The sequence below is a fragment of the Paracoccus sp. MC1854 genome, from assembly GCF_014164635.1.
Taxonomy (GTDB): domain Bacteria; phylum Pseudomonadota; class Alphaproteobacteria; order Rhodobacterales; family Rhodobacteraceae; genus Paracoccus.
The window spans coordinates 1-57092 of the sequence record NZ_JACJFU010000015.1; the positions used below are offsets into that span (position 1 = coordinate 1).

47 protein-coding genes and 2 tRNA genes (1 of these 49 running past the window's edge) are annotated in these 57092 nt (G+C 66.8%); 15 read left to right on the plus strand and 34 right to left on the minus strand.

Going from position 1 to position 57092, the window contains the following annotated elements; genetic code table 11:
• Positions 1-168 precede the first annotated feature (168 nt).
• From H5395_RS12000 to clpB, 3 genes are all read right to left on the minus strand, one after another.
• Positions 169-789: a sulfite oxidase heme-binding subunit YedZ gene (locus H5395_RS12000; protein WP_182792820.1), complete on the minus strand. Its 621-nt coding sequence runs from the start codon at positions 787-789 to the stop codon at positions 169-171.
• Positions 789-1658, minus strand: coding sequence for a protein-methionine-sulfoxide reductase catalytic subunit MsrP (msrP, locus tag H5395_RS12005; protein ID WP_182792821.1), 870 nt, complete (start codon positions 1656-1658; stop codon positions 789-791). The genes H5395_RS12000 and msrP overlap by 1 nt, the downstream gene beginning before the upstream one ends.
• A gap of 120 nt (positions 1659-1778) precedes the next feature.
• Positions 1779-4403, minus strand: coding sequence for an ATP-dependent chaperone ClpB (gene clpB / locus H5395_RS12010; RefSeq protein ID WP_182792822.1), 2625 nt, complete (start codon positions 4401-4403; stop codon positions 1779-1781).
• Between the two features lie 153 nt (positions 4404-4556).
• Here clpB and pyrF point away from each other — a divergent pair, with 153 nt between their 5' ends.
• A complete protein-coding gene (pyrF, locus tag H5395_RS12015) occupies positions 4557-5255 on the plus strand; it encodes an orotidine-5'-phosphate decarboxylase (RefSeq protein WP_182792823.1) in 699 nt (232 codons plus the stop codon).
• A 38-nt stretch (positions 5256-5293) separates the two neighbouring features.
• Positions 5294-6019 (plus strand): DUF998 domain-containing protein, encoded by a 726-nt coding sequence (locus H5395_RS12020; RefSeq protein ID WP_182792824.1) that lies wholly within the window; start codon positions 5294-5296, stop codon positions 6017-6019.
• Between the two features lie 23 nt (positions 6020-6042).
• Here H5395_RS12020 and H5395_RS12025 read toward each other — a convergent pair whose 3' ends face one another.
• Both H5395_RS12025 and H5395_RS12030 read right to left on the minus strand, forming a co-directional pair.
• On the minus strand, positions 6043-6468 hold the full coding sequence (locus tag H5395_RS12025; RefSeq protein WP_255440639.1) for an NUDIX domain-containing protein: 426 nt from the start codon (positions 6466-6468) through the stop codon (positions 6043-6045).
• The gene (locus H5395_RS12030) at positions 6465-7340 is read right to left on the minus strand and encodes an N-formylglutamate amidohydrolase (RefSeq protein WP_370576449.1); all 876 of its coding nucleotides are present in this window, start codon (positions 7338-7340) and stop codon (positions 6465-6467) included. The genes H5395_RS12025 and H5395_RS12030 overlap by 4 nt, the downstream gene beginning before the upstream one ends.
• 148 nt (positions 7341-7488) lie before the next feature.
• Here H5395_RS12030 and H5395_RS12035 point away from each other — a divergent pair.
• Both H5395_RS12035 and ykgO read left to right on the plus strand, forming a co-directional pair.
• Positions 7489-7563: transfer RNA gene (locus H5395_RS12035), tRNA-Val, on the plus strand.
• Between the two features lie 82 nt (positions 7564-7645).
• Positions 7646-7771, plus strand: coding sequence for a type B 50S ribosomal protein L36 (gene ykgO, locus H5395_RS12040; protein ID WP_036720860.1), 126 nt, complete (start codon positions 7646-7648; stop codon positions 7769-7771).
• Between the two features lie 271 nt (positions 7772-8042).
• Here the strand turns inward: ykgO and H5395_RS12045 are convergent, their stop codons facing one another.
• From H5395_RS12045 to H5395_RS12080, 8 genes are all read right to left on the minus strand, one after another.
• Positions 8043-9458, minus strand: a complete 1416-nt coding sequence (locus tag H5395_RS12045) for a peptidoglycan-binding protein (protein ID WP_182792825.1) — start codon at positions 9456-9458, stop codon at positions 8043-8045.
• Positions 9459-9484: 26 nt separating this feature from the next.
• Positions 9485-10702, minus strand: a complete 1218-nt coding sequence (locus H5395_RS12050; RefSeq protein ID WP_182792826.1) for a phenylacetate--CoA ligase family protein — start codon at positions 10700-10702, stop codon at positions 9485-9487.
• Between the two features lie 21 nt (positions 10703-10723).
• A complete protein-coding gene (locus H5395_RS12055; RefSeq protein WP_182792827.1) occupies positions 10724-11569 on the minus strand; it encodes an ABC transporter ATP-binding protein in 846 nt (281 codons plus the stop codon).
• Between the two features lie 52 nt (positions 11570-11621).
• Entirely contained in the window at positions 11622-12905 is a 1284-nt protein-coding gene (locus H5395_RS12060) for an ABC transporter substrate-binding protein (RefSeq protein ID WP_182792828.1), read from the minus strand.
• A 51-nt stretch (positions 12906-12956) separates the two neighbouring features.
• Positions 12957-14033: a branched-chain amino acid ABC transporter permease gene (locus H5395_RS12065; RefSeq protein WP_182792829.1), complete on the minus strand. Its 1077-nt coding sequence runs from the start codon at positions 14031-14033 to the stop codon at positions 12957-12959.
• Positions 14034-14121: 88 nt separating this feature from the next.
• A complete protein-coding gene (locus tag H5395_RS12070; RefSeq protein WP_370576450.1) occupies positions 14122-15138 on the minus strand; it encodes a branched-chain amino acid ABC transporter permease in 1017 nt (338 codons plus the stop codon).
• A gap of 51 nt (positions 15139-15189) precedes the next feature.
• Positions 15190-16029, minus strand: a complete 840-nt coding sequence (locus H5395_RS12075; RefSeq protein ID WP_182792868.1) for an ABC transporter ATP-binding protein — start codon at positions 16027-16029, stop codon at positions 15190-15192.
• Between the two features lie 29 nt (positions 16030-16058).
• Complete coding sequence (locus H5395_RS12080; RefSeq protein ID WP_182792830.1) at positions 16059-18032, minus strand: long-chain fatty acid--CoA ligase; 1974 nt, start codon at positions 18030-18032, stop codon at positions 16059-16061.
• A gap of 156 nt (positions 18033-18188) precedes the next feature.
• On the opposite strand from H5395_RS12080, the gene H5395_RS12085 reads away from it, so the two are divergent.
• Both H5395_RS12085 and H5395_RS12090 read left to right on the plus strand, forming a co-directional pair.
• Positions 18189-20081, plus strand: a complete 1893-nt coding sequence (locus H5395_RS12085; protein ID WP_182792831.1) for a PAS-domain containing protein — start codon at positions 18189-18191, stop codon at positions 20079-20081.
• Complete coding sequence (locus tag H5395_RS12090) at positions 20071-20781, plus strand: response regulator transcription factor (RefSeq protein ID WP_182792832.1); 711 nt, start codon at positions 20071-20073, stop codon at positions 20779-20781. Before H5395_RS12085 ends, H5395_RS12090 begins: the two co-directional genes overlap by 11 nt.
• 238 nt (positions 20782-21019) lie before the next feature.
• Here H5395_RS12090 and H5395_RS12095 read toward each other — a convergent pair whose 3' ends face one another.
• On the minus strand, positions 21020-22501 hold the full coding sequence (locus H5395_RS12095; protein ID WP_182792833.1) for an RsmB/NOP family class I SAM-dependent RNA methyltransferase: 1482 nt from the start codon (positions 22499-22501) through the stop codon (positions 21020-21022).
• Between the two features lie 56 nt (positions 22502-22557).
• On the opposite strand from H5395_RS12095, the gene H5395_RS12100 reads away from it, so the two are divergent.
• A complete protein-coding gene (locus tag H5395_RS12100; RefSeq protein ID WP_182792834.1) occupies positions 22558-22764 on the plus strand; it encodes a DUF1674 domain-containing protein in 207 nt (68 codons plus the stop codon).
• 33 nt (positions 22765-22797) lie between these two features.
• Here H5395_RS12100 and H5395_RS12105 read toward each other — a convergent pair whose 3' ends face one another.
• The 3 genes from H5395_RS12105 to dapB all read right to left on the minus strand — a co-directional run bounded on the left by H5395_RS12105 (position 22798) and on the right by dapB (position 25580).
• The gene (locus H5395_RS12105) at positions 22798-23238 is read right to left on the minus strand and encodes an N-acetyltransferase (protein ID WP_182792835.1); all 441 of its coding nucleotides are present in this window, start codon (positions 23236-23238) and stop codon (positions 22798-22800) included.
• Between the two features lie 24 nt (positions 23239-23262).
• The gene (locus H5395_RS12110) at positions 23263-24558 is read right to left on the minus strand and encodes a D-amino acid dehydrogenase (protein ID WP_182792836.1); all 1296 of its coding nucleotides are present in this window, start codon (positions 24556-24558) and stop codon (positions 23263-23265) included.
• Between the two features lie 206 nt (positions 24559-24764).
• Positions 24765-25580 carry a 4-hydroxy-tetrahydrodipicolinate reductase gene (dapB, locus tag H5395_RS12115; protein WP_182792837.1) on the minus strand — a complete coding sequence of 272 codons (816 nt, stop codon included), beginning with the start codon at positions 25578-25580 and terminating at the stop codon, positions 24765-24767.
• Positions 25581-25648: 68 nt separating this feature from the next.
• Between dapB and rbfA the strand changes: the two genes are divergently transcribed.
• Genes rbfA through truB form a run of 3 tightly spaced genes read left to right on the plus strand, consistent with a single transcriptional unit; the run spans position 25649 to position 27749 of the window.
• A complete protein-coding gene (gene rbfA, locus H5395_RS12120) occupies positions 25649-26110 on the plus strand; it encodes a 30S ribosome-binding factor RbfA (RefSeq protein ID WP_182792838.1) in 462 nt (153 codons plus the stop codon).
• Between the two features lie 43 nt (positions 26111-26153).
• Complete coding sequence (locus H5395_RS12125; RefSeq protein ID WP_255440643.1) at positions 26154-26855, plus strand: phosphodiester glycosidase family protein; 702 nt, start codon at positions 26154-26156, stop codon at positions 26853-26855.
• Entirely contained in the window at positions 26856-27749 is an 894-nt protein-coding gene (gene truB / locus H5395_RS12130; protein ID WP_182792840.1) for a tRNA pseudouridine(55) synthase TruB, read from the plus strand.
• 98 nt (positions 27750-27847) lie between these two features.
• On the opposite strand, the gene H5395_RS12135 is transcribed toward truB, so the two are convergent.
• The 4 genes from H5395_RS12135 to H5395_RS12150 all read right to left on the minus strand — a co-directional run bounded on the left by H5395_RS12135 (position 27848) and on the right by H5395_RS12150 (position 32291).
• Complete coding sequence (locus tag H5395_RS12135; protein ID WP_182792841.1) at positions 27848-29164, minus strand: MFS transporter; 1317 nt, start codon at positions 29162-29164, stop codon at positions 27848-27850.
• Positions 29165-29250: 86 nt separating this feature from the next.
• Positions 29251-29550, minus strand: a complete 300-nt coding sequence (locus H5395_RS12140) for an HU family DNA-binding protein (protein WP_182792842.1) — start codon at positions 29548-29550, stop codon at positions 29251-29253.
• 29 nt (positions 29551-29579) lie between these two features.
• Positions 29580-30683 carry a hypothetical protein gene (locus tag H5395_RS12145; protein WP_182792843.1) on the minus strand — a complete coding sequence of 368 codons (1104 nt, stop codon included), beginning with the start codon at positions 30681-30683 and terminating at the stop codon, positions 29580-29582.
• A 126-nt stretch (positions 30684-30809) separates the two neighbouring features.
• Positions 30810-32291, minus strand: a complete 1482-nt coding sequence (locus tag H5395_RS12150; RefSeq protein ID WP_182792844.1) for an AMP nucleosidase — start codon at positions 32289-32291, stop codon at positions 30810-30812.
• 81 nt (positions 32292-32372) lie between these two features.
• Between H5395_RS12150 and H5395_RS12155 the strand changes: the two genes are divergently transcribed.
• A complete protein-coding gene (locus tag H5395_RS12155; protein ID WP_182792845.1) occupies positions 32373-33362 on the plus strand; it encodes an LLM class flavin-dependent oxidoreductase in 990 nt (329 codons plus the stop codon).
• Positions 33359-34225 (plus strand): SDR family oxidoreductase, encoded by an 867-nt coding sequence (locus tag H5395_RS12160; protein ID WP_182792846.1) that lies wholly within the window; start codon positions 33359-33361, stop codon positions 34223-34225. Before H5395_RS12155 ends, H5395_RS12160 begins: the two co-directional genes overlap by 4 nt.
• On the opposite strand, the gene H5395_RS12165 is transcribed toward H5395_RS12160, so the two are convergent.
• The 9 genes from H5395_RS12165 to dapF all read right to left on the minus strand — a co-directional run bounded on the left by H5395_RS12165 (position 34215) and on the right by dapF (position 42852).
• Positions 34215-34823 carry a COG3650 family protein gene (locus H5395_RS12165; protein ID WP_182792847.1) on the minus strand — a complete coding sequence of 203 codons (609 nt, stop codon included), beginning with the start codon at positions 34821-34823 and terminating at the stop codon, positions 34215-34217. The genes H5395_RS12160 and H5395_RS12165 overlap by 11 nt on opposite strands.
• Before the next feature lie 18 nt (positions 34824-34841).
• Entirely contained in the window at positions 34842-35555 is a 714-nt protein-coding gene (locus H5395_RS12170) for a VIT family protein (RefSeq protein WP_182792848.1), read from the minus strand.
• A 75-nt stretch (positions 35556-35630) separates the two neighbouring features.
• A complete protein-coding gene (locus tag H5395_RS12175) occupies positions 35631-36536 on the minus strand; it encodes a restriction endonuclease (RefSeq protein WP_182792869.1) in 906 nt (301 codons plus the stop codon).
• Positions 36537-36568: 32 nt separating this feature from the next.
• Entirely contained in the window at positions 36569-38491 is a 1923-nt protein-coding gene (dxs, locus tag H5395_RS12180; RefSeq protein WP_182792849.1) for a 1-deoxy-D-xylulose-5-phosphate synthase, read from the minus strand.
• Positions 38492-38537: 46 nt separating this feature from the next.
• Positions 38538-39401 carry a polyprenyl synthetase family protein gene (locus H5395_RS12185; protein WP_182792850.1) on the minus strand — a complete coding sequence of 288 codons (864 nt, stop codon included), beginning with the start codon at positions 39399-39401 and terminating at the stop codon, positions 38538-38540.
• A 2-nt stretch (positions 39402-39403) separates the two neighbouring features.
• Positions 39404-39646 carry an exodeoxyribonuclease VII small subunit gene (locus H5395_RS12190; RefSeq protein ID WP_182792851.1) on the minus strand — a complete coding sequence of 81 codons (243 nt, stop codon included), beginning with the start codon at positions 39644-39646 and terminating at the stop codon, positions 39404-39406.
• A complete protein-coding gene (locus H5395_RS12195) occupies positions 39643-40554 on the minus strand; it encodes a histone deacetylase family protein (RefSeq protein WP_182792852.1) in 912 nt (303 codons plus the stop codon). Before H5395_RS12195 ends, H5395_RS12190 begins: the two co-directional genes overlap by 4 nt.
• Before the next feature lie 196 nt (positions 40555-40750).
• Positions 40751-42001 carry a tRNA (N(6)-L-threonylcarbamoyladenosine(37)-C(2))-methylthiotransferase MtaB gene (gene mtaB, locus H5395_RS12200; protein ID WP_182792853.1) on the minus strand — a complete coding sequence of 417 codons (1251 nt, stop codon included), beginning with the start codon at positions 41999-42001 and terminating at the stop codon, positions 40751-40753.
• Positions 41998-42852 carry a diaminopimelate epimerase gene (gene dapF, locus H5395_RS12205; RefSeq protein WP_182792854.1) on the minus strand — a complete coding sequence of 285 codons (855 nt, stop codon included), beginning with the start codon at positions 42850-42852 and terminating at the stop codon, positions 41998-42000. The genes mtaB and dapF overlap by 4 nt, the downstream gene beginning before the upstream one ends.
• 75 nt (positions 42853-42927) lie before the next feature.
• On the opposite strand from dapF, the gene H5395_RS12210 reads away from it, so the two are divergent.
• Positions 42928-43003 (plus strand) — tRNA-Lys (locus tag H5395_RS12210).
• 1144 nt (positions 43004-44147) lie between these two features.
• On the opposite strand, the gene H5395_RS12215 is transcribed toward H5395_RS12210, so the two are convergent.
• From H5395_RS12215 to H5395_RS12230, 4 genes are all read right to left on the minus strand, one after another.
• The gene (locus H5395_RS12215; RefSeq protein ID WP_182792855.1) at positions 44148-47537 is read right to left on the minus strand and encodes a DEAD/DEAH box helicase family protein; all 3390 of its coding nucleotides are present in this window, start codon (positions 47535-47537) and stop codon (positions 44148-44150) included.
• A 67-nt stretch (positions 47538-47604) separates the two neighbouring features.
• Positions 47605-48087, minus strand: coding sequence for a hypothetical protein (locus H5395_RS12220; RefSeq protein ID WP_182792856.1), 483 nt, complete (start codon positions 48085-48087; stop codon positions 47605-47607).
• Between the two features lie 2 nt (positions 48088-48089).
• Positions 48090-49190, minus strand: a complete 1101-nt coding sequence (locus tag H5395_RS12225) for a restriction endonuclease subunit S (protein ID WP_182792857.1) — start codon at positions 49188-49190, stop codon at positions 48090-48092.
• Complete coding sequence (locus H5395_RS12230; RefSeq protein WP_182792858.1) at positions 49187-50725, minus strand: class I SAM-dependent DNA methyltransferase; 1539 nt, start codon at positions 50723-50725, stop codon at positions 49187-49189. Before H5395_RS12230 ends, H5395_RS12225 begins: the two co-directional genes overlap by 4 nt.
• A 1469-nt stretch (positions 50726-52194) precedes the next feature.
• On the opposite strand from H5395_RS12230, the gene H5395_RS12235 reads away from it, so the two are divergent.
• Together H5395_RS12235 and H5395_RS12240 are read left to right on the plus strand one after the other, a co-directional pair.
• The gene (locus tag H5395_RS12235; protein ID WP_182792859.1) at positions 52195-54510 is read left to right on the plus strand and encodes a hypothetical protein; all 2316 of its coding nucleotides are present in this window, start codon (positions 52195-52197) and stop codon (positions 54508-54510) included.
• Positions 54511-54632: 122 nt separating this feature from the next.
• A protein-coding gene (locus H5395_RS12240; protein ID WP_182792860.1) for an RNA-binding domain-containing protein crosses the window boundary here: on the plus strand, positions 54633-57092 show its 5' portion. The gene runs 747 nt beyond the window's last position; 2460 of the gene's 3207 nt are visible here — the first part of the coding sequence; the start codon lies at positions 54633-54635; the stop codon falls past the right edge of the window.

Here is a 57092-nt window from a genome sequence, read left to right on the forward strand (position 1 = left end):
CTTTCTCGACCATCTTCCGCAGAGCCTTCCAGAGCCCCCCAGGTCAACCTCCCGGCTTCCCCGTCCCTCACAGCGTCCCCGCCGTTCGGTGAAGCGGTATCTAGGAGGAGACGAGGAAGAGAGCAAGCGGATTCTTCGAAAAACTTTCATTCGCCTGTCAAAAAACCTTCATTCGCTTGATTTCAAAGGACTCTGCGGAAGCGCCTTCAGCCGTCCCTGCAGCCAAGGCAGCCGCAGTGCCAGCAGAATGGCCACCAGCGCCAGAATCACCAAGGGCTTCGCGGGCCAGATCTTGTAGGCGAGCAACCAGTGGAACACGGCCAGAGGCGCCGCGAGATAGACCCAGCGATGAATCACCCGCCACCTCATCGGCCCCAGCCACCGAATCGCGGCGTTCGAACTGGTCGCCGCCATCACCAGCAGAATCACCAGCACTGCCATCCCGATCGTCAGATAGGGGCGCTTGGCGATGTCCCTCAGCATCTGCGGCCACAGCAGCCCCATATCGAGGATCGCCCATGCAAGCAGGTGCAATCCGGCATAGCTGGCCGCCAGCAATCCCAGCGGCCGCCGGAACTTCACCAGATTGACCCGGGCGATCCGCAGGATCGGCGTCACACAGAGCGAGGCGATGAGGAAATAGACCGCCGTGCGGCCCAGCCGGTGCTCGATGTCGCGCACCGGATCGACGCCGAGGTTCCCCGCCAGCGTATCCCAGACCAGCAGTGCCAGCGGCAGCACGCCCAAACCCCAGACCATGCCTGTCGGCAGGCGGCGGATACGATCCATCAGTAATCCCGCGCCAGATCCATCCCGGCATACATCTGCGCGACCTGATCGCCGTAGCCGTTGAACATCAGCGTGTCCTGACGGGCGCCGAACAGGCCCGCGCCGATGCGCCGCTCGGTCGCCTGGCTCCAGCGCGGGTGGTCCACCTGCGGATTCACGTTGGCATAGAAGCCGTATTCGCGGGGCTGCATCGCCTGCCAAGTGGTGACGGGCTGACTGTCGGTCAGGGTGATCTTCACGATGCTCTTGATCGACTTGAAGCCGTATTTCCACGGCACCACCAGCCGAATCGGGGCACCGTTCTGGTTGGGCATCGGCTTGCCATAAAGCCCGGTCGCGAGAATCGTCAGCGGATGCATCGCCTCATCCAGCCGCAGCCCCTCGCGATAGGGCCAGTCCATGCTGCGGCGGCGCTGCTCGGGCATCTCCTCGGGGCGCAACAGCGTCTCGAAAGCCACGAACCTGGCCCCCGGCTGCACGCCCACCTTGTCCAGCACGCTCGCCAGCGGCACGCCCATCCACGGGATCACCATGCTCCAGGCCTCGACGCAGCGCAGGCGGTAGATGCGTTCCTCGACCGCGTTCTCGGGGGCGAGGTCGGCGACCGAGTAGCTGCCGGGCCGGTCCACCAGCCCGCCAACCTCGACTGCCCAGGGGTCGGTGGTGAGCTGGCCCGCGTTCTCGGCCGGGTCGGTCTTGCCGAAGCCGAATTCGTAGAAGTTGTTGTAGTTGGTGATCTGCTCGAAGCTGTTGGGCTCCTCAACTGCCGCCAAGGCGGGGGCGGCCGCGGCCACGCCCAGACCCGCGATGAAGGCGCGGCGGTTCAGAAACCGCGCCTCGGGCGTGACGTCGGACCAAGACAGCTTCATGGCATTTCCCCTTCGGATAGCATCGCAAAAACGCGGGCCAAGGCATCAACGATCCTGCCCGCGCCATCACGTTCCCGGCAAGGAAAAGGCCCCGGCCCATGAAGGCCGAGGCCGATCCGCTTATTGCAGCACGACATCTGCGGGGCGCTCATTACCGCCCTGCGCCCCTGCGCTGACGCGGTCGCCGACGATCAGCCCCTCGGGTCCGGCGGTGACCGTCACGGTCTGGCCGTCCATCACCTCTCCCGACAGCAGCATCTCGGCCAGCGGGTTCTGCAGGGATCGCTGGATCACCCGCTTCAGCGGCCGCGCCCCGAAGACCGGGTCATAACCCTCGTCGGCCAGCCAGGTCCGCGCGGCCGGCTCCACGTCCAGCGTGATGTTGCGGTCCGCCAGGCGCCGCTCCAGCCCGACAAGCTGAATGTCCACGATCGCATCCATGTTCGCCCGGCTCAGCCGGTGGAAGATGATGATCTCGTCCAGCCGGTTCAGGAACTCGGGCCGGAAATGTCCGCGCACCGCCGCCATCACCTCGGCCCGCGCGGCCGAGGACTCGGCCCCCTCGGGCAACTGGCTCAGCGCCTGCGCGCCGAGGTTCGAGGTCAGGATGATCAGCGTGTTCTTGAAGTCCACCGTCCGTCCCTGCCCATCGGTCAACTGGCCGTCGTCCAGCACCTGCAGCAGCACGTTGAAGACGTCCGGGTGGGCCTTTTCGACCTCGTCGAACAGGATCACCTGATAGGGACGCCGCCGCACGGCCTCGGTCAGCACGCCCCCCTCGTCATAGCCGACATAGCCGGGCGGCGCGCCGATCAGCCGGCTGACCGAGTGCTTTTCCATGAACTCGCTCATGTCCACGCGGACCATCGCGGAATCGTCGTCGAACAGATATTGCGCGATGGCCTTGGTCAGTTCGGTCTTGCCGACGCCGGTGGGGCCGAGGAACAGGAAGCTGCCCAGCGGACGCTTGGGGTCGTTCAGCCCCGCCCGTGCCCGGCGGACGGCATTCGCCACCGCTGTCACCGCCTCGGACTGGCCGATGACGCGCTTGCCCAGCACCTCTTCCATCTTCAGCAGCTTCTCGCGCTCGCCTTCCAGCATCCTGCTGGTGGGGATGCCGGTCCAGCGTTCCACCACCTCGGCGATCTGCTCGGGGCGCACGGCTTCCTCGACCAGCGGGCCGTCCTCGTGACCTTCGGTTTCGGCGATCTGCCGCTCCAGTCCGGGGATGATGCCGTAGGACAATTCCCCCGCGCGGGCGAGGTTGCCTTCGCGCTTGGCCTGCTCAAGCTCGGCGCGGGCGCGGTCAAGCTGCTCCTTGACGTGGCGCGAGCCTTCCAGCTTGTCGCGCTCGGCCTGCCAGCGGGCGGTCAGTTCCGCCGACTGCTGCTGCAGGTCGGACAGCTGCTTTTCCAGCCGTTCCAGCCGGTCGCGCGAGGCGGTGTCGTCTTCCTTTTTCAGCGCCTCGGCCTCGATCTGCATCTGCAGGATCTGGCGGTCGAGCTGGTCCAGTTCCTCGGGTTTGGAATCGACCTCCATCCGCAGGCGGCTGGCGGCCTCATCCATCAGGTCGATCGCCTTGTCCGGCAGGAAGCGGTCGGTGATGTAACGGTGGCTCAGCGTCGCCGCCGCCACCAGCGCCGCGTCGGAAATCCGCACCCCGTGGTGAAGCTCATACTTTTCCTTGATGCCGCGCAGGATCGAGATGGTGTCCTCGACCGTCGGCTCCTGCACCAGCACCGGCTGGAAGCGCCGGGCGAGCGCCGCGTCCTTCTCGATATACTTGCGGTATTCGTCCAGCGTCGTCGCGCCCACGCAATGCAGTTCGCCCCGCGCCAGCGCCGGCTTGATCAGGTTCGCGGCGTCCATCGCGCCATCGGTCTTGCCCGCGCCGACCAGCAGGTGCAATTCGTCGATGAAGAGGATGATTTCCCCGGCGGCGGTCTCGACCTCGTTCAGGATGGCCTTCAGCCGCTCCTCGAACTCGCCGCGGTATTTCGCGCCGGCGACCAGCGCGCCCATGTCCAGCGCCATCAGCTTCTTGTTGCGCAGCGACTCGGGCACGTCGCCGTTGACGATCCGCAGCGCGAGGCCCTCGGCGATGGCGGTCTTGCCGACGCCGGGTTCCCCGATCAGCACCGGGTTGTTCTTGGTCCGGCGGGACAGCACCTGCATGGTGCGGCGGATTTCCTCGTCGCGGCCGATGATCGGGTCGATCTTGCCCTGCTCGGCGGCTTCGGTCAGGTCGCGCGCATATTTGGACAGCGCCTCATAGGTGTCCTCGGCGGAAGCGGAATCAGCCGTCCGCCCCTTGCGGATGTCGTTGATCGCGGCGTTCAGCGCCTGCGCGGTGACTTTCCCCGCGTCCAGCGCGTCCTTGGCCCGCGTGTTCACCATCGCCAGCGCCATCAGCACGCGCTCGACCGGCACGAAGCTGTCGCCGGCCTGCTTGGCGATCTTCTGCGCCTCGTCCATGACGCGCACGAGGCCGGTATCCACGTAAACCTGCCCGTCGCCGCCCGAGACCTTGGGCAGCTTCGCCACCGTCTCGTCCACCGCGCGGCGCACCGCCGTGGCATCGCCGCCCGAGCGGGTGATCAGGTTGGCGGCCAGCCCCTGGTCGTCATCCATCAGCGCCTTCAGCAGGTGCTCGGGCAGCACGCGCTGGTTGCCTTCGCGGATCGCGATGGTCTGCGCGGCCTGCAAAAACCCGCGCGACCGTTCCGTGAACTTTTCCATGTCCATCGGCAAAATCTCCTTTGCAGCCCCCGCCTTGGCGCCGCCCGTCATGGCACGGCCCGTCGCGGGTCCTGCAATCCAGATGTGCGCCCCGCGCCGGGGTTTCAAGTCGCCGCCGTCCATGCGAAAAGCCCCTGATTTCGCTGGCGGAGGCACCCTATGGACGACCGGTTGATCGTGGCGCTGGACCTGCCCGATGCGCTGGCCGGACTACAACTGGCCCAGCAGCTTGGCGACACCGTGTCCTTCTACAAGATCGGGCTGGGGATGCTGACCGGCGGCGGGCTGGCGCTGGCCAATGAGCTGAAACAGGACCACGGCAAGCGCATCTTCCTCGACATGAAGCTTTACGACATCGGCGCGACGGTGGAAGCCGCCGTCCGGGGTCTTGCGGGGTTCGACCTCGACTTCCTGACCGTCCACGGCGACCCCCATGTGGTGCGCGCCGCGAAAGAGGGCGCGGCGGGCTCTGACCTGAAGATCCTCGCGGTGACGATCCTGACCTCGCTTGACCGCGCCGACCTTGACGCCGGGATGATGCAAGCGGGCGACCTGCACGACCTGACCGTCGAACGCGCCGCCCGCGCCTTCGATGCGGGGGCCGACGGCGTCATCGCCTCGCCGCGCGAGGCGCAAGCGATCCGCGCCCTGCCCGGTTCGCGCCTGATCGTCACCCCCGGCGTTCGCCCCGCAGGCGCCGCGCCCGGCGACCAGAAGCGGGTCGAGACCCCCGCCGCCGCGCTGGCCGCGGGCGCCGATCACATCGTCGTCGGCCGCCCCGTCTGGCAGTCCCCCGACCCCCGCGCCGCGGCGCGGGCGATCCTTGCGGAAATCGCTCACCCCCCGCGAGAATCGTGATAGCCTGATCCTCCCGGGGCGCGTGGGGGAGAGAGGCGATGCGGGACGGCGACTTCCACGGCTACGCGGAACGATCCGACAACGACTTGGTGCTGTCCTTCCTGCGGGTCAGGCGGGCCATCGGGCTTCTGGGCTATTTCCTTCCCACCGTCCTCGTCCTGTGGAGCGTGATCTTCGGCCAAGGCCTGCGGCCCAGCATCTCGGCCTATTACTATTCCCCCATGCGCGAGGTCCTCGTCGGTACCCTTTGCGCCATCGCCGTCTTCCTGTGGAGCTACGAGGGCTACCGCCCCCGCCCCGGCGAATGGCTGAGCGACCTCATGGCCGGCCGCGCGGCCTCGCTGGGGGCGCTGGCCGTGGCGCTGATCCCGACCGCGCCGGCCGAGCCGGTGGCCTGCACCCTCAGCCAATGCGTCATCGGCTTCTCGCTGGCCGGCACGCTGCACTGGTTGGGGGCCGGCGCCTTCTTCGGGGCGCTGGCGCTGTTCTGTCTGGTGCTCTTCGTCCGCGGGGACCATCCCGACGCCGAGAAGACCGCGAGCAACCGGATCTACCGCGCCTGCGGCTGGATCATCGTCGCGGCGCTGGCGCTGATCGGGCTGATCCTGCTGTCGCCCGATCCGGTCAAGACGCAGCTTCTGCCCCTGCGCCCGGTGTTCTGGCTGGAAACCATCGCCACCTTCGCCTTCGCGACCTCGTGGATGGTCAAGGGCGACGCGATGCGCCCGATGGTCCGCGCCGTTGCCGCAGCCGACGCCCGCTGAGGCCGCGGCCGGAACCCGCCACCTCAGCCCGCCAGCATCTCACGCACGATGGCCCGGAAATGCGGCACCGCGTTCGGATGATCCACGAACTCGGCCACCGGCATCAGCCGCAGCTCGGCCCCCTCGTCGCCCAAGGTCGCGCCCGCAGCCTCCACGGGGGTGATCTCGGCATGGAAGTACCAGCCCGCCCGCCCCGGCCGGTGCGGCAGTTCCCGCGCGTGGCCGCGCAGCCGCGCCCGGTCCAGCCGCAGGCCGGTTTCCTCAAAAAGCTCGCGCAGCGCGCACTCCTCGGGCGGCTCGTCCCCTTCGCGCCGTCCGCCCGGCAGGTCCCAGGCCCCCGGCCAGTTGATGGTGGGGACGTCGTCGCGGCGCAGGACCAGCAGGCTGTCGCCGCAGGTCAGCACCAGCTTCGCCCCGCTCCACCGCATCCCGCCCGGCCCCGCCCTCATTCCGCCGCCAGCGGCAGGCCGGTGCCGTCCAAGGGCAGCGCCGCGACATGCGCGATCACCCCGCCCAGACGGCGGGCGAGGTCGTCAAAGCCCCGGTGCGGCCGGATCGCCGCCTCGTCCATGTAAAGCGAGCGGTCGATCTCCATCTGCACCACATGGCAGCCCCGCAGCGGCCGCCCGTAGGCCGACGCCACATGCGCCCCCGCGAAGGGAGAGTTGCGGCGCACCCGGAACCCGGCGCCGATCAGCGCGCCATGCACCGCCTCGCTGATCGCGGGGTCGGCCGAGGCGCCGTTGCGGTCGCCCAGCACGATGTCGGGCGGCGGCGCCTGCAGGTGCAGCAGCGCCTCGCGCGGCATGGAATGGACGTCGATCAGGATCGCGCGGCCGTGCCGCGCCACCGCCTCGGCCATCAGCCCTTCCAGCGCCGCGTGATAGGGCCGCCACAGCGCGTCGATCCGCCGCTGCGCCTCGGCCAGGGTCAGCTTGCCGCGCCGGATCGCGCGGCCTTGGGCCACGACGCGCGGGATCACGCCCAGCCCCGACTGGATGCGCGGATCAGCGCGGCGCGAGGCCGCGCCCTCGATCGCCGCCGGGTCCAGTTCGTCCGCGCCCCGGTTCAGGTCCACCACGCAGCGCGGCACCCGCGCGGTCAGGGTGACGGCGCCCGCCGCCACGGCAGGCGCGATCAGCCGGTCCACGAAGGCATCCTCGGACGAACGCAATACATGCGGGTCCAGCATCGATTCGGCCAGGAACCAGCCGGGATAGTCGCGGCCCGAATGCGGCGAGGCGAAGATCACGCCCCCCACCCAGTCGGCCGGCCGCGCGATGTCAAAGGTCGGGCCGTCAGGGGCAGGCATCGGGATCATCGGCACGGGCCTCTCATCATCGTTGCAAGCCTGCTGTATAGCCGAAGGGGGCAGGCTGAAAAAGGGCACTTGCGGGGCGGGGACGCGGGCCTTATAGACACGCGGACCAACGCGATTCCGTTCCGCAAGGGGCGGGTCCGGCTGGCACGGGCGGTTAGCTCAGCGGTAGAGCACTACGTTGACATCGTAGTGGCCACTGGTTCGATCCCAGTACCGCCCACCATTCTTTCGCCGCCCTCGGCATGTCACCGGGGGCATTTCAGTTTCAAGGCGCGATGCGAGCGCCGCGAAGAGGGAGAAAACCGATGAAGGTTCGCAACTCGCTGCGTTCGCTGAAAGAGCGTCACCGGGACTGCCAAGTGGTGCGCCGCAAGGGCCGCATCTACGTGATCAACAAGACCAACCGCCGCTTCAAGGCGCGACAGGGCTGATCGCCCCCGGCCTGGCCGGACAACGAAAAACGCCCGCAGCCCCGTGCTGCGGGCGTTTTCCGTTTCCGAAGGGCGTTTCCTCCGGCACCTGCGGCGCGCACTTGCCTTGCCCAAGTCCCCGCTGCTCGCGGTCTTCCGGCGGATCGTTGCCTTTTGTGGATCGGGGTGGCGCGGCAGGTGCGTGCGAAGCATGCACCCTACAGGACGTCCAAGGCCCTTCGGCACCGCAGGGTGCGTGCTTCGCACGCACCACTCCGCCGCCCCTTCCCTTTCACCTCCCCCGCTGCGCCCGCAGCCGGGCCAGTTGGTCAGCGCTCAGGAAGCCGGTCGCCGCCAGCCCGTTGTCGCCCTGCCAGGCCGAGATCGCCCGCCGCGTGCCCGGCCCGAATCGCCCGTCCACGCCGTTCGGCTCATAGCCCAGCGCGCTCAGCCGGGCCTGCACCTCGACCCGCGCAAGATCGGTTAGACCCAGCCCGGCTTCGTCCTCGGCCGAGGTCCCCGGACCTGCCGCAGCCGGCGGCGGCGTCGGAACAGTGGTGGATGCCGCCGGCGCCTCTCCCTTCAGCACCCGGACCTGCTCGGCCATCAGGTAGCCCGTCGCGGGCGCCCCCCGCCCGGCCTGCCAGTCGCGGATCGCCCGGCGCGAACCCGAGCCGAAGGTGCCGTCCACACCGCGCGTGTCATGGCCTGCCACGACCAGCGCCCGCTGGACCGCCGTCCGATCCTCGCGCGTCAGGTTCAGCGCCGCCTCGGCGCGCTGGGCCTGCTCCTCCTCTGTCAGCACCCGCCCGGCCGGGGTGGTGCCCGCGTTCAGCAGCGCATCCGCAGCGGCGCGGGTCAGGAAGCCCGTCGCGGGCAGGTTGTTCGCCGCCTGCCAGGCGGTGATGGCGCGGCGCGAACCCGGGCCGAAGGCCCCGTCGATCCCGCGCGTGTCATGGCCAAGCTGCGTCAGCCGTGACTGGATGATGCGCTTTTCCGTCGCGGTCAGGCCCAGCGCCGCCTCGGTCTCGGCCGTGGCCCCCGTTGCCGGCGCGGTCGTCGTCGGGGCAGGCGTGGCGGGCGCGGGCGCTGTCCCGGTTCGCAGTTCCTGCGCCTGCGCGGCGGTCAGGTAGCCGGTCGGGGCAAGGCCCCGGCCCGTCTGCCAGGCGACGATCGCGCGGCGGGTGCCCGAGCCGAAGGTGCCATCGATCCCGCGGGTGTCATGCCCCAGCAAGGTCAGCCGCGACTGGATCGCCCGCCGGTCCTCAAGCGTCAGCGCCAGCGCCGTCTCGGCCTGCACCGCTTCCTGCGGCACGGCCGGTGCGGGTGCGGGTGCGGGACTCGTGGGCGGCTGCGTGACAGGGGTCGGAACGGGCGCGGGCACCGGCTGCGTGGCAGGGGACGACTGCATCGGCGGCAAGGGCGTGCCCGTGATCGGCGCCGATCCCGCCTGCAACTGGCCCAGCCGCGCCCGCGCCTGCGCCGCAAAGGCGCCAGCGGGGAAGGTGGACAGGTAGTTGCGGTAGGCATCCGCCGTCCCCCGCCCCTGCGCCAGCCGCCACAGCGCGTCGTCCTCGGCACTTGCGGGCGCGTCGGGCGGGATCACCTGCGCCATCGCACCGCCGCCGGGCGCGGCACCCACCAGGCCCGCCGCCAAAGCCGCCACCACAAGGGCGGTGATCCGCCCCTTCAACCCTTTTCCGACCATGCTGGTCCCCCTTGTCAGGGGCCGTTTCAGCCGTAGCTGCGCCGATCCTCGATCACCTTGCCATCGTTCGGCAGCGACCCAGGGGCGACCAACTCGACCCGGCCCTTCAGCTTGAGTGCATCGAGCACCGACGCCTCGTATAGCGCGGGGTTCTGCTGCATTGTTTCAAGTTGGACAACCATCACGTCCATTTCATCCGCACGATCCGCGATGACACGGGCGCGTGACACCTCGGGGTGGCGGGCGACAAGCTGGGCCACCTGCTCGGGGCGCACGAACATCCCCTTGATCTTGGCCGTCTGGTCGGCGCGGCCCATCCAGCCCCTGATCCGCATGTTGGTCCGCCCGCAAGGGCTTTCCCCCGGCATCACCGCCGAGAGATCCCCGGTGGCAAAACGGATCAGCGGATAGTCCGGGTTCAGCGTGGTCACGACGACCTCGCCCACTTCGCCCTCGGGGACCGGATCGCCGGTGCCGGGGCGGACGATTTCCACGATCACCCGCTCATCGACGATCATCCCCTCCATCGCCTCGCTCTCATAGGCGACCAGGCCGAGGTCAGCGGTCGCATAGCACTGCAGCGTGGCGATGCCGCGATCCGCATAGCTTTGCCGCAGCGAGGGGAAAAGCGCCCCCCCCGACACCAGCGCCCGCTTGAAACCGAGTTCCACCCCCATCTCGTCGGCGCGATCGAGGATCACCTTCAGGTAATCCGGCGTCCCCGAATAGGCCGTGGTCCCGATGTCGGCCGCGGCGCGGACCTGCAGTTCCGTCTGCCCGGTGCCCGCCGGCAGGACCGCCGCGCCCACGGCGCGGGCGGCGCTTTCGAACATCATCCCGGCGGGCGTCAGGTGATAGCCGAAGCAGTTCTGCAGGATGTCGCTGCTGGACAGCCCCGCCGCGAAGGCAAAGCGCCCCAGCCGCCACCAGTCGGCATCCACGCGGCCCGGTTCATAGATCGGACCGGGCGACTGGAAGACATGGTGGAACTCGTGCGGGTGGCGGGTGGTATAGCCGCCGAACGGGGGCTTCTTCTTCTGCGCCTCGGAGAGTTCCGCCTTGCGGATCACCGGCAAGCGGGCAAGGTCGGCGCGGCTCCGCACCTCGGCCGGCTCCACGTCGCGCAAGGCACGCGCCAGCGCGGGCGCCGTCTGCGCGTTCGAGATCGCGCGGGCCAGCGCATCGGCCAGATCGGCCTCGCGCTCGTCGCTGCTGCGGATTTCCAGGTCGTCGTAATTGCTCATCGAACTTTTCTCTGAAAGGGCTCAGGCGAGCCAACGCTTGCGGCGGCGATAGGATCGCACGTCGCGGAAGGACTTGCGGCCCTCGTCCGCCATCCCGAGGTAGAACTCCTTGACGTCGGGGTTCTCGCGCAGGGCGGCGGCCTCGCCGTCCATCACCACGCGGCCGCTTTCCAGGATATAGCCATAGTGCGCATAGCGCAGCGCCACGTTGGTGTTCTGCTCGGCCAGAAGGAAGGTCACGCCCTCGCCCTCGTTCACCTTCTTCACGATCTGGAAGATCTGCTCGACCAGTTGCGGGGCAAGACCCATCGATGGTTCGTCCAGCAGGATCGTCTCGGGCCGGCTCATCAGCGCCCGGCCCATGGCGGTCATCTGCTGCTCGCCGCCCGAGGTATAGCCGGCCTGGGACTTCCGCCGCTCGCGCAGGCGCGGGAAGTATTCATAGACCATTTCCAGGTCGCGCTTCACCGCAGCCGCGCCGTCGCCGCGGGTATAGGCGCCGGTCAGCAGGTTTTCCTCGACCGTCAGGTGCTCGAAGCAATGGCGGCCTTCCATCACCTGGATGACACCCTTCTTGACCAAGGCTGCGGGGTCCAGGTCGGTGACATTCTCGCCCCGGTAAGTGATCGCGCCCTTCGTCACCTCGCCGCGCTCGGACTTCAGCAGGTTCGACACCGCCTTCAGCGTCGTGGTCTTGCCCGCGCCGTTCCCGCCCAGCAGCGCGGTGACCGAGCCCTTGGGGACCGACAGGCTGACCCCTTTCAGGACCAGGATGACGTGGTTGTAGATGACCTCGATGTTGTTGACCTCAAGCAGCGCCTCGTCCGCGCGGGCGGTGGTCAGGGGTGCAGTGGCAGCGTCCAGCATCTCGGGCTCCTCAAGGGGGATGCCCCGGCGGCAGACCGCCGGGGCGCGTGGATCAGTTGCAGCGCGGCTGGATGTTGTTTTCCGCGGCGAAGGCCTGGGCGTCGGCGGTGATCAGCGGCTGCAGCACCTCCTCATCCGGCTGGATGAACTCGGTGATCAGCTTCCACTGCTTGGCCGAGGCGTCCCATTGCTGGATCATCCCCATGCCCGCGCCGCCGTGGTTCTGGCAGGACAGCTGGAAGGGCTGGCCAAAGCCGGGCAGGCCCAGTTCTCCCATCCGCGCCTCGCTGATCTCCAGCGCCTCGAGCCCGTCGCGCATCTGCGCGGCCGTGATCTCGGGCGTCCCGGCCAGTTCCTGCGCCTTCCTGATCCCCTCGGCGATCACCAGCGCCGCGTACATGCCGCGCGAATACATCGCCTTGCCGACATGTGCGCCCCCGCCCGACGCCTTGTTGGCATCCAGCACATGGGTCTTGAGATCACCGTAGAAGGGATAGTCCATGCCGACGCCGTTGAAGGTCGCGGACTTGTAGCCGTTGGCGGCCGCGCCCGCGGGCTCCACGTCCACTTCGCCCCCGGCCCACCAGATGCCGACCATGTTTTCCATCGGATAGCGGATGTTGGCGGCCTCCTGAATCGCCGCCTGGTTCATCACGCCCCAGCCGTAAAGGATCACGTGGTCCGGCTTTTGCCGGCGGATCTGCAGCCACTGCGACTTCTGCTCCTGCCCCGGAGGATCGACGGGGATCTGGGTCAGGGTGAAGCCGTGCTTCTTCGACAGTTCCTCGAGCGTGCGGATCGGCTCCTTGCCGAAGGCCGAGTTGTGATAGACCAGCGCGATGGTCTTGCCGTTCAGGTCGCCCCCGTTCACGTCCAGCAGGTGCTTGACGATGACCGAGGCGCCGTCCCAGTAGTTCGCGGGTGGGTTGAACACCCACTGGAAGACGCTGCCGTCCTTGGCCGAGGTCCGACCGTAGCCCGGCGTCAGCATCGGGATGCCGTCGGAGGAAACCTTGGGGATCAGCTGATAGGTAATGCCGGTCGAGAAGGGGTTGTAGACCAGCGCGCCCGAACCCTTGGTCGATTCATAGCACTCGACCCCCTTTTCGGTGTTGTAGGCGGTCTCGCATTCCGGCGTCAGGACGCGCTGGCCGCCGATGCCGCCGTCGCGCTCGTTCAGCAGGGTGAAGTAGTCGTTGAAGCCGTCGGCATACTGGTTGCCGTTCGCGCCGTAAGGGCCGGTGCGATAGCTCAGGTTCGGCACGGTCAGGTCGGCCAGGGCCGGGGCTGCGGCCATCATGGCGGCGGCGACGGCGGCAGCGAAGCGAAGTTTCATCAGGTTCCTCCCAGAAGATTTATGGTTGCGCCGGGTTCGGCCCGGTTCTTGTCAATGCGGGAACGGCCAGAGCCGCAGCTTTTCCTTGGTCAGCCGCCAGAGCTGGGCCAGCCCATGCGGCTCGACGATCAGGAAGAAGACGATCAGCGCGCCTACGATCATCAGCTCGATATGGGCGGCAAGGTCGGTGGGCCAGCCGAAAGCCCCGACCAGCACGTTTTTCAGGAAGACCGGCAGGACGACAAGAAAGGCCGCGCCCGCGAAGCTGCCGAAGATGGACCCGAGGCCGCCGATGATGACCATGAACAGCACGAGGAAGGACTTGGTGATCCCGAAGGTCTCGCTGGCTTCCGCCGCGCCGAGATAGATCGAGAACAGCAGCGCCCCCGCGATGCCGATGAAGAAGGACGAGACGGCGAAGGCGCTCATCTTGGCGGTCAGCGGGTTCACCCCGATGATCTCGGCCGCGATGTCCATGTCGCGGATCGCCATCCACTTGCGCCCCGCCGTGCCGCGGGTGAGGTTCCGCGCGACCCAGGCCAGCCCCACCGCGAAGACCAGGCAGACGAGGTATTTTGCCGAGGCCGAGGTCGCCGGGCCGCTGATGACATAGCCCAGGAAGGTGCGTTCCGGCGCGGTGATCTGCCCCGAGGCCGAGTAGTTGTAGAACCACGGCACCTTGTTGAAGAGCCAGACGAGGAAGAACTGCGCGGCGAGCGTCGCGACGGCGAGATAGAAGCCCTTGATCCGCAGGCTCGGCAGGCCGAAGAACACCCCCACGGCGGCGGTGATCCCGCCCGCCAGCAGGATGTGGATCAAGAGCGAGATCTCGGGGAACGAGGTGGACAGCTTGTAGGTCGCATAGGCGCCCACCGCCATGAAGCCCCCGGTCCCCAAGCTGACCTGCCCGCCATAACCGACCAGGATGTTCAGCCCCAGCGCGGCGATGGCATAGATCAGGAACGGCACCAGCACCGCATTGGCCCAGTAGTCCGTGATGACGAAGGGGATCACCCCGAAGGCCACCGCCAGCGTGACCCAGTAGCCCATCCGGTCGAGCTTCAGCGGAAAGGTCTGGCTGTCGTCCCGGTAGCTGGTCTTGAAGTCGCCGGCTTCACGATAAAGCATCGCTTATCCTTTCTGCCCGGTCAGAGCGGGGGCTGTCTGCCCCCGCGCCCCCGAGGATATTTTCACGAAGAAGATGGAGCAGGGGGCGTCACACACGCTCGATGATCCGCTCGCCGAAGAGGCCCTGAGGGCGGAAGACCAGGAAGATCAGCGCCAGCACATAGGCGAACCAGCTTTCCGTCGCGCCGCCGACCAGCGGGCCGATGTAGAACTCGAACAGCTTCTCGCCCACACCGATGATGAGGCCGCCGACGATGGCGCCCGGGATCGAGGTGAAGCCGCCCAGCATCAGCACCGGCAGGGCTTTCAGCGCAATCAGCGACAGCGAGAACTGCACCCCCGACTTGGTGCCCCACATGATCCCGGCGACCAGCGCCACGAAGCCCGCGATGGACCAGACCATGACCCAGATGAAGCGCAGCGAGATGCCCACCGACAGTGCCGCCTGGTGGTCGTCGGCCACCGCCCGCATGGCGCGGCCCTGCTTGGTGTACTGGCTGAAGGCCACCAGCGCCGCGACCAGAAGCGCCGCGATCACCGTGGCCCAGATGTCCAGCCGGTCGATGAAGAAGCCGTAGCCTGTCAGCGCCGCCGTCCATGCCTCGGCCGTGTCGGAAATCCCCTGCGGCAGCCCCACGTCCAGCGTCTTGACGTCAGCGCCCCACATGATGTCGCCGAGGCCTTCGAGGAAATAGGCCAGCCCGATCGTCGCCATGAACATGATGATCGGCTCTTGCCCGACGAGGTGCTTGAGCACCAAGGTCTCGATCAGGATCGCCAGCCCCACCATCACCAGCGCCGTCAGCAGGATCGCCAGCAGCGAGGGCACGGTCCAGCCGAAGGAGGACAGGTGCGTGCCCGTCATGGCGTTGATGAGATGGGCGAAGGGGATCTGGCCCTGCTGGATGCCGACCAGCGTCAGGGCGGCGAACAGCGCCAGCACGCCCTGCGCATAGTTGAAGACGCCGGATGCCTTGAAGATCAGGACGAAGCCCAGCGCCACCAGCGAATACATGACCCCAGCCATGAGGCCGTTCACCAGGACCTCGGAGGCGTAGAGAAGCTGTTCCATCAGCAGGCCCTCCGGGCGCGGTTGCGTCTGCATGGGTTGTGCATCGACCGTGCATCAGTCGTGCATGGTGTGTGCGGCGCCTTTTCAGTCATGGGCCACCCCCAGATAGGCGTCGATGACTTCCTGGTTGTTGCGGACCTCGTCGGGTGTGCCGTCCCCGATCTTGCGGCCGTAGTCCATCACGACCACCCGGTCGGACAGGTCCATGACCACGCCCATGTCGTGTTCGATCAGCGCGATGGTGGTGCCGAACTCGTCGTTCACGTCGAGGATGAAGCGGCTCATGTCCTCCTTTTCCTCGACGTTCATGCCGGCCATCGGCTCGTCCAGCATCAGAAGCTGCGGTTCGGCCGCCAGCGCGCGCGCCAGTTCCACCCGCTTCTTCAACCCATAGGGCAGCCGCCCGACCGGAGTCTTGCGGATGTTCTGAATCTCAAGGAAATCAATGATCTTCTCGACCTGTTCGCGGTGGCGGGTTTCCTCGGCCTCGGCCCGGCCCCACCACAGCGCCTGCTCCAACAGCGACGATTTCATCATCGTCAGCCGCCCGGTCATGATGTTGTCCAAGACCGACATCCCGTCGAACAGCGCGATGTTCTGGAAGGTCCGCGCCAGCCCCTGCCGCGCCACCTGATAGGGCCGCATCTGCGGGCGGCGCGCGCCCTTGAACCAGACCTCGCCTTCCTGCGGGACGTAGAAGCCCGACATGACGTTCATCATGGACGACTTGCCGGCTCCGTTCGGGCCGATGATGGCGCGGATCTCGCCCTCGCGGATGTCGAAGGAGATGTCCTTGATCGCCGTCACCCCGCCGAAGCGCAGGGTGATGCGGCGCAGGTCCATCAGCACGCCGCCGATTTTCCGGCCGTCCGCGGTGATGTAGCCCTCGGCGCCGGGCAGCGGCGCGGGCGCAGTGGGGGCCATGTCGGACAGGATGGTCTGGGAGGTCGGACTCATTCGGCGGCCATCCTCTGCGCGGGCGTGGGGGTGGTGCGGACGTCCTCGATCCGCAACGTGGCCTTCAGCCGGCCCTTGCGGCCGTCCTCGTAGGTGACCTCGGTTTCCGTGTAGACCGTCTTGCGCCCGTCATAGAGCGCGGCGATCAGATCGGCGTATTTCTCGGAGATCACGCCGCGCTTGACCTTGCGGGTGCGGGTCATCTCGCCGTCGTCGGCGTCCAGTTCCTTGTGCAGGATCAGGAAGCGGTGGATCTGGCAGCCCGACAGCATCGGATCCTGCGCCACGCTGGCGTTCACCTCCTCGACGTGCCTGCGGATCGTCTCGTAGACCTGCGGGTGGCCGGCGAGTTCCTGGTAGCTCGCATAGGCGATGTTGTTGCGTTCGGCCCAGTTGCCGACCGCCGTCAGGTCGATGTTGATGAAGGCGGTGCAGTAGTCGCGCTCGTTCCCCAGCACCACGGCTTCAAGGATGTTCGGGTAGAACTTGAGCTTGTTCTCTACATATTTCGGCGCGAACAGCGAGCCGTCCGCCATGCGCCCCACGTCCTTGGCGCGGTCGATGATCCGCAGATGCCCGCTTCCTGGCTCGAAGAACCCGGCGTCGCCCGTCGCGACCCAGCCCTCGCGGTCCTTGGTCGAGGCGGTGGATTCCGGGTTCTGGTAGTATTCGACGAAGGTGCCGGGCGAGCGGTAGAAGACCTCGCCATTGTCCGCGATTCTGACCTCGACGCCGGGCGAAGGCACGCCCACGGTATCGGCCCGCACCTGCCCGTCCGGTTGCTGGGTGATGAAGACCGTGGCCTCGGTCTGGCCGTAAAGCTGCTTGAGGTTGATCCCCAGCGAGCGGTAGAAGTCGAAGATCTCCGGCCCGATGGCTTCACCGGCAGTATAGCCTACGCGGATGCGAGAATAGCCCAGCGTGTTCTTGAGCGGGCCGTAGACCAGCAGGTTTCCCAGACCGTAGCGCAGCCGGTCCAGCGCGCTGACGGGCCTCCCGTCCGTCAGCGCCGTGCCGACGCGGCGGGCAAGCCGCATGTAATGGTCGAAGAGCCATTTCTTGATCCGGCCCGCGTCCTCCATGCGGATCATGACGCTGGTCAACTGGCCCTCGAAGACGCGGGGAGGCGCGAAGAAATAGGTCGGCCCGATCTCGCGCAGGTCGGTCATCATCGTATGCGCGCCTTCGGGGCAGTTCACGCAGAAGCCTGTCCAGTAGGCCTGCCCGACCGAGAAGATGAAGTCCCCGACCCAGGCCATCGGCAGATAGGCCAGCACCTCCTCGGAAGACTTCAGCCCGTCGAATTCCGAGGAATTGCGCGCCGTCTCGATCACGTTGCGGTTGGACAGCACCACGCCCTTGGGCTTGCCGGTGGTGCCGGAAGTGTAGAGCATCACGCAGGTGCTGTCATAATCCAGTTCCGCGATGCGGGCGTCCAGTTCCACCTCGAACCGCTGGTGGGCGACGCGGCCCTCGGCCTGCACGTCGTCAAGCCAGTTCATGCGGGAATGGTCGTATTTCCGCATCCCGCGCTTGTCGGTGTAGATGATCTGGTCGATGATCTTCACGGCCTCCTCGGCCTCGATCACCTTGTCCACCTGCTCCTGGTCGCCGCAGACGACGAAGCGGGCGCCGGAATGGTTCAGCACATAGGCCATCTCGGAGGCCACGGCGTCCTGATAGAGCGGCACGGGAATCGCGCCGCACATCTGGGCGGCCACCATCGACCAGTAATGCGCGGGGCGGTTGCGCCCGATGATCGCCACATGGTCGCCGCGGTTCAGGCCCAGCGCAAGAAAGCCCATGGCCAGCGCGCGGATCTCCTCCTGCGCCTCGGCCCAGGTCCAGCCTTGCCAGATGCCGAATTCCTTTTCCCGACAAGCGGGCCGGTTGCCCAGCGTTGCGGCGTTCCGCGCCAACAGCGCGGGAATCGACCGCAGGCTCGCGTCGGCGGCTGCGACTAGCTTCATCCTCACTCCCTTCGAACGGCATCGGCCGTCGCAGGCGGAACCCCTCTTTCCGCCTGCCCGTCCTGTCTGGCCCGCGAATCTTGCCCGAGTTTTTCCCGAACCTTACGAATTGTTACCGGCTTCCGCGACGGACAAGGCGATGGTAGCCATGGACGGATGACGACGCCGGACAGCCATGACGAACTGATGCAATCCGGGCTGAACCTGATTCAGCAGGCGATTTCCATCTTCGACGCCGATCTGCGGCTGGCGCTGTCGAACCGGCAATACCAGCGGATGTTCGCCCTGCCCGACCGCCTTGTCCGCCCCGGCGCAGGCTTCGAGGACACCATCGCCTATCTCGTCGCCCGCGGCGAATACGGGCCCCAGAACGACCCCCAGGCGGCTGTGCGGATGCGCGTCGATCAGGCGCGCACCTTCCAGCCCCACTATCTGGAACGCACCCGCCCCGATGGCCGCACCATTTCCGTCGAGGGGGCGCCGCTTGCGCAGGGCGGCTGGATCGCCGTCTATACCGACATCACCGACATCAAGCGCACCGAATCGCTGCTGCGGGCGCGATCCGAGGAACTGTCCGGCCAGCTTCTCAGCCATGCCGAGCGGCTGTCGGCCGCGAACCGCCAGCTTGCCGCGACGAACGCCGCGCTCGAGGAAGCCAAGCGCGTGCTGACCGAGGCCGAGGCGCGGACACGGCAAGTCACGGCGATGGTGCCCGCCCATATCGCCCATGTGGACGCCGAGGGCCGCTATACCTTTTCCAACCAGCAGCTTGGCGCGGTCTTTCCGGGCGCCGCCCGCGACATCGTCGGCTGCACGTCGGCCGAGGTCCTGGGCGAGACCTTCGCCCGCATCCGCCCGGCGCTGGACCGGGCGCTTGCGGGCGAGCCGCAGGTGATGGAGGTGACGCATACGGAGTCGGGCCGCCGCATCCGCGTGGCCCTGACCCCCGATCCCCAGGGCGCGGGCGCCTATGTCCTGTCCACCGATGTCACCGCCGAGGTGAACACCCGCGAGGCCCTGACCCATGCGGCGCGGCGGGAACTCGCGGCGCAGATGACCTCGGGGCTGGCGCATGACTTCGGCAACCTGCTGACGATCATCCTCGGGCTGCAGGGGCGGCTGGCGCGGCTGGCCCTGCAGCCCGAGGCCGCGGCGGACGTGGCGGGGACGCTGGCCGCCGCGCGGCGGGGGGCGGCGCTTTTGGACCGGATCGCCACGATCACCGGGCCGCGCCGGCTCACGCCCGAGCCGGTGGACCTGCCGGCCCTGCTGGACCAGCTTGCGGCCATGGCGCGGCCGTCGCTGGGACGCGGGGTGACGCTGGAACTGGACTGCGACCTGCCCCAAGGGGCGGTGCTGCTGGACCCCGGCTCGCTGCAGGACTCGCTGCTGAACCTGATCCTGAACGCGCGGGACGCGATCTCGGGAACCGGCGCGGGGTCGGGCAGCACCCATGGCGCGATCCGCCTGTCCGCCCGCGTCCGCGGCCGCTGGCTGGAACTGACCGTCATCGACAGCGGCCCTGGCTTTGCGCCCGAGGCGCTGGCCCGCGCGACCGAGCCCTTCTTCACCACCAAGCCCGGTCAGGGTTCAGGGCTGGGCCTGCCGATGGTCTATGACCAGACCAAGCTGGCGGGCGGCACCCTGCGGCTGGACAATGCGCCGGGCGGCGGGGCGCGGGTGCGGCTGCGCCTGCCCTTCCAGCGCGTGGCGCGGCGGCTGGTGCTGCTGGTGGACGACGACGACCTGATCCGCGAAACCCTGCGCGAGATGCTGACCGGCATGGGGCAGCAGGTGATCGAGGCCGGCTCGCTGTCCGAGGCGCGGTCGCTGGCCGACCTGCCCGGCCTGTCGGTGATCCTGTCGGACCTGCAGCTGGGCGACGGCTCGGGCGCCGACCTTGGCGCGCTGGGCCTGCCCCTGATCCTGATGACCGCGCGGCCCCCCGATGATCCCGAACGGCAGGGGCTGTCCCAGCCCGTGCTGACCAAGCCCTTCGACGCCGCGTCGCTGAACGCCCTTTTCGCAGGCCTGCCCGATGACAAGTGACCCGCCGCTGATCGCCATCCTCGACGACGAACCCGACATCCGCCGCCTGCTGGCCGACGCGCTGGAGGAGGCGGGCTTCCGCACCGCCGGCTTCGGCCGCGCGACCGAGTTCGAGGCCGCCCTGCGCCGGATGACCCCCGACGCCTGCCTGATCGACCTCGGCCTGCCCGACCGCGACGGGCTGGCGCTGGTCCACCGGCTGGCGACGCAATCTGGCGCGGCGATCATCATCATCTCGGGCCGTGCGCAGGTGCAGGACCGGGTGACGGGGCTGGAACTCGGCGCGGACGACTATGTGATCAAGCCTTTCGACCCCGCCGAGGTCGTGGCCCGCATCCGCGCCCGTCTGCGCAAGCCCGCCCGTGAACCGGCGCGGGGCGGCCAGACCGCCCGCTTCTCGGGCTGGAGCGCGGATTTCGACCGCTACCTGCTGACCGGCCCGGATGGTGCGGAAACGCCGCTGAGCCATGCCGAGGCGGAAATGCTGCGAATGTTCCTCGACAGCCCGCGCCGGCTCATCAGCCGGACGCAGATGCTGGAAACCTTGGGAGGCACGGCGGGCGACAGTTTCGACCGGGCGATGGACGTGCGGATTTCCCGCCTGCGGACCAAGCTTGGCGAGGACCCCAAGAACCCGCGCCTGATCAAGACGATCTACGGGGCGGGGTATATCTTTCTTTCCGAGGTCGGGTGGAACTGACCGGCCGTGCTTTTGCTTCACCGCCCGAGTGGGGGGTTTTCACCCCCTGCTGGGGTCTACCGGCCCCTTGCTCGCTGAAAAGGTCCACCGGACCCATCCGGCGGAAAAACAACCGTGAAGGTTGTTTTCTGATCCGCCTTCCATCCGGGCGCTCGCAAGCCCCCGGGGGATATTTGGATGAAAGAGAAAGACCGGCAGGCGGGACGGGCGTGTTCCCGAGCGCGTCGCGCCGCAAGGGTTACGGTTTCTCCAGCCGCACGATGAAGAACCCGTCCAGTCCCCCGAGGTCCGGCCAATGATCGGGCCGGGTGCGGATGGCCCCCGCTTCGGTGATCCAGGCGGCGTCCCACAGCGCGGGATCGGGCGCCTCCACCCGCAGGTCGGGATGGCGGGCCAGTGCGGCGTCCAGTTGCGCCTCGCCCTCGGCGGGATGCAGCGAGCAGACGGCGTAGACCAGCCGCCCGCCGGGTTTCAGCAGGCTCAGCGCATGATCGATCAGCCGCGCCTGAAGCCGCACGAGATCGGGGATCATCGCCCCGTCGCGGATCAGGGGCAGTTCGGGATGGCGGCGGATCGTCCCGGTGGCGGAACAGGGCGCGTCCAGCAGGACGGCGTCCAGCGGCGCGGGCGGTTGCCAGTCCAGCGCATCGGCGGCCACGGTCTCGGCGGATAAACCCACTCGGGCGAGGTTCTGGGCCACCAGCGCCAGCCGCTGCGGCGACAGGTCGATGGCGGTGACGTGCACGCCTGCCGCCGCAAGCTGCATCGTCTTGCCGCCCGGCGCGGCGCACAGGTCGGCAATCGTTTCGCCGGGACGAGGGTCCAGCAGCCGCACCGGCAGGGCGGCGGCGGCGTCCTGCACCCACCAGTGGCCCTCGGCATAGCCCGGCAGCGCCGTGACCTGCGTTCCACTGGGCAGGCGATGGCTGCCGGTCGGCAGCGCCTGGCCCGGAGCCTCCCCATTCGGCGTCAGGTCCAGGGGCGCACCCCGCTCATGCGCGGCCTCGATGGCCAGCGCCGCGGCTTCGCCCCAGCGGGCGGCAACGGGGCTGCGCAGCCAGTCCGGCAGGCGCGGAGGAAGCGCGGCGTCCCAGACTCCCTGCGCCTCGGCCGCGCGGCGCAGGACGGCATTCACCATCCCCGCCGCGGCCTTCGCCTTGGGTCCACCCGCCCGCGCCAGCGCCACGGCGGCGTTGACGACGCCATGCGGGGCCTCGTCCTCGCCCAGCATCTCGGTCACGGCAAGCTGCAGCAGGTCCAGCGTCTCGGGCCGGGGGCGGCGGGACAATAGCGGCGCAAGCACCGCCTCGGCCCGGCTGCGGTGCCGCAGCGTCGCAGCCGCAAGCCTGCGCCCACGGGCGCGTTCGGACGGTGGCAGGGCGTCCAGCGCTGCCTCGGCCTCGGACAGCGTGGTCCCCTCGCGCACCGCCGCCAGCAGGCGCAACGCCCCCGCCCGCGCGGCATGAGACGGGGTCTTCCCGTGCCCGGCGGCCGGGGCACCCTTGCGTGCCCGCTCAGCCTGCCCGCCCTTGCGCGGCCTGGACTGCCTGGCCCGTCGCTCGCCTTCAGGCGCGACGCCATGTCCTTCTTCTTCACCCAAATATCCCGGGGGGGCCGACGCAGTCGGCGGGGGCAGAGCCCCCTCCTGCGGTGCCACCACGACCACCCGGCGCCTTGGCCGCGCCTCGGCCCCCGTCTTTTCACCGTCTCGCTTGTCCATCGCGCCTGTTGTCCTTAGCTGAAGGGCAGCGATACGCAAAAAGCGCGGGGTTATCCATGACTGCCGATCCCACGGTCCCGCCCGAGGACCGCCCCGAATGGGGCCATCTACCGCCCCCCGCCCGCCGCGCGCTGGCCGAGGCCGAGGAGCGCCGCCGCACCGCCGCACCCCTCGACCTGCCGCCCGAGTTGGGCGGCCGCGACGGGCCGGAACCCGTCCGCTACGGCGATTACGAACGCAAGGGTCTCGCGGTCGATTTCTGAGCCGCCCGGCTCAAAGCTTCCGCACATAGCGGATCACGGCCCATTGCTCGGAACCGGCTTTCCATACGTCGTCTGCAGCGGCGCGTGACCAGGGTCTGTCCCCGTCTCGATCATGACAAAGGCAAGACCGGCTTTGCGGAACTTCGATGCTGCGCGCTCGATCAGCGCCCGCGCGATTCCCTGTCGCTTGCAAACGGGACCAGCGGCGATGGCGAAGAGTTCGCTTATCCGATCCTCGGGGTGGAAGCGCAGTCCCATCCAGCCAAGGACCGCATCGCTTTTGATAGCCACCCGTGCGCTTCCGCCTTCCGCCGCGAGGAAAGACTGGATGTTCCTGGCCTGCCGATCCCCCAGCCGTGGGGATGGAAGGATGCGCAGACATGCCGGGGAAGGCCCGCCCGCATTCCTGCGGACACGGGCGCCCAGGCCCTTGTCGAAAGGGCCGATATCTGTTTGCCATGCACCGGATCGCAAGGCTCGATCCGCCAGGCCATCCGCTCAGGCCGCCTGCGGGATGGGCGCAAGCGGCACCGGCCTGCGGCGCAAATAGCGGGCATGGCCAAGATCGTCGCTCTTGATCTCGGGGGTGCGGCCGCTGATGAGGTCGGCCAGCACCCGGCCCGAGCCTGCCGCCATGGTCCAGCCCAGCGTCCCGTGCCCGGTGTTCAGCCACAGGTTGCCGATGGGGCTCGGCCCCACGATGGGCGTCCCGTCCGGGGTCATGGGCCGCAGGCCGGTCCAGAAGCTCGCCCGGTCGAGGTCGCCCGCGCCGCCGAAAAGCTCGCCCACCGACTTCGCCAGCGTCGCCCGCCTGCGCGGGGAAAGCGACAGGTCGAAGCCCGCAAGCTCCGCCAGGCCGCCCACGCGGATACGGTCGCCCAGCCGGGTGATGGCGACCTTGTAGGTCTCGTCCATGACCGTGGACACCGGCGCGCGGGTCTCGTCCACGATGGGCAGGGTCAGCGAATAGCCCTTGACCGGATGCACCGGCAGCTTCACCCCGAAGGGCGCGACCAGCGCGGGCGAATAGCTGCCCAGCGCGACGACGAAGCCGTCCGCCACCAGCCGCCCGGCCGAGGTCCGCACGGCGGTGATGCGTGAAGGCGATCCCTCAAGCCCGTGGATGGCGGTGCCGTAAAGGAACGCAACCCCTTCGGCCTCGGCCAGCGCCGCGAGCCTTTGGGTGAAGACGTGGCAATCGCCCGTCTCGTCGTTCGGCAGCCGCAGCCCGCCCGCGAGCAGGTGGCGCGAGAAGGCCAGTCCCGGCTCGGCGGCGACGCAGCCTTCGGCGTCCAGCACCTCGAAGGGGACGCCGTCGGCGCGCAGGACCTCGATATCCTTCTGCACGGCCTTGACCTGGTAAGCGTCGCGGAAGACCTGCAGCGTGCCGCGGGTGCGCTCGTCGTAACGGATGCCGGTTTCGGAGCGCAGCGCGCCGAGGCAGTCGCGCGAATAGTTGGCGATCCGCATCATCCGCGACTTGTTCACCGCATAGGCATCGGCGGTGCAGTTCCGCAGCATCCGCGCCATCCAGCCTGCCCGGGCCGGGTCGGCCGATGCGCGCAGCACCAGTGGCGCATGGCGCTGGAACATCCAGCGCAGGGCTTTCTGCGGGATGCCCGGCGCGGCCCAGGGGGTCGAGTAGCCCGGCGAGATTTCGCCCGCATTGGCGAAGGAGGTTTCCATCGCGGCGGCAGGCTGGCGGTCCACCACCGTGACCTGATGGCCTGCGCGAGCCAGATACCATGCGCTCGTCACCCCGATGACGCCGGCGCCCAGAACGACGATCTTCATGCTTCGACCTTCCCCAAAGGACATTTGCGGAAGGATCATGCGGATCGGCGGAAATGTGCTGCCGATCTTGCGCCGCCCGCGCGCGGTTGCCGCAAGGATATTCGGCTTGATGCAGAGAACTTGTGGCAATCTTGCGCTGCGTCGCAGCACTCCGCGGAATCATCCGGTCCTGCAGGCGTCTCGCCGGACAATGTCCCGGCCGGGGCTTAAAGCCCCAGCACGTCTGCCATGTCGTATTCCCCCGGTCCCTTGTCCTGCCCCCAAAGCGCTGCGCGCAGGGCGCCGCGGGCGAAGATGGCGCGGTCGGTCGCCATGTGGCGCAGGACAACCCGCTCGCCCGCCGTGGCGAAGATCACGTCATGCTCGCCGACGATGTCGCCACCACGGATCGCCGAGAAGCCGATGCTGCCCGAGGCCCGCGCCCCGGTCATCCCCTCGCGCGCGGGCACCCGCAGCGCGTCCAGCGCCGCCCCGCGCCCCTCGGCTGCGGCCTCGCCCAGCATCAGCGCGGTGCCCGAGGGCGCATCGACCTTGTGGCGGTGATGGGCCTCAACGATCTCGATGTCCCAGTCCTGGCCCAGGGCCGCCGCCACGCGACGGGTCAGCCCGACGAGCAGGTTGACGCCCAGGCTCATGTTGCCTGCGCGGATGATCGGCGCATGGCGCGCGGCGGCCCTGATCTGCTGAAGGTCATCCTCGGACAGCCCCGTGGTGCCGATCACATGGACCGCGCGGGCCTGCGCCGCCAGTTCCGCATAAGCGACGGTTGCCGCCGGAGAGGTGAAGTCCAGCACCCCCTGCGCCTGCGCGATCGCCGCCACCGCGTCGTCCGTGACGGGAACTCCCAAGGGCGCGGCCCCCATCGCGGTGCCAAGGTCCTGGCCGATCCACGCATGACCCTCGCGCTCCAGCGCGCCGACCAGCCGGCAGTCGGGCGACTGCAGCACCGCCTGCACCAGCATCCGCCCCATCCGGCCGGATACGCCCGCGACCACGATCCCCGGCCTGTTCTGCGCGTCCATCGCATCCCCCGTGTTTCCGGCGGGTCTAGCCCGTTGCGGGACGGGCCGCGACCCCCTAGATGGGGCGCATGGCTTCCAATCGCTTCAACCATGGTCCCGGCCCGTCGCAGCGCCAGTTGCGGGTGGGCGAACTGATCCGCCGCACCCTCAGCGACGTGCTGCTGCGCGGCGACGTGCATGACCCGGACCTGAACCGCCATTCGATCACGGTGGGCGAGGTGCGGACCTCGCCCGACCTCAAGGTCGCGACGGCCTATGTGCTTCCCTTGGGGGGACACGGGGCCGAGGAGGCGCTGGCCGCGCTGCGCCGCAACACCCGCGAGTTGCGGCACCTGGTTGCCAAGGACATGACGCTGAAATACGCGCCCGACCTGCGCTTCGTGCTGGACGAGACCTTCGACCGCATGGACGACACCCGCCGCATCTTCGCCGACGAGCGGGTGCGGCGCGATGTCGAGGGCGACGAGGACTGGGACGAGGGCGCCGACCTCGCCCGCGACTCGGGACCCGACGCGGACGATGATCGGTAGGCTCAAGCGCCGGCTGGGGCTGGCGGTCGGCGCGCTGGTTGCGATGACGCTGCCCGCCATGGCCGACATCTGCGAGACGCGCACCTTCGAGGGCACCCGCTATTCCCTCTGCACCGTCACCACCGACCGGCAGGACGGGCTGCGGTTGTGGCTGAACGGGCCGGACGGCAAGGCAGTGGGCGACTTCAACGGGGTGCGCGGGACGCTGGCGGCCGGCGAGGTGCTGGGCTTTGCCATGAACGCGGGGATGTATCATCCCGACTACGCGCCGGTAGGGCTGTTCCGGTCCGACAGCGAGGAAGCGGGCCACATCGTCACCGCCGGGGGCGACGGCAACTTCGGCCTGCTGCCGAACGGGGTCTTCTGCGTCGGCGCCCGGGCGCCTTTCCAAGTGATCGAGAGCCGCCGCTTTGCCCGCGCCCAGCCGCAATGCCGCTTGGCGACGCAATCCGGCCCCCTGCTGGTCATCGACGGAGAGCTGCACCCGCGCTTCCTGCCCCATAGCGACAGCCGCTATATCCGCAACGGCGTGGGCGTCTCGCGCGACATGCAGACGGCCTGGTTCGCGATCTCGGACGCGCCGGTCACCTTCCACCAGTTCGCCCGCTTCTTCCGGGACGAGCTTGGCGCGCGCAACGCGCTGTATTTCGACGGCTCGATCAGCCGGCTCTATGCGCCGGGGCTTCGCCGCGCCGACTGGGGCCGGCGGATGGGACCCATCATCGGCTATGTGGGCGGACCGTAGATGGCGCGGAAAAAGGGACGGGACATCTCGGGCTGGCTGCTGATCGACAAGCCCGCGGGGGTCGGCTCGACCGACGTGGTGTCCCGTGTGCGCTGGGCGCTGGACGCGAAGAAGGCTGGCCACGCGGGAACGCTGGACCCTGACGCGACGGGGCTGCTGGCCGTGGCGCTGGGCGAGGCGACAAAGACCGTGCCCTGGCTGACCGAGGCGCTGAAGGCTTATGACTTCACGGTGACTTGGGGCGCCGAGACCTCGACCGACGACGCCTCGGGCGAGGTGCTGCGCCGGTCCGACGCGCGGCCCTCGGCCGAGGCCATCGAGGCCGCCCTGCCCGCATTCCGCGGCGAGATCCTGCAGGTTCCCCCGGCCGTCTCGGCCGTCAAGGTGGACGGCGCCCGCGCCTATGACCTCGCGCGCGAGGGTGAGGCCTTCACGCTGGCCGCCCGCCCGTTATGGGTCGAGGAACTGATGCTGACCGAGGCACGCACCGATCAGGCCGACCTGCATCTGGTCTGTGGCAAGGGCGGCTATGTCCGCGCCATCGCCCGCGACCTCGGCCGGGCGCTCGGCTGCCTCGGCCATGTGCAGGGCCTGCGCCGGGTCTGGTCGGGGCCCTTCGAGGTGGCGGATGCGATCCCCTTCGACCGGGTGGACCGGGCGGCGCAGGCGGAACTCGATGCCGCGCTGCTGCCGGTCCAGTCGGCGTTGGACCTGCCCGAGATGCGCGCCACCGACCAGGGCGCGGCGCGGCTGCGGAACGGCAATCCGGGGCAGGTGCTCGGCACTGTCGATTACGGCGCAGAGGTCTGGGTCAGCCATGAAGGCCGCGCGGTCGCCATCGGCCGCTACATGGGCGGGGAGGTCCATCCCTCGCGCGTGTTCGTTCAGCCGTGATCGGCGATGCAGCGCCCGCTTCATCGTCGTGATGGGTATTTGAACCAGAAAGAAATCACTTCGCCTTGCGAGCGGGATGCTTCTTTCTGACCCGCCGCTCAGGCGATGGATGCACCCCGCGTTTCTCGGCCGATGCCGAAGGACAGCACCGCCGCCAGCACCAGCAGGCCCGCGAACAGCCCGATCATCGCGTTGAAGTCGCGCGTCGCCAGCGCCGCCATCAGCGAGGGCGCGGCCAGTCCCCCCAGTCGCGCGACCGCCCCTGCCGTGCCCATGCCGGTAGCCCGCAGGTTGGTCGGATAGATCTCGGGCGTCAGGGCATAAAGCGCCCCCCAGGTGCCCAGCAGCGCGAAGCTCATCAGCATCAGCGCGCCCGCGACGACTGCGCCGGTGGTGGCCGTGACGAACAACAGGCAACCCAGCGCCGAGAGGACAAGGAAGATCCGCAGCGTTTTCTGTCGCCCCCAGTTCTCGACCCCCCAGGCGGCCAGCGCATAGCCCGGCAGTTGCGCCAGCGCGAGGATCACGAGGAAGCCGTAGCCCCGCACGAAGCCGAAGCCTTCCGTCGCGAGCTTGCCCGGCAGCCAGACGAAGACGCCGTAGTAGCTGAGCGAGACGAGGAACCACACCGCCAGAACCGCCACGGTCGTTCGCGCCAGCCCGGCGGTGAAGATCCCCCCTGCTGGGGCGGGGGCGGCTGGCGGCAGGACCAGCCTTGCCTTGGGGGCAAACGCGGGCGCGCCATTTGCCACGCGGATGCGGTTGATGATGGCCCGGGCCTCGGGTTCGCGGTTCCGGCGCAGCAGGTACATGGGCGATTCCGGCACCCAGAGCCGCAGGAAGATGCCGATGCAGGCGGGCAGGGCCGCCACCAGGTAGATCAGCTTCCATGGCGCCGCGACCGCGAAGCTTGCCGCGAACCAGGCGGTCAGCGCGACGACCAGCGTGCCCAGCGCCCAGAAGCCCTCCAGCCAGACCAGCCAGCGGCCGCGGTTCTTCGGCGGCAGGAACTCGGCCATCATGGCATAGTCCACGGGCAGGGTGCCGCCCACCGCCATCCCGGTCAGGAAGCGCAGCGCCAGCAGCCACTGGAAGTCGGGCGAAAAGACCGAGGCCAGCCCGAAGACCGCGTCGCAGGCCACCGTCACGATCAGCACGTTCCGCCGCCCGATCCGGTCCGCCAGCCGCCCGAACAGCGCCGCGCCGACGAACATCCCGAGAAAGAACAGCGTCCCGCTTTGCAGCGCCACCTGCATCTCCAGCCCGAAGCTGGCCGCGATCGAGGGTGCGGCGAAGCCGACCGCCACCACCTGCATGGCGTCGGCCGCCCAGACCAGCCCGAAGATCGCCATCAGGCGACGCTGGAAACGGCCCGCGCCCGCCTCGGCCAGCGCGTCGTCCACCGTGATCCTCATCGCGGTTCCTCCCCTTGCCTCGCCCCTTGCAAAAAGGGGCCGCGCCCTCGCGCGACCCCCGGATGCTTCGCCAGCCACAAGGGCAGTCAGGCGTTGACGCTGTCCTTCAGCGACTTGGCGATGGTGACCTTGACCACCTTGTCGGCGGGCTTGGTCATCATTTCCTGCGTCTGCGGGTTGCGGACCTGACGCTCGGGGCGGGCGCGGCAGGCGACCTTGCCGATGCCGGGCAGCGTCAGCGCACCGCCCTCGGCGACGGTGCGGGCGACCAGCGCGCCCAGCGCGTCCAGCGCGGCGGTGGCGGTCTTCTTGTCGCTGCCCATCTCATCGGCCAGTGCAGCCACCAGCTGCGTCTTGGTCATGGGCTTGGCGGGTGCTGTGGCCATAGGTCCTGTCTCCTCGTGTGTCGCGCGCGTCAGGCGGGCATTTCCGGCGCCAGTTGATCTGGCATGGCCCCTGCTACAGCCGGTTTTTCCCCGCGTTTCAAGCCCTTTTGAAGGGGCCAAGGGGTGCTTTTAAGGCTTGGGCGATGAAAATGGGCATCAGACGCCAAGCTCATGGCCCCGGAAGGGGCAACGGCAGGGGCTGCCAGCCCACCGGCATCGCGCCGGCCCTTGTTGATGCCGTCGGCCCAAGCGATCAGCTTCTTGCGCGGCCAGATCATCGTATAGCAGGTCGGGACGTATTTTCCGTCGGCAACCAACTGGCGGCGGGTGGCCGAGGTGGCGGTCGCCCGCTTGACATGAAGCTCGCCGGTGTTGTTGCGGATGAAGAACGCGCCGCCCGCGCGGGGGACGCCCTGCAGATAGGCAAGCCGCGGGCTGATTTCTGCGGCGATGGGATCATGGAACCAGGACGAGATGAACAGCCCCGCCAGTGCCGGGTTGCATCGGAGCATGTCGGCCACCTGAAGGTAGGTCGCGTGAAAGCCGGCCGGATTGAACCCGGTCAGATGCCGCGAATCCGTATGGAACTCCAGGAACGGTCGCCACATCCCGCCCCAGACATACCGCGCGGGGGCCGTCAGTTGCCTGCACCGGACGGCCGCGGACGCAATCATGCGCGGATCGAGGCGTCCGAAGCGGTCGATGTCCATCGCAGCGCCGGGGATGAAGAAACCGAACACATGGGCAACATCCCGCGCCAGCGAATCTGCCTCATAGTCCGGGAATTCAGCCGGTATCGTCTCGGCCAGCCTGCGGGCAAGATCGGGATAGAGCGCGAGGGCGGATGCCGGCAGGCTCAGCGCGGCAACCGTCTGCGGCAGGTCGAGCGCAAAGCGGGCGATCAGAGCGTTCCGGTAGATGACGGGATCGGTCCCGTCCCCGATCCGGCTCTGGACTTCCTGCTGGATCAAGGCGACTGGCGCCATCATCCCCTTTTGCCGTATCGCCGCCTCCGCCTCGGCAAGCAGTCCCGCGCGTCGCGCCTGATAGTGATCTTCCAGCTGACCACCGGCACGCGTGACGATTTCTTCAAAAATGGCCCGCGTATGCTTGGGGATCTCGAAACTGCTCATTGATGAAAACTCTGCGCTTGCAATCCTGTCATCCCAGTAGCTTGAGAAGCAGACTCCCGTCAGCTTGTATAAAGCGACAGGCGGCGGCGTTCTGGCGCACGGCCCGTGGTCCGCGCAGCGTCCGATTTACAGAAACGCCGTCTCGTGGAAGGACCGCAGCTTGCGGGAATGCAGCCGCTCGATCGGGGTGGCGCGCAGCTTCTCCATCGCGCGGATGCCGATCAGCAGGTGGCTGGAGACCTGCGTGCGGTAGAAATCGGTCGCCATGCCGGGCAGCTTCAACTCGCCATGCAGGGGCTTGTCGCTGACGCACAGAAGCGTGCCGTAGGGCACCCGGAAGCGGAAGCCGTTGGCGGCGATGGTGGCGCTTTCCATGTCCAGCGCGATCGCGCGGCTGAGGCTGAGGCGGTGGACCGGCGTGTCGCGCAATTCCCAGTTGCGGTTGTCGATGGTGGCGACGGTGCCCGTCCGCATGATCCGCTTCAGCTCGAAGCCTTCCAGCTCGGTGATCTCGGCCACGGCCTGTTCCAGCGCCACCTGCACCTCGGCCAGCGTCGGCAGCGGCACCCAGACCGGCAGGTCGTCGTCCAGCACATGGTCCAGCCGCAGGTAGGCGTGGGCCAGCACGTAATCCCCCAGCCGCTGGCTGTTGCGCAGCCCCGCGCAATGGCCGACCATCAGCCAGGCATGGGGGCGCAGGACGGCAATGTGGTCCGTGGCGGTCTTGGCGTTGGAGGGTCCCACGCCGATGTTGACCAGCGTGATCCCCTGCCCGTCCGGCCGCTTGAGGTGATAGGCCGGCATCTGCGGGGTCTTGGCAACGGGCACCGAGGCATCGTCCGGCCGCTCGATCATGTGGTTTCCGGGACCGACGAAGGCCGTGTAGCCCGAGGCGGGGTCCGCCAGCGCCTTGCGGGCAAAAGCCTCGAACTCGTCCACGTAGAACTGGTAGTTGGTGAACAGCACGAAACTCTGGAAGTGATCGGGCGCGGTCGCGGTGTAATGCGCCAGCCGCGCCAGCGAGTAATCCACCCGCTGCGCTGTGAAGGGCGCAAGGTGGCGGGTGCCGTCGGGCAGCTCATCAGCGATCCCGTTCACGATGTTGTCGTTCACGGTGACGAGGTCGGGCACGTCGAAGATGTCGCGCAGGGAATAATCCAGCACGCCTTCCTGCGGGACGTTCAGGTCGCTCTGGGTCGCCACGGCGAAATGGACAGGGATGGGCGTGTCGCTTTCACCGACGGCCACGGGAACCTGGTGGTTGCGGATCAGAAGGCCAATCTGCTGGGTTAGGTAGTCGCGGAACAGGTCCGGCCGGGTGATCGTCGCCGCATAGGTGCCGGGCAGCGTGACATGGCCGAAGGCCAGCCGGGAATCGGCCTGCTCGTGGCTCGAGGTCGTCAGCCGGACCTCGGGATAGAAGGCGCGGAACCTTGCCGCCGGCGGATGCCCCCCCCGCAGCGTGCCTACGAAACGGTCCAGCAGCCAGCCCGTGGCACGGTCGTGAAGCTCGATCAGGCGGGCGACGGCGGCCTGGGGATCGTCAAAATATTCGCGCTCGACCGGCTCGGGCGTCTCGACGGGCAGCAGGCGGGAGAGCTGGTCCATGGGCGGGCTCCTTTAGCCCCGGACAGTGGCAGCGGGTGGTGGCACTGGCAAGACGGCGGCGGCAGCCCTATCTCGGGGGGCATGGACATCTCTATTCTCGATCTCGCGCCGGTGCCCGAGGGCTCGGACACAAAGGCGGCCATCGCCAGCAGCGTGACGCTGGCACGCGCGGCGGAAGCCCAGGGCTACAAGCGGTTCTGGCTGGCCGAGCACCACAACATGCCGGGCATCGCCAGCGCAGCGACAGCCGTGCTGATCGGCCATATCGCCGATCACACCAAGGACATCCGCGTCGGCGCGGGCGGGATCATGCTGCCGAACCACGCGCCGCTGGCGGTGGCCGAGGCCTTCGGGACGCTGGCCACCATCCATGGGCCGCGCATCGACCTCGGCCTTGGCCGCGCGCCCGGCGGCGACGGGGCGGTGATGCACGCGCTGCGGCGGGGCCAGTCCCGCAACGAGGATTTCCCCAACGACGTGGTGGAACTGCTGCATTACCTCGGCCCCGAACGCCCCGGCGTGGCGGTGGCTGCCCATCCCGGGCAGGGGACGAACGTGCCGGTCTGGATTCTCGGCTCGTCGCTTTACGGGGCAAGCCTCGCGGCTGCGCTGGGGCTGCCTTACGCTTTCGCCTCGCATTTCGCGCCCGACGCGCTGGACGACGCGGTAGCGCTTTACCGCGACCGCTTCCAGCCAGGGCCCTGGGGCGACAAACCGCGCTTCATGCTGGCCGCGAACCTGATCGCGGCGGACACGGACGCGGAAGCGCGGCGGCTGCGGACCAGTTCGCAGATCCAGTTCTTCCGGCTGCGGACCGGCAATCCCGGCTTGCTGCCCGCGCCGGTGGATGATCTTGATGCGGTCGTGCCCGCGCAATACCAGTCGATGGTGGACCGGGTGCTGAGCGTCAGCGCCGTCGGCGCCCCCGACACCGTCAAGGCGCAGATCGACGCGATGGTCGCCCGCTACAAGCCGGACGAGCTGATCCTGACCGGCAACATCTGGGACCCGGCGGCGCGCGAAAAATCCTTCGCCATCGGGGCCGAGGTGCTGGGACTCACCCGCGCATGACCTCGCGCCTGGTGGTGCTGGGCCATGGCTATTCGGCCGGCTTCCTGACCCGGCGGCTGGTGCCGCAGGGCTGGACCGTCACCGGCACCACCCGCGACAATGCTTCACGTGTCACGCTGGCAGGCGCCACGCCCCTGCGCTGGCCCGGCGAGGAGGACGCGGTGCGGGCCGAGATCGCCCGCGCCGACGCGATCCTGATCAGCGCCGGGCCGGAGGCCGGGGAATGCCCGGCGCTGCGCGACTTCGGCACAGCCATCGCGGACAGCCGCGCCCGCTGGTTCGGCTATCTCTCCACCACCGGAGTTTATGGCGACCGACAGGGCGGCTGGGTGGACGAGACCTCAGACCTCGCGCCCTCGACCCGCCGGGGCCGCGACCGCGTGGCGGCGGAAGCCGGGTGGCAGGCGCTGGCCGCAGCGCACGGGTTGCCGCTACACATCTTCCGCCTTGCCGGCATCTACGGCCCCGGACGCGGCCCCTTCGAGAAGGTCCGCAACGGCACCGCCCGACGCATCATCAAGCCGGGGCAGGTGTTTTCCCGCATCCATGCCGAGGACATCGCGCAGGTCGTCGCGGCCTCGATTGCCCGGCCCGATCCGGGCGCGATCTACAATCTCTGCGACGACGACCCCGCCCCGCCCGAGGACGTGCTGGAACACGCCGCCCATCTGCTGGGGCTGCCCCCGCCGCCCGCCGAGGACTTCGCCAGCGCCGAGATGACGCCCATGGCCCGCAGCTTCTATGCCGAAAGCAAGCGCGTCTCGAACGACCGGATCAAGCGCGACCTCGGCATCCGCCTGATCCACCCGGACTATCGCAGCGGGCTGGCCGCGATCCTGGCGGAAGAATCCGTCAGGGCGTGATCCGGCAGCAGCCGTTCTCCATCCGCGAGGCCTGGTCCGCGCCCTCGAACAGCAGCGTGGCCGACAGCCCGAAGGCGCGATCCGACATGCCGTCGCTGCATTGGGCGGGGGTCAGCACCACCGTCAGTCGGCCCTGCGCGTCGCCCGCGATGATGCTGCGGGCGGGCTCGCGCCGGGCGGGGTTGTCCACCACCACGCGGCGCTGCAGGGGGCGCGAGAGTTCGGGCGTCTCGTAGACGATGTTGGCGCCGACCTGCCGCAGCGACCAGAAGGGCTCGGTCCCGAGGCAGTTCAGCGTGGCCGGAATTTCGCCCGGCTTCCAGACATCGGGCCGTTCCTGAAGATAGCGCATGTTGACCCAACCCGAGCGCTCAAAGGTGTTGACCCGCGCCCAGCCGGACCGTGTCTCGATCACCTCGACCCCCGTTGCGTCATGCGGCAGTTCCGACAGGATCGAGGAGGAGGCGTCCGGCATCGCCCGGATATTCAGCACGTCGTTCGACTTGACCCCCGTCACGTCGTAGAGCGTCGGCAGCATGGACTGCGCGGCGGCGGGACCGGCGAGGGCAAGGGTCAGGGCAAGGGCGGCAAGACGCATCGGGAACCTCGGGGCTTGTCAGACAACGGCCCCGAAAAGATGCCCGATCACCGAGGTCACCGCCATCGCGAATGAACCCCACAGCAACACACGCACGAGAGCGGGGCGGAGAGGCGCACCCCCCGCCCATGCCCCCAGCATGCCCAAAGCGGCCAGCGCGATCAGCGTCACCGCCAGAACCACCGGCACGATCAGCCCCAAGGGTGTCAGCAGCGCCGCGAGATAGGGCACCCCGCCCGCCACGGTGAAGGTCGCGCCCGAGGCCATCGCGGCCTGCATGGGATCGGCCGAAAGCTCCTCGGTCAGACCCAGTTCATCGCGCAGGTGGGCGCCCAGCGCATCATGCTCGGTCAGTTCGCAGGCGACCAGCCGGGCGGTATCGGGGGCGAGGCCGCGCGATTCGTAGATCAGGATCAGTTCCTCCAGCTCGATCTCGGGCTGGTGGTGCAGCGCCTGTCGCTCGCGGTGGATGTCGGCGGCCTCGATGTCGGACTGGGAACTGACGCTGACATATTCCCCCGCCGCCATCGACAGCGCGCCCGCGGCCAACCCTGCGCCGCCCGCGATCATCACCGCCTGCGGATCGCCCGAGGCCGTCGCCACGCCCACGACCAGCGAGCCGATCGACACGATCCCGTCATTCGCCCCCAAGACAGCCGCCCGCAGCCAGTTCGAGCGGGTGATGTAATGCGGGTCGTCAGGATGGGCATCGGGGTGGGTGTTGCGGGTCATGGCTGTGTTCCAGTCGCGCAGGCCATGCATGGCCAAGCCGCTCGGCAGTCGAATAGGCGCGGCCGGCGCGGCCCGTCAATCGACGGAGAAGTAATCCTCGTCGATGCGGCGGATAACATAGGTCGCGCTGGTGCGCACCCCCACGCCGTGGTCGATCATCAACCGCGCGAGCCGCGCCCCGTCGATCAGCACGACGCGCTGCTCGATCCCGCGCACATAGCCCCATGCCTCCTTGGTGAAGGAGGAGGTCGTGACGAACACGCCCTTTCGTGCCCTCGCCCCGATCAGCGAGCCGACGAAGCCCTGAAGCGCGGGGCGGCCAATGGCATTCTCGGGCTTGTAGCGCTTGGCCTGGATATAGACAGCGTCGAGGCCCAGCTTGTCCTCGTTGATGATTCCATCAATGCCGCCGTCGCCGGACTTGCCGATGGCACGACCCATCTCCGCCCGACCGCTGCCATAGCCCATGGCGATCAACAGGTCGACGATGACCTGCTCGAAACGGGCAGGCGTGACAGCGAGGAGTTGTTCCAGCAGTTCCTCGGCCAACGCGTCCTGCAGGGCGGCATGGGCCGAGTCGATCAGTTCCTGCGGGGTCTCGGTCGTGTCCTGTGGTTCGGAAGCACCGAACACGGGCACTTCTGGCGCTTCCTTTGATCGTCCTGCCAAGTATGTCAGCCATTCCAGAAAGTCCGGGTAGGTTCTGAGCGTGTTCTTGTCGATCTTGGTCGGATTGCTGTCCAGCAGCGCCTTTCCCGCAGGAGTGATCCGGTAATGGCCCCGTTTGATGGGTTCCACTAGGCCGGCGTGCATCATGTAGTTCCGCGCCCAATGAGCACGGTTCGACATATAGCTCTGAGTTCCACTGGGAAGCAGCATTTCCATCTGGGTGTCGGAAAGCAAAAACTGTTTCTGCAGTCCGGGAAGGGAGTCGGCGATCGACTGCTTTCCCTCGCCGATCATGCGAAGAATTGGCAACATTAACTCTTCGTATTTTGGCAGCCCCTCTCCCCTCACGCCCGCCGCCCCAGCGCGGCGACCCCCAGCACCTCCAGCACCTTTGCCTCGATCTGGGGCGCCTCCATGGCAGCCGCGCGATACATCGCCTCGGGACTGGCGTGGTCGATGAAGGTGTCGGGCAGGACCATGCTGCGGAAGCGGAAGCCGCGGTCGAAGACGCCTTCTTCCGCCAACAGTTGGGCCACATGGCTGCCGAAGCCGCCGATGGCGCCCTCCTCGATGGTGATCAGCGCCTCGTGTTCGCGCACCAGCCGCAGGATCAGGTCGCGGTCCAGCGGCTTGGCGAAGCGGGCGTCCGCCACGGTGGGGGCGAGGCCGCGTGCCATAAGCGATTCGCGGGCGCGCAGGACCTCGGACAGCCGGGTGCCGAAGGACAGGATGGCGACGCGGGCGCCTTCCGCCACGATGCGGCCCTGCCCGATCTCCAGCGGCTCGGGGCGCTCGGGCAGTTCGACGCCGGTGCCCTCGCCGCGCGGGAAGCGGAAGGCCGAGGGGCGGTCGTCCAGCGCGACAGCGGTGGCGACCATGCGGACCAGTTCGGCCTCATCGGCGGCGGCCATGACGACGAAGCCGGGCAGGTTCGCAAGGAAGCCTACGTCATAGGCACCCGCATGGGTCGCGCCATCGGCGCCGACCAGCCCGGCGCGGTCGATGGCGAAGCGCACGGGCAGGCGCTGGATCGCCACGTCATGGACAACTTGGTCATAGCCGCGCTGCAGGAAGGTCGAATAGATCGCGCAGAAGGGCCGCATCCCCCCCGCCGCAAGCCCGGCCGAGAAGGTCACGGCGTGCTGTTCCGCGATCCCCACGTCGAAGCAGCGGCGGGGGAAGCGGTCGGCAAACAGGTTCAGTCCCGTCCCGTCCGGCATGGCGGCGGTGATCGCCACGATGCGGTCGTCCCGCTCGGCCTGGGCGATCAGGGACTTGGCGAAGACGCTGGTATAGCTGGGGGCGTTGGACTTGGCCTTGGCCTGCTCGCCCGTGATGACGTCGAACTTGGCGCGGGCATGGCCGCGGTCGGCGGCGTTCTCGGCCGGGGCGTAGCCTTTCCCCTTCTTCGTCACCGCATGGATCAACACCGGCCCGTCCGCCCGCGCCTTGACCGTCCTGAGCAGCGGCAGAAGCTGGTCGAGGTCGTGGCCGTCCACCGGGCCGACGTAAGAGAAGCCCAGTTCCTCGAACAGGGTGCCGCCGATGGTGATGCCCTTCAGCATCTCCTTGGCGCGGCGGGCGCCCTCCTGCATGGGCGGCGGCAGCAGGCTGACCGCCCCTTTGGCGGCGGCCTTCAGTTCCTGGAACGGCCCTTGGGTGTAAAGCCGGGTCAGGTAGCTAGACATCGCCCCGGTCGGCGGGGCGATCGACATCTCGTTGTCGTTCAGGATCACGAACAGACGGGTGCCCATGTGGCCCGCGTTGTTCATCGCCTCGAAGGCCATGCCGCCGCTCATGGCGCCGTCCCCGATCACGGCGATGGCGTCGCCCGGATCGCCGCCGAGGTCACGCGCCGCGGCAAAGCCCAGCGCCGCGCTGATCGAGGTCGAGGAATGGCCCGCCCCGAAGGGGTCATGCGGGCTTTCCGACCGCTTGGTGAAGCCCGACAGTCCCCCTTCCATCCGCAGGCTGCGGATGCGGTCGCGGCGGCCGGTCAGGATCTTGTGGGGATAGCACTGGTGGCCCACGTCCCAGATGATCTTGTCGCGCGGGCTGTCCCAGACCGCGTGCAGCGCCACGGTCAGTTCGACCACCCCCAGCCCCGCGCCCAGATGGCCGCCGGTCACGCTGACGGCGCTGATCGTCTCGGCCCGCAACTCGTCGGCCAACTGGTGCAGTTGCCGGTCGCTCAGCGCCTTGAGGTCGGCGGGCGAGGCGACGCGGTCGAGGATCGGCGTTGCGGGACGCGAGGTCGTGTCGGTCATGGGCTGGCCCCTTCCGGGCGGGCGGACCCCCCGGAGGCGGTCGGTCTCAGGTCTTGCGGTGGATAACGAAACGCGCCAGCGCCCGCAAGTTTCCGGCCCTGTCGCCATAGGGGTCGAGCGCGGCCTCGGCCCGCACTACCATTTGGGTCGCCCGCGCCCGCGCTTCCTCCAGCCCCAGCAGGGAAACAAAGGTGGCCTTGCCCGCCGCCTGATCCTTGCCGGTGCGCTTGCCGGTCTGTTCCACGCTGGCGGTCACGTCCAGAATGTCGTCGGCGATCTGGAAGGCCAGCCCGAGGTAGTGGGCATAGTCCTGCAAAGGCGCGGGATCGGTGCCGCCGATGATCGCCCCGGCCGACGCGGCAAAGCGGATCAGCGCGCCGGTCTTGGCGTGCTGCAGCGCCTCTATGGCGGGCAGGTCCAGCGGAGTGCCCGCCGTCTCGGCCGCGATGTCCTGCGCCTGTCCCCAGACCATGCCCCGCGCGCCTGAGGCCTCGGCCAGCCGCGCCACCAGCGCAATGCGCGCCTCGGCCGGGCCGATCACCGGGTCGGAGAGCATTGCGAAGGCCTGCGTCTGCAGCGCGTCGCCGGCAAGGATCGCCGTCGCCTCGGTCCAGCGGACGTGGCAGGTGGGCTGGCCCCGGCGCAGGTCGTCGTCATCCATCGCCGGCAGGTCGTCGTGGATCAGGCTGTAGGCGTGCAGCAGTTCCACCGCCACGGCGACCGGCATGGCGCTGAGGTCCTCGACGCCGAACAGCCGCGCCGATTCCAGCACCAGGAAGGCGCGGATGCGCTTGCCGCCATTGGTGGCATAACGCATCGCGTCGGTCAGGTCGCCCGACGGCAGGTCCGCCAGCGCAGCCTCGATGGCGCTCGCTGTGGCGCGCTGCGCCTCCTCCAGCCTTTGGTGCATCCTTACAGCCCTTCGACCGGGGCGGTCCCGCTGGGCTCTCCATTGGCGGCAAGCATGATCTTCTCGACCCGCTCCTCGGCCTGGCGCAACCGGCGCTCGCAATGGGCGCGCAGCTTTGCGCCGCGTTCGTAAAGGGCGATGGACTGTTCCAGCGTCGCCTCGCCATGTTCCAGCTTGCCGACGACCGATTCGAGTTCCTTCATCGCGTCCTCGAAGGACATCTGGTCGATTTCGGCATCGGTCATGGGCCGGTTCCTTCAAGCGCGGTGACATGGGCGCGGGCGGATCGGCCCAGCGCGGCCAGATCATAGCCCCCTTCCAGGACCGAGACCACCGGGGCCGCGCCTGCCGCGTCGCAGATCATGCGGGTGATCGCGGCAAAGTCATCGTCCTCCCATTCGAGCGCGGCGAGGGGGTCGGCCGCATGGGCGTCGAAGCCCGCCGAGATGATGACAAGCTGCGGCGCATGGGCCTGCAGGCGATCCATGATCTGCCGCCATGCGGCCCGCGCCTGCGCTCCGCCCGAGCCGGGCGGCAGCGGGACATTCATCACCTGCCCATGCGCGCCGGTCTCGCTTGCGCGCCCGGTGCCGGGATAAAGCGGCATCTGGTGGGTCGAGGCGAAGAAGGCGCGGGATTCGTCCCACAGCAGGTCCTGCGTGCCATTGCCGTGGTGAACGTCGAAGTCCAGCACCGCTACCCGGTCCAGCCCGTGATGATCCAGCGCGCGCATCGCCGCGATGGCGGCGGTGCCGAGCAGGCAGAAGCCCATCGGCGTCTCGCGTTCCGCATGATGCCCCGGCGGGCGCATGGCGACGAAGGCGCGGCTGTCCTCTCCGCCAAGCACCGCATCCACCGCCGCGCAGGCCGCGCCGACGGCCCGCATTGCAGCCTCGAGGCTGCCCGGCGACAGCCAGGTGTCCGCATCCAGCGCCACCTGCCCCTGCGCCGGCACCGCCGCCTTCAGCCGGGCGAGGTAACGCTCGGGATGGCAGCGCAGCACGTCGGCCTCAGCGGCCAGCGGCGCTTCGCGGCGATCGAGCTTCAGATCCGCCAGCCCGTCCAGCACCGCCTTGTGGCGGGCGACCTGCTCTGGGTGGCCGGACGGGGTGAGGTGCCGTTCGGAGGCAGAATGCGTGTAGAGGATCGTCATGCCCGCAAGCTAATGGCAACCGCTGCAGAAACGCAATCGCAAGCATTACAGTCCGGCGCCGCGCCTGCTGCACGGTTGCATGGGTATTGGGACCAGAAAGATGTCACTCGTGCGGGGCAAAGAAGAAGGCTTCTTTCTGGCTCAAATACCCATGCGGCGCTTCAGCCGGGAATATCTGTTCCAATCGGTGCGCGGCTCAGGCGGCGAGGCGGGCGCTGTCGTGGCCGGTGATCGTCACCTCGACCAGTGCGCCCTCGGGCAGGTCATGGGCAAAGGAAACCTCGGTAAACTGCTCGGTGCGGCCGATGCGAGGTCCCTCGGTCAGAACACGGTGAGACCGACCGACCTGTGCCTGTAGGTGCGCGGCCAGCGCAGCCTTGCCCACGGCGCGCAGGCGCGCGGCGCGGTCCTTGATCGCAGGGCCGGGCACGCGCGGCATCCGCGCGGCCGGGGTGCCCGTGCGCGCGCTGTAGGGGAAGACGTGCAGGAAGGTCAGGCCGCAGTCCTGCACCAGCTTCACCGAGTTCTCGAAATGCGCCTCGGATTCGGTGGGAAAGCCCGCAATGATGTCGGCGCCGAAGACGATGCCGGGACGCATGCGGCGGGCTTCCTCGCAGAAGGCGATGGCATCATCGCGCCTGTGGCGGCGCTTCATGCGCTTGAGGATCAGGTCGTCGCCATGCTGAAGGGACAGATGCAGATGCGGCATCAGGCGCGGCTCGGTGGCGATCGCCTCCATCAGCTCGGGGTCGGCCTCGATCGAATCGATGGAACTGATCCGCAGGCGTGGCAGGTCGGGCACCATCCGCAGGATGCGCCGCACGAGGTTGCCCAGCCGGGGCTGGCCCGGCAGGTCAGCGCCCCAGCTTGTCAGGTCCACGCCAGTCAGCACGACCTCGTTGAAGCCGCGGTCGCGCAACCGTTTGATCTGGTCCACGACCACGCCCGCCGGGACAGACCGAGAGTTTCCCCGGCCATAGGGGATGATGCAGAAGGTGCAGCGGTGGTCGCAGCCGTTCTGGACCTGCACATAGGCCCGGTGGCGGCCGAAGCCGTCGATCAGGTGGCCCGCCGTTTCCCGCACCGACATGATGTCGTCTACCATCACCCGCTCGGTGCCATAGTCGGGCGCGGCGAGGCTGGCCCAGGTCGCGGGCTGCATCTTCTCGTGGTTGCCTATGACGCGGGCGACCTCGGGCATGGCGGCGAAGGTGTCGGGTTCCGTTTGCGCCGCGCAGCCGGTGACGATGATTGGCGCGCCGGGGTTTTCTCGCGACAGGCGGCGGATTTCCTGGCGGGCCTTGCGGACGGCCTCGGCGGTGACGGCGCAGGTGTTGACGATCACCGCGCCGTTCAGGCCGGCCTCGCGGGCCATCTCGGCCATCGCCTCGGATTCATAGGCGTTCAGCCGGCAGCCCAGCGTGGCGAAGATCGGGGGAGCGGTCATGTCGCGGCCAGCCATTCGGGCGACAGGACACCCTCGAAGACCCGCGCCACCGGTCCGGTCATCCACACCCCGTCCTCGCGCCAGTCCACGACCAGCGTGCCGCCGTCGAGGTCCAGCACCACCCGCCGCCCCGTCAGCCCGCGCCGATGCGCCGCGACCGCCGTGGCGCAGGCCCCCGACCCGCAGGCGAGCGTCACGCCGGCGCCGCGTTCCCAGACCCGCATCCGCAGGCGGTCGGGGGCGGTCAGCGAGGCGAACTCGACATTCGTGCGCTCGGGGAACAGTGCATCATGCTCGATCCGGGGGCCGATCGCGGTCAGGTCCACCGCCTCGGCATCGCGGACGAAGAAGACGCAATGCGGATTGCCCATGCCGACCGCCGCGGGGCCGCCGTCCAGCGGGAGCCGCTCGGTGTCCATCTCGCGCGCCAGCGGCACCTCGTCCCAGGCAAGCTGGGGATGACCCATGTTGACATGGACCTGGCCGTCCCGACGTTCCGCTTCCAGCATCCCGCGCAGCGTGGAAAAGCGCACCCGGTCCCGCCCCGGATCACGCATCATCAGGTCGGCCACGCAGCGCGAGGCGTTGCCGCAGGCCCCGGCCCCGGACCCGTCGGCGTTCCAGAACTCCAGCCGGTAGTCCGCCGCATCGTCGGGGCAGATCTCGGCCAGCTGGTCGAAGCCCACGCCCCGGTTGCGGTCCCCCAGCGCCCGCGCCAGCGCAGGCGTCACCCGCCGCTGCGGGGCGCCGCGCGAGTCGATGATGACGAAGTCGTTGCCCGCCCCGTGCATCTTGACGAAGCCGAGGCCGCCCGGGTTTTCCTGTTCCATCGCGGCGATATACGCGCACATCCGCGATTGTGCCAGATGCGCAGCGATTTGGCCTTGACCCCCGCCAAACGCATCCGTAAGGAAACGCCCTGTGTTGGGCCCATAGCTCAGTTGGTAGAGCAACTGACTTTTAATCAGTGGGTCACAGGTTCGAATCCTGTTGGGCTCACCACTGTTTCTCATGAATACAATGCCTTGCCCCATTCCTCTCAGGCGTTCAGTGATGATGCCTTGGTGCTGGTCACCGGATTGGTCACTTTTTTAGAAGGTACCACGATTTTTCAGAGGCGCCTCTAGGGCGCGCTGCGCAGAACAGCACCGCAGGTGGTCCTGTGAAGACCATTGAGATGGAACTGTTCTCATAGGTCAGCCACCTGAGCCGCCTGCTACGTGGGATGTGACGATCTTCTCTCTGCCTGATTCGAGACCCTGCCATCCAGGCAACCCGACATAAAGATCCAGGTTCACCAAGGAGCAGATCATCAGGATTCTGCGTGAGCAGGGTCCACGCACTGTGTCGGTAGGGTGAAGAACTTCAACAGGTGGCGCATGCGTGGGATGTTGGAAGCGACAGGTCTCAGCCTAGATGGCCAAGTCTAGTGACATGGGCGGGTGCCCATCACGCAGCTCCTAGCGGAGTCGCTGCTCGACCAAACATCCTGAAGGACCTTATGTCCCAGAGTGGTCACGACCCGGTTTGGGATCAGGTGGATGAAGGTCGCGGACTACAGCAGCGCATCACGGTGCGCTCTAGATCATGGCGTACCCCAGATCGCTGTCGCGAGCCGCACCGTCAGCCGGGCCAGGTCTCGCAGCGGGACATTTCAAAATCTGTGTTCACGCGCTTCACTGGAGCCACTACGGCGGACTCCCAGGTTGATGGCAGCGTGCCTCCGCTTACTATACAAGAGACAGAGGCTGCGAAGGTGCTAGCCGGACCGGCACGCAAAGGCACAAGGGGTACCACCTTTTTTAGAGAATGGTCGTCGTCCTCAACGCGATCCTGGCTGACGTGCGCCAAGGGATTTTTCGTGTTCTAAAAATGCACCACAATGAACTAAGCTACATTGCTGAAGCCCCAGCGTGAATCCGAGAACCGGGAGCGCGGCAGGGCGATCTCACACTGGTAGCTGATGCCGTACGTTCATGCTCGTCTGAAGCCCGTCGAGTCGGATCCCGATGGTGTCGCCGCGTTGTACCGTCGTCTGACGCAAGTTGCGAAATCTAAGAACACCACTTGGGGAAGTAACTCGAGGGAACTTGCGCCAAACTTGGTCTCTGACGTCGAACCCGTACGGCAGCGCCACTAAGCGCAACTATGCTGCCGCGGCTGTTGCATTCACCCGGCGCACGATCTCGACCAGCTCCTTCGCCTGCTCGTCCTTGAACAAGCCAGCAATGCCCATGTCGTCCAGGTCAGTAAAGGGGCTCTCGTAGAAGAGGCTCGGATCGACGATTCCTGCTTCGGTCAGGCTGTCGATGATGAGGTTCACGAACTCCGCCTGATTTGCGTTCAGCGCGTACCGAGCGGTGAATGTGCTGAACAGGTCCTTGGCGGCTGCCCGGTCGAGCCCCGTCAGTGAGCGGAGAAAGACGCCCAGTTCCATCCCGCCGATGGCGTCCGTCCAATCCTCGCCGTCGATCACGCCCTCCTCCTGCAGCATCCGCTCGAGTTCCTGCAGATCCTGCCGGGTCAGTTGATCCCCGCGACGGACCTTGATGAGGGTGATGTGGTCCTTGTGCCGCTCAACGAAACCGCGAACCTTTCGCTGGAAGCTCCCCTTGTCCACGCCCGTGCCCACCTGCGGCAGTGTCACTGCCTGACCGGTGCCGATCTCGTCCTCGAAGTCGGTGATGACGACCTTCCGTGTCACGGGCTCGATCAGCTCGACCAGCAGCCGAAGCTTGCGGCGCACCTCCTCCAGCATCTCGACACTGATATCCGTCCAGAACTCGTCCGTCTGCAGGTCAAGGATCAGCGCCATCTGCTTGGCGACAAGCGGTATGTTTCCGAGCTTCTCGAGCGAGGAGGCGATCTCCCGGATGCGGGTCTGCGCGCGGGCGAAGGATGCCTCACCGCGCAGCAGAGACAGCTGGGCGCCGAGCACCAGCAGGTCGAACTGCTTGGCCGGAAGGTTGTCGTCCTGGAAGGCACTGGGCAGACCTGCGATGCGGTTGGCGAGTGCATCCTGCGCGTTGGCATCCAGCTGGTTCCAAGCCTCTCGGGACTGGAAGGCCTCGACCTCGCGCCGATGCGGTCGTACGATGAAGTTGTCGAGGATCATGCCCGCCACTTCCTGGTGGAGCCGGTCGCGCAACTCGCGTCCCAGCTCTCCGTCGTGTTGAGCCCGTTCCAGTTCGGCCAAGAGTTCGAGCCGTGCCCGGAACAGCCGCTCGCCGATGGGCGCGGCCCCTGCCGGTTCGGCGCGGTTCGGGTTCTCGCCAAAGAACTCGAGGTTCTGGCAGTAGTCGAAGATCAGGAACTCCTGCTTGTCCTGACCCGGTCCGAACAGGTTCGGCCGCAGCCGGGTACCGCGGCCGACCATCTGCCAGAACTTCGTGCGCGAGCGGACGATCTTGAAGAACACGAGGTTCACGACATCGGGGACGTCGATGCCGGTGTCGAGCATGTCGACCGAGACGGCGATATGCGGCGGCTTCTCGGGCTCCGAGAAGTCGTCGATCAGGCTCTGGGCATAGCTGACACTGTAGTCGATCAGCGCGGCGAACTGACCCTTGAGATGCGGGTAGTTGGCATCGAAGCGCTGGACGATGAACCTGGCATGGGCGCTGTTCTTGGCGAAGATGATCGTCTTGCCCAAGCGATCGCCGCCCGCAACCTTGATGCCGTGGGTCATCAGGTGCTCGAGCACTTTGTCGACGGTGTCGATGTTGAACAGCCACTTGTTCAGGTCGTTTGCCTCGACCCGATCAGGAGTGTCTCCATCCTCGGACCACTCGAGCGCGTCCCACTCCTCCTTCTCCTCGTCAGAGAGCTGGTCGTAGCTGATCCCTTCACGCTGGAAGCGCAGGGGCACCGAGATGCCCTTAGGGGGGACCAGGTAACCGTCAGCTACAGCCTCCTCGAGGTCGTAGGCGTCGGTCGGCACGCCCCGCTCGAGCTGGAACAGGGAATAGGTGTCGCGGTCGATCTCGTCTCGTGGCGTGGCGGTTAGGCCGACCAGCAGGCTGTCGAAGTACTGAAAGATCGCACGGTACTTGCGATAGACTGAGCGGTGCGCCTCGTCGATCACGATGAGGTCGAAGTGACCGGGACCGAAGCGCTTCTCTCCTCCCTTCATCTCGTCGATGAGACCCATCATGGTGGGATAGGTGGAAAGGCACACGCGAGCGGTCGTGTGGTTGTTCTGGTTCGGATCGTGGCTCTGCAGCAGGTTCGCGCTGGGCGCCGAGGGCAGATGCGCCTTGAAGGCGCCATGCGCCTGCTTCACCAGCGCGACCCGGTCAGCCAGGAAGAGCACCCGCTTGACCCAGTTGGCCCGCAGAAGCTGGTCGATCAGCGCGATCACGGTGCGGGTCTTGCCCGACCCAGTGGCCATTACGAGCAGCGCACGCCGCTGCTTTGCCTCGAAGGCCTCGCCCACGCGTCGGATGGCACGCTGCTGGTAGAAGCGCTCCACGATAGCCTCATCGACCTCGACCGAGTTCAGCGGCTTCCGTGTGGCCCGGCGCTGGTGCAACAGGACTAGCTCGTCCTTCTTGAGAAAGCCCGAGATCGGACGTGGCGGGTACATCTGGTCGTCCCAGATCCAGTGCTCGTAGCCGTTCGAGCAGAAGATCACCGGGCGATGCCCGAACTTTGCCTCGAGGCAGTCGGCATAGAGCTTGGCCTGCTGTTGACCGGTCAGGGCGTCCTTCTTCGTCCGCTTGGCCTCGACCAGTGCCAGCGGCTTGCCATCGTCCCCCCAGAGCACGTAGTCGACAAACCCCTCACCTTTGGAGTTGGGCATCCCCTCGACCCGGAACTCCCGGTCTCGGGGTTGGTCCAGCGGCCAGCCAGCCTCGGCCAGCAGCAGGTCGATGAAGGCGTCGCGGGTGGTGGCTTCGTCATAATCGTGGGTGTCAGGCTTGGCCTGGTTCGCGGCCTTCACCGAGGCGATCTCACCCTGCAGGGCGGCTATCTCGGCCTTCAGCACGGCACGGCTTGCCTCGGAGGCCAACCGCGCCTCTTCTGCTGCCTTTTGAGCGGCCTGTGCAGCGGCGTGCTGTTCAGACAGCGCCTTGATCTGCTTCACGGTGCTGGCGGTGATCGTCAGCGTCTTTTCCAGCTTGTTGATGTCAAAGCGCAGCGCGGGGTCCGGCTTGGCCTTGCGCCCATAGGTTCGGGCGATCCAGTAGCAGACCTGGAACAGCTCGCTTACAGCGGTTACCGCGTCGGCTGTGCTCGGGGGCCTGGTATCGTGCGCGGCCCGGTTACCGTGCTCCTTGATGATCTTTGCCTTTGTCACGATCGCCGGGCCGGTCAGCGCGCCAAGCGATGGCTCGTGAATCATCGCATTCAGGTCATCCCGATATGGACGCTTCAGCGTTCGATCACTGCGGAACAGCCAGATCAGAGCGACCTCGAGGGTAAGGCGCGCATGGAAGCAAGCGCTGCGTGGGTCCGAAAGGGCATCGGTCTCGGCCTTCCTGGCCGGGGCGAACAGATCGGGGAATTCTGCGGACAGAAAATCGAATTGAGACATGGGACCGGCAGAGTGAATGTCGGAGCAGGCTACGGGACCGCTAGGTCGAGGGGCAAGCGAAATTCCGCTAATGGTTACGCAGTTCGGGGAAAGCGTCAGCAAATCCCGCCCGCACCTGATCCCACAATGCAGGGTCGAGAGGGCGGCGGCAGTTCACGCGGTTCAGGACGGTGTAGCCGGCCGCATCCAGGCTGTCCGCCAGCTTCTTCTCGGCGGCTGCAAGCGCATCGCGAAGGGGGATATGCGCGGCCATGTCGGCGGCCTCGGGATGGACAGGGCCGTAGAAGATGAACTCGTACTGCTCAACTTGCGGCAGGTCGATGCCGCGCGCGGCAAGGTTGCGGCGCAAGGCGTTCTGCATCTTGTTGCGGCCCAAGTGCTGGCCGAAGCGGTCATAAGGCGCGGAGGCATGCGGGCTGCTTTCGTCCCCCGTCCGTCCGACATAAAGCAGCGCCTCGCCCTGCACCTGGATGCGCCAGACATAGAGCCAAAACCCGCGCTGCAGCATGACGCTGGGAAGACTGATGGTGTGCAGCGCGGGATTGGGCATGGTTAAAGTTCGCCTCGGAAGGCGCGGTGCTGGAGGGAGGTGAAGAGACTATTGGCAGCGTTCTCAGCCCGTTGGTTGGCTTGATCGAGCGTAGCTAAGGCGTGAACCCGTGTGCAAAATTGAGACTGCAATTTCAATGGTGGCCAGAGCACATCAACCGGATGCAAGTTGTTTCTATTTAGGCTAGGGTTGGCAGAGCTGGCTTCATATTGGGAGATCGGGAACTGCTTAAAGAAGTAGTAAACAAACAAAGGAATATTTCCTCTGAAGTCTTTCACGAATAAAGTTGTGTCGTGAGGCCAGAAATCCTGCGCGCTGTAATGAACATTTCCCACAGAACCTTTTCGCCCCAGCACGACACCGGGACCCGGGGCAAAGGCCTCCGCGTGATAGAACGAGACTCCACCCGATGAGATAACCGGAACGCTACCGGGGAGAGCATTGCTCTTCGTTATATCTTTGCCCCTCTGCAGACGAATTTCATCTCCAAGTTTGCGATTTTTCCAACCGGCGCTAAGCTGATCTTGAGATAGTACCGAGAGTTGAGCTGGAGCCCCGAACATCTCACGAAAGATCGCCTGCCCGAGGGTGTTCAGGCGGTCGAGGGCGCGGCGGCGGAGGCGTCGCAGCGCGTCCGCCTGATCCAGTATCCCCGCTATCCGCTTTTGCTCATCCAGCGGGGGAAGGGGTATCTCGACTTTCGCCAGGCGCTCCCATGGAACAGAACGCCGCCGATGCACAGATCCATCTCCAAGCGTGCCATAGAGCTGAACCATGGGTTCCGTTTTCAGCATACGTGCCAAGTACGGCTTGAAGCACTGACTAGTGTCGACGTCGAACACCCGATACATCGGACTAATGAGCCCATGTTGTGTCGAGAGTGCAACCGAACCCTCATCGAGATGAATGGGAGAAAACGCAAAGTCACCGGGGTGAACGACCTTGTATTTAGAAAGGTCCTTACTATGCACTGCCTTTTTAAAGTATTCGTCGCTCCTGACAAAGCCCTCGTATTTTGTAATCGACAACACCGGTATATTCTGATTCGCCGGAGCGGACCTTACTACTGGCTTAGCGAAACTGCCTAAAGAGACTTTACTCACGCGAGCATCTCCTCGAGCCGATCTAGCCCCCCCGCGATCTCGGCCTCGATGGCGCGCAGCTCGGCGATGATTGCGGCGGGGCTTTCATGCTCCACCGCCTCGTGCTCGACCTCCTTGTAGCGGTTCAGGGTCAGATCCCAGCCACCAGTCGCCGCGATTTCCCCGGCCGGGACCATGAAGCTCTGCGCCGTGCGGGGGCGGTCAGCCTCGCCCGCCAGATTGTCCCAGCGAGACAGGATGTCGGACAGGTTGTTTTTGGCGTGCTCGTCTGCGGTCAGCGGCACCTCAGGTGTGGGCCCCAGCTTCTCGGCATCGAGCAGCGGCATCCGCCTGTCGTCCAGGCTAAAGCCGTCGGCTGTCATGTCATAGAACCAGACGTTCTCGGTCCCCCCGACGCCTGTCTTGGTGAACAGCAGGATCGCGGTCGAGACCCCTGCATACGGGCGGAACACGCCCGAGGGCATCTTGATGACCGCATCTAGCTTGTGGTCCTCGACCAATGTGCGGCGCAGCGCCTTGTGCGCCTTGGAGGACCCGAACAGCACCCCGTCGGGTACGATCACCGCCGCCCGTCCACCGGTTCGCAGCAGCCGCAGGAACAGGGCCACGAACAGCAGCTCGGTCTTTTTCGTGTGGACGACCTTCAGCAGGTCCTTGGCCGTGGTGTCATAGTCCAGCGAGCCCGCAAACGGCGGGTTCGCGAGGATCAGCGAATAGATACCCGCATCGCTGTCATGCTCCTCGGCCAGGCTGTCGCGGTAACTCACGTCGGGGTTCTCGACCCCGTGCAGCGTCATGTTCATGGCCCCGATCCGCAGCATGGTGCTGTCGAAGTCGAAGCCGTGGAACATACGTTCATGGAAGTGCCGGCGCTGCTCGGCATTCCGCAGCGCCTGCGGGTGATGGGTGCGGATGTACTCGCCCGCGCCGACCAGAAAGCCGCAGGTGCCCGCCGCAGGATCGCAGATCACGTCCTCGGGCGCGGGCTTCATCAGGTTGACCATCAGGTTGATGATGTGCCGCGGTGTCCGGAATTGGCCGTTCTGACCGGCGCTGGCGATCTGGCCCAGCATGTATTCATAGACGTCGCCCTTGGTGTCGCGATCGTCCATCGGCACCTGGTCCAGCATCTCGACAACCTTGGCCAAGAGGTTCGGGTTTGAGAAGCCCAGTCGTGCGTCCTTCATATGGGTACCGTAGGTCGAGCCCGCCTCGCCCAAGTCGCGCAAGAAGGGAAAGACATGCTCATCCACGACCCGCATCATCTCGCGTGGCTCGAAGTTCTTGAACCGGGACCAGCGGAGATTCTCGTAGGGTTCGCCCTGTGGATCGCGGCCTTGGGGGAAGATGCGGCGAGCAAGCGGCTTGCCGAGCTGCTGGGCCTTCGCTTCCTCAACCAGCTGCAGGTCATCGAGCCGCTTGATGAACAGCAAATAGGTGATCTGTTCGATGACCGAGAGGGGGTTGGAGACGCCGCCCGACCAGAAGGCGTTCCAGATCTGGTCGATTTGCGAGCGGATGGGGCCTGTAAGCATGAGGTGCCTTGCTTCTTATTTCCGGCGCACCTTAGTCCGCACAACTGTGCCCGGCTAGACTGCGCCCTCTTGGTCTGATGCCGAGGCCGCAGGCGGAGAAGCCGAGAAGCAGCCAGACGGCTGTGCAGCACGGCAGTTGCAATAAAATAGGGAAAGCGGTCGTTCGTTGATCCGCGATCATGCGCTTCAACCACCGGTTTTCGTCTTCCAGCGCCTTCATCTATCTCGTCATCGACGCCTCCATGCCGCCATACTTCGAGCGATACTTGTGAAAGATCGCGGTGCTAATCCGTGCTCGCGACAAAGCTCAGGCAAAGCCACGCCAATCTCGGTTTGGCAGCACGGCCGTGGCCTGCGGCCCGGTGAAACGCTCTTTCTTACCAAAATTTCCTCTGCTCTCGAATGGCGAGAAAATTCGACTTACGCGACCTACTAACCATGGATAGGCCCCCCGGCCACTTTTTTGGAGCGCTGCGCCAGCACTAATGCGCTTTGCCAGTGCGGCCAATTGCCGGCTTGCCGTGCATTGCGCAACAGTCGTCGCGAGACATGATGGCAGCGGTTCAGTTGCACGAGCGTTGGTGAAATTTGCCACTTCCGTTGCATTTGCGGCAGGTTTCCCGAAATATTCCCGAGCCCGCGCAGCGATTGCATCTGTCCGCACGGGGTTTGATCCAAAGACCATCACCGCCACATCCCGGACAGGTCTTGCCTTCAGAAAGCACCCCGGTCGCAGCACAGTTCTTGCAGGGAGTTCCGGCGCTGTCGATATGCCCTTCGCCGACGCAGTTCCGGCACGGTTTGTTGAAATGCCCCGTTCCGTTGCAAGGGTAGCAGTCGCCCTGCACATCGGTAATGGTGTAATCTCGAAAGATCCCGCTGTGGTAGCTGCGGTGAACCCCTGAACCGTCCGCGCGACGCGCAGTCTCGTAGGCTCCTCCGAAGATGTTTTTGTGAATTTTGCCAGTCTCTATGGTCCTGCCATGTTTTGTGGTCTTCGTGGTGGTCTTGTTCCCGAAGATCCCTTGGTTCCCGACATAGGTTTTCGTCTTGCCACTGCCATGATGCGTCACGATGGTTTTGGGCCTACCGGTCCACGTCGTTGTTCTGCGGATCGAGGTGCCCCCGGTCAGCGCAGCTATCATGGTTCCAAAGAGTCCGGTGCTCTTACGACGTCGAGCCATGACATAACCTCATCGAAAAAGCGTAAACTGACCAGCGACCCTGGGGAAGCAGCTTCTTCTGTTTCAGGACTGAGCGAGTAAACTGTGATGACGCCAGTGCTTCGGGAAAATGCGACTGTGTGGCTCTGACACCACATTGTCCATCCTCAGTGAGAATTTATGATGCAATGATAGGGCATGATCCTGTAGGAATTTCTTCGATGAAAACGCTGAACTGCTCCGGAGGATAACCTTTGCGGCCGGCGTGCCGACGGTTTTCGATAACGCAGGCAATAGGCTAACGTGATGACAGACAACAATCCGCTTTGGTTGGCCTATCTTCGGGAGTCTTGGGGGCCCTCGCCGGAGCGACAAAGAGAGTTGCAGGAGCTCGAGGACAGGGTGCGCGCCGAAAGAGGTGCTAGCGGAGCCGATGCGTTCCGGGCTGAGCGCGCCAGAGGGGTGAAGGCCTACAAGGCAAGGTTGGAGCTCGGGCAGGTGTTCGACACTGGCGGGGAGCATGCTGCGCGGCAATGGCTTGTTGCGGCAAGGGGGTCTTGGCTGAGCGACAGCAAGATTGTCACGAGTCTAGAACTTGAGCTTCAAGGTAGGATCAAGCGCGAGCACGATCTTCGCGCTCGTCACAGCCAACGCATGCAGCGGACGAGGGTCCGGACGACCCTTGTGGATGGGCGGCACCCGAACTGTCTGCGTGCATTGCAGCCAGCCGTTTCCTGGACGATCTATGTCGACGAGACCGGAGCCGAATTCGACGGCACGGTTGATCTTCCCGCGAACTCGAACCGGATGGGGCGCGTGGTGGCCTTGGCCGTCCCAGACGGTATCGAATTTCCCGGTTGTAGCGGGTTTCATGCCGTCGAGCGGACCTTTGCCGAGGTCGACGAGGTGCTGCAACGTGTTCTCGACGCGCCGGTCGGCATTTTGGGCTTCAGCGTGTCGGACGACACTGCACGACATCGGTACTGGATCGGCCATGTCCTCCATCTTGTGCGCTGGACGCTACTGCAATTGCCGGTGCCGACCGATGGCAGGAAAAGCCGGGTTCGCATCCTGATAGAGCAGCGTGGCGCCTATGGACGCCAGACGGATCTGAAGGCCACTGCCCAAGCGCTCGAGAGCGAACTGGCCGCCATCGATACGCGGCGCTTCGATGGGCTGGCGCTCGACATGGGGTTCATGGACAAAAGCCATCCGATGAACGGCTATGTCGATACCGTCGCTTTCACCTGGGGCAGCTCGGACTGGTCAAACAAGGATCGCTTGCGCAAATCGCAATTGCTAGGCCATTGCTTCATTAAGGCCACAGAACGCAGCCTTCACCACTTGTTTCTAGCACTTACCCAAGGCGGGCCGCTGGCGCCGGCCGATTGGTATGCGCTTTGTGCGGCAGCTGCGGATGATCAAGACGACAGCTTCCTGCGCCGCGAGCTCGACCGCCTCGGTAAGGCGCTGGCGCGCTCTCCGAGGCAATGGGAGCTTTACCTTGCAGAGGTGCAGACGCGCCTGATGGGCAAACAGTATTCTCTTGCCGAACTGGGCAGTGCCATCGCCTGGTTGCAGCAGTATGCCGATCAGTCGCAGATCCTCCCGGGCACGTTCCGGTTGCTGCTCGACAGCAGTCACCTTGCCTTGGCTAATCACCGCGGGCAGATACAGGCTGATCTAATCTTCCGCTGCCTTGAAGGGATTGGAAAGCTGGAGGACGAGGCGCCGCAGTTGGCGGTCGAGGCGCTGTTGCGCATGGCAAGCGCCATGACAAACAATTTTGAATTCAAAGCGTTACAAGATGCTGTCGAGGATTGGCTGTCGAAGCCCATCGCAGTGGCGGGGCTGCTGAACTATGGCAAGCTGCAATCGACGCGGGGCCAGATGCACGCCTTCTCGGGAGATCCGTCCGCAGCCGTTTCCTGGTTCAGCGCAGCCGCGACGAGTTTTTCCCGCCTTAGCGATCCGCGGCAGGTCACCCGCGAGACGCATCAGACCGGGATCTACGAGATGATCGCCCGGATGGACGCCCTGCCTTTCAGCGCGACCAGCGAGCCTACCGCTAAGGACGAAGCGGTGCTAGATGCCATTCGCCATTTGCTGGGCAACCGCGAGCCCGAGGCCATCAGCCGGTCGCTGTCCGCGTCAGATCAGGCTAAGCGTTTCGAACATCATCTATGGTTGCGGACGATAACCCGCTTTCCCCGGCACATGGCCGGTGCTCGCGCGGCCTATCTCGATAATCGCGACAAGTGGAAAACGGGCAGCGATCACCCTTGGCCGCTGATCCTTGCCTATCGTGCCTGGTTGCTGAAAGATGCCGGCGCGACGGCAGAAGCGCGCTCCTGGATGGAAGCGGCGGTTACGGCTTGTCTAGACGATGACCACGGGGTGACGCTTGAGTGGATGGCGCTTGTGCTAGGTAGTCTCGCACAGGCGATCGGCCTGCGGCCTGCCGGCTCCGAGCGGGCGGCAGAGGCCGGATTGCGCAAACGCCTGCCGCATGCACCCTGGTCGGCGCTGGCCGGCTTTGCCGGCGAGGCGGCGCAGGGCGGAATGCCGCCCCACCGGATCTGGGCCCATCTGGCAAGATGCCTTCCCTTCAACTTCCACTGAGCCGCGCGCCGGTCCACCTGTCAGCAGCAGCAAAATAGATGTCTCTTCCTAAAATGCCCCTTTCCGCGCCTGAACTGGCCCGACGTGTTCTTTTGCATCCCCGGGGGGGTGTGGAGACGCTGATGAAGCTGGTGGGGCAGAGCGAAACGGAATGGCTGGAACTGAAGGCCGGGTGCTATCCCGGGGGCGGCCGTTTCGAGCGGGGGACGAATGCCGACGATTATCGCTGGAACGTGGCGAAGGCGGTCATTGCGCTGGCCAATTCTATCGGGGGCGTGCTGCTCTTGGGGGTGGCCGACGATGGCGGCGTGGTCGGCATCGAGGCCAGCGATCCCAAGGGCCGGCGACGATCAAAGGGGGCCGAGGCGTTTCGCCGCGAGATAGTCATGCAGCAGGTGCTGCTGCCGGCCAATGGCTGGAAGACCGGCCGACAGGGGAATTTCCGGTTGGTGAATGCCGCCTTGCTCGAGCGGCTGGTGGCGCTGGAAGAGATCCCCCAAGGCGAACAGAGTGTTCTAGCAATCTTTGTCGATCCCGCCCCCAGTAGCTTTGGTTTTGTCGAGGTCGAGGTCGAGGTCGAGGTACCGCAGGATACCGCCGCTGTCAGCCGGATAGTCTATCTACGTAAGCGCGGCGCGGTCGGGCAGGTCGTGGCGCTGACTGCGGATCAGGCGGATGTCTTGTCGGCGCATGAGGTGCAGCGCCAACAACGTGCCGCCGAGATAAAACCGGTCTGGAAACGCTTCGAGGAAAGTGGTTGGCTTGCCCGTTCGGCCGAGGAGCTCCTGCCCGATGTGCGCCGCTATCTTACGGCGCTGGAGGCGCGGCTGGCACCGAGCTCGGCGCGGTTCATCCCGCTCATGGCTGTGCAGCGACGCGGGACCGGGCCGGTCGCTGACGGTAAGGCGCGGGAGCTTGATGATGGCGATAACTGGGCCCGGAGCGAGGCCCCGCGCGCCAGCGAGAGCCACGAAGTGTTACGGACCGAACCAGAGCAGCGCAGGGGGCTGGTGACCGAACTGCTCAGCCAAAGCCGCCGTGCGCTGCTGATCGGCGAGGGCGGATCGGGCAAGAGCAGATGCCTTGCGGCGCTCGCGATCGACGCGGCGTGCGGCTGGCAGCCTGACCGGCCTTGGCCGCTGCTGGTCTCGCTCTCAGCTTACACAGGCGAGGGGCTGTCGAGGTTGCTTGCAACCGAAAGCGGCATAGACTGGCAGGATCTGGCGCCGCGGATCGAAGGGGGCGAGCTGACCCTCTGTCTCGATGGGCTAAATGAATGCCCGGACCTGCTCTATGACCAATGCTTGGCCGATATCGCCGGCATCTTGCGTGACTATCCGACAGCCGGTGTACTGCTGACCAGCCGGACCGCTCAGTTGCCGCCGGGCCTGCAGCTCGAGGTCTTCGAGATCGAGCCGATGGACCGGGCGCGCCAGAGCAAATTTCTGGCGAGATATCTCGGGCAACCGCAGCAGGTCGAGCCGATCCTTGCGCAGCTACACCTTCATGCCGGTGGCAGCGCGATCGCCGGCAGCCCGATGCTGCTGCGCATTGCCGCCGAGGTGGCCCGCGAGACCCACGAGATCCCGACTCAGCGCTCGGCTCTCTATCGCCGCTTCCTCGATGCATGGTTTAGGCGCGAGGTCGAGACAGCACGGCGCGGTGGCCAAGCGCTGTCTTGGGAGCGCGAGTTGGCCATCGGCGCGCTGGCGGAGTTAGCCTTTCAGGCGCGGCAGAAGGGCAGCGGCCGAATGCCCTTGGCCCAAGCCAAAGACCTGCTGGTCCATCGCCTTGGCGAGGACACCGGGCGATTCATCGACTGGGCATCGCAGGGCACCGTTCTGGTTCGTAACACCGGCCGCGAGGAGCTGGTTTTCGAGCACGAGACGGTCCAGGAATATCTCTGCGCCGAATATCTGGTAGCACGGCATGAAGACATGCATGGCGATGTGCTGGCCCTGCGCGCCGATGCCAAGCCTGGTATCTGGGCCATGCCGCTGGCCTTTGCTTTCGAGATGCTCGCGGAGCCGTCGCCCGCACTGATGAATGCGGCTTGGAGAATCGAGCCGCTGATCGTTGCCGCTGGAACACGGGGCACAGCGCATTATCGCGCCGAAGAAGTGACCGAGGATCTATGGATCCGGGCAGTGCTGAACATCCTTCTCGGGCAGGATGCCGCCGCACAGGCCCGCGCCCTCGCGATCATCGCCCGCTCGCCACCAAAATATCCAATTTCACCCTATCTACTGGCCAGCCTGCACAGCCCCGGCTTCTGGTACTCGGCGCAGACTCATGCCGCCGGCGCGGCTAGGCTCGAGCGGTTGCGCGATCTGGTCGGCGGGACCGATTTCCCGTGGATCGAACTGCTGGCCGATGCGTTGGTCGGGTGTAAGAGCTGGGGCGAGGGGCTATCGCCAGCGCTGCGCGCCCTCGCAGGAGTCAGCCCGACGCCGACCCTGATCGAAGTGCTGTCCTCGGCCTCGGTGTCCGAGCTCTGCGCCCTCCGAAGGCGCAAGATGATCTCGGCCGAGACCTTTGTTTCCTCGTGGAAGGCGGCGCTCGACCGCTCGCGGGCGGAGCGG

Excerpts from the sequence above, each read along its gene's own strand:
- H5395_RS12000 (WP_182792820.1), bottom strand. The coding sequence starts at position 789 with ATGGATCGTATCCGCCGCCTGCCGACAGGCATGGTCTGGGGTTTGGGC.
- msrP (WP_182792821.1), bottom strand. The coding sequence starts at position 1,658 with ATGAAGCTGTCTTGGTCCGACGTCACGCCCGAGGCGCGGTTTCTGAAC.
- clpB (WP_182792822.1), bottom strand. The coding sequence starts at position 4,403 with ATGGACATGGAAAAGTTCACGGAACGGTCGCGCGGGTTTTTGCAGGCC.
- pyrF (WP_182792823.1), top strand. The coding sequence starts at position 4,557 with ATGGACGACCGGTTGATCGTGGCGCTGGACCTGCCCGATGCGCTGGCC.
- H5395_RS12020 (WP_182792824.1), top strand. The coding sequence starts at position 5,294 with ATGCGGGACGGCGACTTCCACGGCTACGCGGAACGATCCGACAACGAC.
- H5395_RS12025 (WP_255440639.1), bottom strand. The coding sequence starts at position 6,468 with ATGAGGGCGGGGCCGGGCGGGATGCGGTGGAGCGGGGCGAAGCTGGTG.
- H5395_RS12030 (WP_370576449.1), bottom strand. The coding sequence starts at position 7,340 with ATGATCCCGATGCCTGCCCCTGACGGCCCGACCTTTGACATCGCGCGG.
- ykgO (WP_036720860.1), top strand. The coding sequence starts at position 7,646 with ATGAAGGTTCGCAACTCGCTGCGTTCGCTGAAAGAGCGTCACCGGGAC.
- H5395_RS12045 (WP_182792825.1), bottom strand. The coding sequence starts at position 9,458 with ATGGTCGGAAAAGGGTTGAAGGGGCGGATCACCGCCCTTGTGGTGGCG.
- H5395_RS12050 (WP_182792826.1), bottom strand. The coding sequence starts at position 10,702 with ATGAGCAATTACGACGACCTGGAAATCCGCAGCAGCGACGAGCGCGAG.
- H5395_RS12055 (WP_182792827.1), bottom strand. The coding sequence starts at position 11,569 with ATGCTGGACGCTGCCACTGCACCCCTGACCACCGCCCGCGCGGACGAG.
- H5395_RS12060 (WP_182792828.1), bottom strand. The coding sequence starts at position 12,905 with ATGAAACTTCGCTTCGCTGCCGCCGTCGCCGCCGCCATGATGGCCGCA.
- H5395_RS12065 (WP_182792829.1), bottom strand. The coding sequence starts at position 14,033 with ATGCTTTATCGTGAAGCCGGCGACTTCAAGACCAGCTACCGGGACGAC.
- H5395_RS12070 (WP_370576450.1), bottom strand. The coding sequence starts at position 15,138 with ATGCAGACGCAACCGCGCCCGGAGGGCCTGCTGATGGAACAGCTTCTC.
- H5395_RS12075 (WP_182792868.1), bottom strand. The coding sequence starts at position 16,029 with ATGGCCCCCACTGCGCCCGCGCCGCTGCCCGGCGCCGAGGGCTACATC.
- H5395_RS12080 (WP_182792830.1), bottom strand. The coding sequence starts at position 18,032 with ATGAAGCTAGTCGCAGCCGCCGACGCGAGCCTGCGGTCGATTCCCGCG.
- H5395_RS12085 (WP_182792831.1), top strand. The coding sequence starts at position 18,189 with ATGACGACGCCGGACAGCCATGACGAACTGATGCAATCCGGGCTGAAC.
- H5395_RS12090 (WP_182792832.1), top strand. The coding sequence starts at position 20,071 with ATGACAAGTGACCCGCCGCTGATCGCCATCCTCGACGACGAACCCGAC.
- H5395_RS12095 (WP_182792833.1), bottom strand. The coding sequence starts at position 22,501 with ATGGACAAGCGAGACGGTGAAAAGACGGGGGCCGAGGCGCGGCCAAGG.
- H5395_RS12100 (WP_182792834.1), top strand. The coding sequence starts at position 22,558 with ATGACTGCCGATCCCACGGTCCCGCCCGAGGACCGCCCCGAATGGGGC.
- H5395_RS12110 (WP_182792836.1), bottom strand. The coding sequence starts at position 24,558 with ATGAAGATCGTCGTTCTGGGCGCCGGCGTCATCGGGGTGACGAGCGCA.
- dapB (WP_182792837.1), bottom strand. The coding sequence starts at position 25,580 with ATGGACGCGCAGAACAGGCCGGGGATCGTGGTCGCGGGCGTATCCGGC.
- rbfA (WP_182792838.1), top strand. The coding sequence starts at position 25,649 with ATGGCTTCCAATCGCTTCAACCATGGTCCCGGCCCGTCGCAGCGCCAG.
- H5395_RS12125 (WP_255440643.1), top strand. The coding sequence starts at position 26,154 with ATGACGCTGCCCGCCATGGCCGACATCTGCGAGACGCGCACCTTCGAG.
- truB (WP_182792840.1), top strand. The coding sequence starts at position 26,856 with ATGGCGCGGAAAAAGGGACGGGACATCTCGGGCTGGCTGCTGATCGAC.
- H5395_RS12135 (WP_182792841.1), bottom strand. The coding sequence starts at position 29,164 with ATGAGGATCACGGTGGACGACGCGCTGGCCGAGGCGGGCGCGGGCCGT.
- H5395_RS12140 (WP_182792842.1), bottom strand. The coding sequence starts at position 29,550 with ATGGCCACAGCACCCGCCAAGCCCATGACCAAGACGCAGCTGGTGGCT.
- H5395_RS12145 (WP_182792843.1), bottom strand. The coding sequence starts at position 30,683 with ATGAGCAGTTTCGAGATCCCCAAGCATACGCGGGCCATTTTTGAAGAA.
- H5395_RS12150 (WP_182792844.1), bottom strand. The coding sequence starts at position 32,291 with ATGGACCAGCTCTCCCGCCTGCTGCCCGTCGAGACGCCCGAGCCGGTC.
- H5395_RS12155 (WP_182792845.1), top strand. The coding sequence starts at position 32,373 with ATGGACATCTCTATTCTCGATCTCGCGCCGGTGCCCGAGGGCTCGGAC.
- H5395_RS12160 (WP_182792846.1), top strand. The coding sequence starts at position 33,359 with ATGACCTCGCGCCTGGTGGTGCTGGGCCATGGCTATTCGGCCGGCTTC.
- H5395_RS12165 (WP_182792847.1), bottom strand. The coding sequence starts at position 34,823 with ATGCGTCTTGCCGCCCTTGCCCTGACCCTTGCCCTCGCCGGTCCCGCC.
- H5395_RS12170 (WP_182792848.1), bottom strand. The coding sequence starts at position 35,555 with ATGACCCGCAACACCCACCCCGATGCCCATCCTGACGACCCGCATTAC.
- H5395_RS12175 (WP_182792869.1), bottom strand. The coding sequence starts at position 36,536 with ATGTTGCCAATTCTTCGCATGATCGGCGAGGGAAAGCAGTCGATCGCC.
- dxs (WP_182792849.1), bottom strand. The coding sequence starts at position 38,491 with ATGACCGACACGACCTCGCGTCCCGCAACGCCGATCCTCGACCGCGTC.
- H5395_RS12185 (WP_182792850.1), bottom strand. The coding sequence starts at position 39,401 with ATGCACCAAAGGCTGGAGGAGGCGCAGCGCGCCACAGCGAGCGCCATC.
- H5395_RS12190 (WP_182792851.1), bottom strand. The coding sequence starts at position 39,646 with ATGACCGATGCCGAAATCGACCAGATGTCCTTCGAGGACGCGATGAAG.
- H5395_RS12195 (WP_182792852.1), bottom strand. The coding sequence starts at position 40,554 with ATGACGATCCTCTACACGCATTCTGCCTCCGAACGGCACCTCACCCCG.
- mtaB (WP_182792853.1), bottom strand. The coding sequence starts at position 42,001 with ATGACCGCTCCCCCGATCTTCGCCACGCTGGGCTGCCGGCTGAACGCC.
- dapF (WP_182792854.1), bottom strand. The coding sequence starts at position 42,852 with ATGTGCGCGTATATCGCCGCGATGGAACAGGAAAACCCGGGCGGCCTC.
- H5395_RS12215 (WP_182792855.1), bottom strand. The coding sequence starts at position 47,537 with ATGTCTCAATTCGATTTTCTGTCCGCAGAATTCCCCGATCTGTTCGCC.
- H5395_RS12220 (WP_182792856.1), bottom strand. The coding sequence starts at position 48,087 with ATGCCCAATCCCGCGCTGCACACCATCAGTCTTCCCAGCGTCATGCTG.
- H5395_RS12230 (WP_182792858.1), bottom strand. The coding sequence starts at position 50,725 with ATGCTTACAGGCCCCATCCGCTCGCAAATCGACCAGATCTGGAACGCC.
- H5395_RS12235 (WP_182792859.1), top strand. The coding sequence starts at position 52,195 with ATGACAGACAACAATCCGCTTTGGTTGGCCTATCTTCGGGAGTCTTGG.